The 43,185-nt window shown below is 72.0% G+C and carries 43 protein-coding genes; 25 read left to right on the top strand and 18 right to left on the bottom strand.

Annotated features, from left to right (window positions below):
* On the bottom strand, positions 1 to 1,697 hold a 1,697-nt coding region (locus ABZ484_RS24985; RefSeq protein ID WP_358868147.1), incomplete at its 3' end, for a BTAD domain-containing putative transcriptional regulator.
* Between the two features lie 237 nt (positions 1,698 to 1,934).
* On the opposite strand from ABZ484_RS24985, the gene ABZ484_RS24980 reads away from it, so the two are divergent.
* Positions 1,935 to 2,735, top strand: coding sequence for a site-2 protease family protein (locus ABZ484_RS24980; protein ID WP_358868146.1), 801 nt, complete (start codon positions 1,935 to 1,937; stop codon positions 2,733 to 2,735).
* Here the strand turns inward: ABZ484_RS24980 and ABZ484_RS24975 are convergent.
* Together ABZ484_RS24975 and npdG are read right to left on the bottom strand one after the other, a co-directional pair.
* Entirely contained in the window at positions 2,725 to 2,910 is a 186-nt protein-coding gene (locus ABZ484_RS24975; RefSeq protein ID WP_306189268.1) for a hypothetical protein, read from the bottom strand. The genes ABZ484_RS24980 and ABZ484_RS24975 overlap by 11 nt on opposite strands.
* Positions 2,911 to 2,997: 87 nt before the next feature.
* The gene (npdG, locus tag ABZ484_RS24970; RefSeq protein WP_358868145.1) at positions 2,998 to 3,702 is read right to left on the bottom strand and encodes an NADPH-dependent F420 reductase; all 705 of its coding nucleotides are present in this window, start codon (positions 3,700 to 3,702) and stop codon (positions 2,998 to 3,000) included.
* Positions 3,703 to 3,854: 152 nt separating this feature from the next.
* Between npdG and ABZ484_RS24965 the strand changes: the two genes are divergently transcribed.
* Complete coding sequence (locus tag ABZ484_RS24965) at positions 3,855 to 4,460, top strand: hypothetical protein (protein WP_358868144.1); 606 nt, start codon at positions 3,855 to 3,857, stop codon at positions 4,458 to 4,460.
* 276 nt (positions 4,461 to 4,736) lie between these two features.
* Positions 4,737 to 6,011 (top strand): MFS transporter, encoded by a 1,275-nt coding sequence (locus ABZ484_RS24960; protein ID WP_358868153.1) that lies wholly within the window; start codon positions 4,737 to 4,739, stop codon positions 6,009 to 6,011.
* Positions 6,012 to 6,024: 13 nt separating this feature from the next.
* On the opposite strand, the gene ABZ484_RS24955 is transcribed toward ABZ484_RS24960, so the two are convergent.
* Positions 6,025 to 6,255, bottom strand: a complete 231-nt coding sequence (locus ABZ484_RS24955; RefSeq protein WP_030169456.1) for a hypothetical protein — start codon at positions 6,253 to 6,255, stop codon at positions 6,025 to 6,027.
* 58 nt (positions 6,256 to 6,313) lie between these two features.
* Between ABZ484_RS24955 and map the strand changes: the two genes are divergently transcribed.
* From map to ABZ484_RS24930, 5 genes are all read left to right on the top strand, one after another.
* Positions 6,314 to 7,171, top strand: coding sequence for a type I methionyl aminopeptidase (map, locus tag ABZ484_RS24950; protein ID WP_358868143.1), 858 nt, complete (start codon positions 6,314 to 6,316; stop codon positions 7,169 to 7,171).
* Between the two features lie 191 nt (positions 7,172 to 7,362).
* Complete coding sequence (locus ABZ484_RS24945; protein ID WP_358868142.1) at positions 7,363 to 7,806, top strand: hypothetical protein; 444 nt, start codon at positions 7,363 to 7,365, stop codon at positions 7,804 to 7,806.
* Positions 7,803 to 8,477, top strand: coding sequence for a hypothetical protein (locus ABZ484_RS24940; protein WP_358868141.1), 675 nt, complete (start codon positions 7,803 to 7,805; stop codon positions 8,475 to 8,477). The genes ABZ484_RS24945 and ABZ484_RS24940 overlap by 4 nt, the downstream gene beginning before the upstream one ends.
* On the top strand, positions 8,477 to 13,192 hold the full coding sequence (locus ABZ484_RS24935) for a putative T7SS-secreted protein (protein WP_358868140.1): 4,716 nt from the start codon (positions 8,477 to 8,479) through the stop codon (positions 13,190 to 13,192). Before ABZ484_RS24940 ends, ABZ484_RS24935 begins: the two co-directional genes overlap by 1 nt.
* An 18-nt stretch (positions 13,193 to 13,210) precedes the next feature.
* Positions 13,211 to 13,633 (top strand): hypothetical protein, encoded by a 423-nt coding sequence (locus tag ABZ484_RS24930; RefSeq protein ID WP_358868139.1) that lies wholly within the window; start codon positions 13,211 to 13,213, stop codon positions 13,631 to 13,633.
* 415 nt (positions 13,634 to 14,048) lie between these two features.
* Here the strand turns inward: ABZ484_RS24930 and ABZ484_RS24925 are convergent, their stop codons facing one another.
* Complete coding sequence (locus ABZ484_RS24925) at positions 14,049 to 14,468, bottom strand: ATP-binding protein (protein WP_358868138.1); 420 nt, start codon at positions 14,466 to 14,468, stop codon at positions 14,049 to 14,051.
* Between the two features lie 203 nt (positions 14,469 to 14,671).
* Here ABZ484_RS24925 and ABZ484_RS24920 point away from each other — a divergent pair, with 203 nt between their 5' ends.
* Entirely contained in the window at positions 14,672 to 15,523 is an 852-nt protein-coding gene (locus tag ABZ484_RS24920) for a helix-turn-helix transcriptional regulator (RefSeq protein WP_358868152.1), read from the top strand.
* A gap of 10 nt (positions 15,524 to 15,533) precedes the next feature.
* Positions 15,534 to 15,725: a DUF397 domain-containing protein gene (locus tag ABZ484_RS24915; protein ID WP_358868137.1), complete on the top strand. Its 192-nt coding sequence runs from the start codon at positions 15,534 to 15,536 to the stop codon at positions 15,723 to 15,725.
* Between the two features lie 50 nt (positions 15,726 to 15,775).
* Here ABZ484_RS24915 and ABZ484_RS24910 read toward each other — a convergent pair whose 3' ends face one another.
* Both ABZ484_RS24910 and ABZ484_RS24905 read right to left on the bottom strand, forming a co-directional pair.
* Positions 15,776 to 16,429, bottom strand: a complete 654-nt coding sequence (locus tag ABZ484_RS24910; RefSeq protein ID WP_358868136.1) for a PhzF family phenazine biosynthesis protein — start codon at positions 16,427 to 16,429, stop codon at positions 15,776 to 15,778.
* Positions 16,422 to 17,309 carry a hypothetical protein gene (locus tag ABZ484_RS24905; protein ID WP_358868135.1) on the bottom strand — a complete coding sequence of 296 codons (888 nt, stop codon included), beginning with the start codon at positions 17,307 to 17,309 and terminating at the stop codon, positions 16,422 to 16,424. The genes ABZ484_RS24910 and ABZ484_RS24905 overlap by 8 nt, the downstream gene beginning before the upstream one ends.
* Before the next feature lie 170 nt (positions 17,310 to 17,479).
* Here ABZ484_RS24905 and efeO point away from each other — a divergent pair, with 170 nt between their 5' ends.
* Genes efeO through ABZ484_RS24885 form a run of 4 tightly spaced genes read left to right on the top strand, consistent with a single transcriptional unit; the run spans position 17,480 to position 21,858 of the window.
* Positions 17,480 to 18,619 carry an iron uptake system protein EfeO gene (gene efeO / locus ABZ484_RS24900; RefSeq protein WP_358868134.1) on the top strand — a complete coding sequence of 380 codons (1,140 nt, stop codon included), beginning with the start codon at positions 17,480 to 17,482 and terminating at the stop codon, positions 18,617 to 18,619.
* A gap of 20 nt (positions 18,620 to 18,639) precedes the next feature.
* Complete coding sequence (gene efeB, locus ABZ484_RS24895; protein ID WP_358868133.1) at positions 18,640 to 19,950, top strand: iron uptake transporter deferrochelatase/peroxidase subunit; 1,311 nt, start codon at positions 18,640 to 18,642, stop codon at positions 19,948 to 19,950.
* Positions 19,951 to 19,955: 5 nt separating this feature from the next.
* Positions 19,956 to 20,828 (top strand): iron uptake transporter permease EfeU, encoded by an 873-nt coding sequence (efeU, locus tag ABZ484_RS24890; protein WP_358868151.1) that lies wholly within the window; start codon positions 19,956 to 19,958, stop codon positions 20,826 to 20,828.
* Complete coding sequence (locus ABZ484_RS24885) at positions 20,788 to 21,858, top strand: hypothetical protein (RefSeq protein ID WP_358868132.1); 1,071 nt, start codon at positions 20,788 to 20,790, stop codon at positions 21,856 to 21,858. Before efeU ends, ABZ484_RS24885 begins: the two co-directional genes overlap by 41 nt.
* An 88-nt stretch (positions 21,859 to 21,946) precedes the next feature.
* On the opposite strand, the gene ABZ484_RS24880 is transcribed toward ABZ484_RS24885, so the two are convergent.
* Both ABZ484_RS24880 and ABZ484_RS24875 read right to left on the bottom strand, forming a co-directional pair.
* Positions 21,947 to 22,684: a bifunctional DNA primase/polymerase gene (locus tag ABZ484_RS24880; protein WP_358868131.1), complete on the bottom strand. Its 738-nt coding sequence runs from the start codon at positions 22,682 to 22,684 to the stop codon at positions 21,947 to 21,949.
* A gap of 113 nt (positions 22,685 to 22,797) precedes the next feature.
* The gene (locus ABZ484_RS24875; protein ID WP_358868150.1) at positions 22,798 to 23,412 is read right to left on the bottom strand and encodes a TetR/AcrR family transcriptional regulator; all 615 of its coding nucleotides are present in this window, start codon (positions 23,410 to 23,412) and stop codon (positions 22,798 to 22,800) included.
* 255 nt (positions 23,413 to 23,667) lie between these two features.
* Here ABZ484_RS24875 and ddaH point away from each other — a divergent pair, with 255 nt between their 5' ends.
* Entirely contained in the window at positions 23,668 to 24,495 is an 828-nt protein-coding gene (gene ddaH, locus ABZ484_RS24870) for a dimethylargininase (protein ID WP_358868130.1), read from the top strand.
* 208 nt (positions 24,496 to 24,703) lie between these two features.
* Here ddaH and ABZ484_RS24865 read toward each other — a convergent pair whose 3' ends face one another.
* From ABZ484_RS24865 to ABZ484_RS24855, 3 genes are all read right to left on the bottom strand, one after another.
* Entirely contained in the window at positions 24,704 to 25,672 is a 969-nt protein-coding gene (locus tag ABZ484_RS24865; protein ID WP_358868129.1) for a small ribosomal subunit Rsm22 family protein, read from the bottom strand.
* Positions 25,673 to 25,808: 136 nt separating this feature from the next.
* On the bottom strand, positions 25,809 to 27,014 hold the full coding sequence (locus tag ABZ484_RS24860; protein WP_358868128.1) for a serine hydrolase domain-containing protein: 1,206 nt from the start codon (positions 27,012 to 27,014) through the stop codon (positions 25,809 to 25,811).
* Entirely contained in the window at positions 26,939 to 28,384 is a 1,446-nt protein-coding gene (locus ABZ484_RS24855) for a multidrug effflux MFS transporter (protein ID WP_358868127.1), read from the bottom strand. Before ABZ484_RS24855 ends, ABZ484_RS24860 begins: the two co-directional genes overlap by 76 nt.
* A 106-nt stretch (positions 28,385 to 28,490) precedes the next feature.
* On the opposite strand from ABZ484_RS24855, the gene ABZ484_RS24850 reads away from it, so the two are divergent.
* On the top strand, positions 28,491 to 29,516 hold the full coding sequence (locus ABZ484_RS24850) for a Gfo/Idh/MocA family oxidoreductase (RefSeq protein ID WP_358868126.1): 1,026 nt from the start codon (positions 28,491 to 28,493) through the stop codon (positions 29,514 to 29,516).
* Between the two features lie 139 nt (positions 29,517 to 29,655).
* Complete coding sequence (locus ABZ484_RS24845; RefSeq protein ID WP_358868125.1) at positions 29,656 to 30,414, top strand: SDR family oxidoreductase; 759 nt, start codon at positions 29,656 to 29,658, stop codon at positions 30,412 to 30,414.
* Positions 30,415 to 30,701: 287 nt separating this feature from the next.
* Here ABZ484_RS24845 and ABZ484_RS24840 read toward each other — a convergent pair whose 3' ends face one another.
* Both ABZ484_RS24840 and ABZ484_RS24835 read right to left on the bottom strand, forming a co-directional pair.
* Complete coding sequence (locus ABZ484_RS24840; RefSeq protein WP_358868124.1) at positions 30,702 to 31,910, bottom strand: D-alanyl-D-alanine carboxypeptidase; 1,209 nt, start codon at positions 31,908 to 31,910, stop codon at positions 30,702 to 30,704.
* Between the two features lie 162 nt (positions 31,911 to 32,072).
* On the bottom strand, positions 32,073 to 32,399 hold the full coding sequence (locus ABZ484_RS24835; protein ID WP_358868123.1) for a nuclear transport factor 2 family protein: 327 nt from the start codon (positions 32,397 to 32,399) through the stop codon (positions 32,073 to 32,075).
* Between the two features lie 137 nt (positions 32,400 to 32,536).
* On the opposite strand from ABZ484_RS24835, the gene ABZ484_RS24830 reads away from it, so the two are divergent.
* Positions 32,537 to 33,082: a DoxX family membrane protein gene (locus ABZ484_RS24830; protein WP_358868122.1), complete on the top strand. Its 546-nt coding sequence runs from the start codon at positions 32,537 to 32,539 to the stop codon at positions 33,080 to 33,082.
* Positions 33,083 to 33,188: 106 nt separating this feature from the next.
* Positions 33,189 to 33,581: a MazG-like family protein gene (locus tag ABZ484_RS24825; protein ID WP_358868121.1), complete on the top strand. Its 393-nt coding sequence runs from the start codon at positions 33,189 to 33,191 to the stop codon at positions 33,579 to 33,581.
* Positions 33,582 to 34,178: 597 nt separating this feature from the next.
* On the opposite strand, the gene ABZ484_RS24820 is transcribed toward ABZ484_RS24825, so the two are convergent.
* Together ABZ484_RS24820 and ABZ484_RS24815 are read right to left on the bottom strand one after the other, a co-directional pair.
* A complete protein-coding gene (locus ABZ484_RS24820) occupies positions 34,179 to 34,856 on the bottom strand; it encodes a DUF429 domain-containing protein (protein ID WP_358868120.1) in 678 nt (225 codons plus the stop codon).
* Between the two features lie 125 nt (positions 34,857 to 34,981).
* Positions 34,982 to 35,329, bottom strand: a complete 348-nt coding sequence (locus ABZ484_RS24815; protein ID WP_358868119.1) for a hypothetical protein — start codon at positions 35,327 to 35,329, stop codon at positions 34,982 to 34,984.
* 275 nt (positions 35,330 to 35,604) lie between these two features.
* Between ABZ484_RS24815 and ABZ484_RS24810 the strand changes: the two genes are divergently transcribed.
* The 6 genes from ABZ484_RS24810 to ABZ484_RS24785 all read left to right on the top strand — a co-directional run bounded on the left by ABZ484_RS24810 (position 35,605) and on the right by ABZ484_RS24785 (position 41,235).
* Complete coding sequence (locus ABZ484_RS24810; protein ID WP_358868118.1) at positions 35,605 to 37,260, top strand: ATP-binding protein; 1,656 nt, start codon at positions 35,605 to 35,607, stop codon at positions 37,258 to 37,260.
* Entirely contained in the window at positions 37,257 to 37,682 is a 426-nt protein-coding gene (locus ABZ484_RS24805) for a roadblock/LC7 domain-containing protein (RefSeq protein ID WP_358868117.1), read from the top strand. The genes ABZ484_RS24810 and ABZ484_RS24805 overlap by 4 nt, the downstream gene beginning before the upstream one ends.
* Positions 37,679 to 38,035 (top strand): DUF742 domain-containing protein, encoded by a 357-nt coding sequence (locus ABZ484_RS24800; RefSeq protein WP_189901501.1) that lies wholly within the window; start codon positions 37,679 to 37,681, stop codon positions 38,033 to 38,035. The genes ABZ484_RS24805 and ABZ484_RS24800 overlap by 4 nt, the downstream gene beginning before the upstream one ends.
* Positions 38,016 to 38,627 carry an ATP/GTP-binding protein gene (locus ABZ484_RS24795; RefSeq protein ID WP_358868116.1) on the top strand — a complete coding sequence of 204 codons (612 nt, stop codon included), beginning with the start codon at positions 38,016 to 38,018 and terminating at the stop codon, positions 38,625 to 38,627. The genes ABZ484_RS24800 and ABZ484_RS24795 overlap by 20 nt, the downstream gene beginning before the upstream one ends.
* An 86-nt stretch (positions 38,628 to 38,713) precedes the next feature.
* Positions 38,714 to 39,961 carry a cytochrome P450 gene (locus ABZ484_RS24790; protein WP_358868149.1) on the top strand — a complete coding sequence of 416 codons (1,248 nt, stop codon included), beginning with the start codon at positions 38,714 to 38,716 and terminating at the stop codon, positions 39,959 to 39,961.
* 74 nt (positions 39,962 to 40,035) lie between these two features.
* Positions 40,036 to 41,235, top strand: coding sequence for a cytochrome P450 (locus ABZ484_RS24785; RefSeq protein WP_358868148.1), 1,200 nt, complete (start codon positions 40,036 to 40,038; stop codon positions 41,233 to 41,235).
* A 21-nt stretch (positions 41,236 to 41,256) separates the two neighbouring features.
* On the opposite strand, the gene ABZ484_RS24780 is transcribed toward ABZ484_RS24785, so the two are convergent.
* The gene (locus ABZ484_RS24780) at positions 41,257 to 42,054 is read right to left on the bottom strand and encodes a methyltransferase (protein ID WP_358868115.1); all 798 of its coding nucleotides are present in this window, start codon (positions 42,052 to 42,054) and stop codon (positions 41,257 to 41,259) included.
* Between the two features lie 149 nt (positions 42,055 to 42,203).
* Positions 42,204 to 42,656 (bottom strand): hypothetical protein, encoded by a 453-nt coding sequence (locus ABZ484_RS24775; protein WP_358868114.1) that lies wholly within the window; start codon positions 42,654 to 42,656, stop codon positions 42,204 to 42,206.
* Positions 42,657 to 43,185: the final 529 nt, after the last annotated feature.

Here is a 43,185-nt window from a genome sequence, read left to right as displayed (position 1 = left end):
CCGAGGGGTTCGCGGCTGGTGGCGAGGACGGTGAGGTGCGGGCAGCGGGCCAGCAGCTCCTCGACGAGGTGCGCGGCGGCGCCGACGACGTGCTCGCAGTTGTCGAGGAGGAGCAGCATGCGGCGCCGGGCGCAGTGCTCGACGAGCCGCTCCACCGGGTCGTCGTGCCGGTCGGCGACGGCGACGCGCATCTCCTCCGCGCCGGCGCCGTAGAGCACGGTCTCCCGGGCTCCGACGGCCGTGAGCACGGCCTCGGGCACCGCGTCCGGGTCGTCGACCGGGGCCAGCTCGGCCAGCCACACCCCGTCCCGCAGCACCGGGCGCACCGTCTCGGCGGCCTCCTGCGACAGCCGGGTCTTCCCGGCCCCACCGGGACCGAGCAGCGTGACCAGCCGGGCACCTGCGAGGTCCGCACGAATCGCCTCGATGTCCCTCTCCCGCCCCACGAAGGAGGTGAGCCGGGCCCGAAGGTTGCTGGGCGGCTGTACGGCCGGGTTCACGGGGGAGCTCACACCGGTGGAAGCCTCGTAAGAGGCGGCGGGTGCGGCGGCACCCGCGGGACCGGAGGGGGGCTCCGAAAGATCCGTGAGACCAGCGGCGCCGGCGGGCCCGGCGTGCCCGGCAGGCGCCCCGGAAGGAGACGCGACGGGTCCGGCCGAAGCGCCGGACCGCTCCCCGGCCCTTTCGCCGGGCCGCTCACCGCCCGGCAACCCGGGCCGCCGGCCACCCGGCTCCTCGCGCCACTCGTCACGCCGCCCCTCGCGCCACTCGTCACGCTGCCCCTCGCGCCGCTCGTCACGCTGCCCGCCGCGCCGCTCGTCACCGCGCTCGGCGCCCCGCTCGCCGTCCCGGTCAGGGCCCCGCTCGCGCTCGCCGGGCCGGCGGGGACCGCTCCCCGGCCGCCCGTCCCGGCCCGAGACGCCCACGCCCAAAACCGCCGAGCCCGGGGCCGCGGCCCCGTGCGCGCGTCGCGGATCCAGCAGCTCCTGGTGCAGCGCGCGCAGTTCCGGTCCGGGGTCGGAGCCGAGGCGGTCGGCCAGCAGTTGCCGTACGTCCTCGTAGGCGGCCAGGGCCTCGGCCGAACGGCCCGCCTCGCGCAGCGCGCGCAGCCGCAGGGCCTGGAGGGGCTCGTCCAGCGGATGCGTGTCGCACAGGGCGGTCAGCTCCGGCAGGACCTGCTCGGCCTGGCCGAGGGCGAGCCCGGCGGTGAGCCGGGCGCGGCGCGCGTCCAGGTGGCGGGCCTCCCAGCGGGCCGCCTCGGCGGTGCCGTCGGGCAGGTCGGCGAGGGCGGGGCCGCGCCACAGGGCGAGGGCGTCGTCGAGGACGCCGGCCGCCTTCGCGGGGTCGCCGTCGCCCAGCGCGCGCAGCCCCTCGCCCACCAGCCGCTCGAAACGGTGCAGGTCGACGTCGTCGGCCGTGGCGGTGAGCCGGTAGCCGCCCTCGGCGGAGGCGACCGCGTCCGCGCCGAGCGCCCGGCGCAGCCGCCCGACCAGCGCCTGGAGCGCGCCCGTGGCGTCGGCGGGCGGATCACCCGCCCACACCTCGTCGACCAGGACGCGGACCGGGACCGTACGGCCGGGTCGCAGGGCGAGCACGGTCAGCAGGGCACGCAGCCGCGCCCCGCCGACCGGGACGGCCGTGCCGTCCGGGCGGAGTGCCTGTGTGGTGCCGAGGATGCGATAGCGCACGGGGTCCATTGTCTCCAGGGACGTCAGGGCCGGTCACGGGGGTTGCGCGGCGCGGCGCCCGGTGGCTTCCGGAATCGGTGTCCCGGCACACGCGCCGCGCCCCGCCCCACACGCCCCCACCCACCACGAATCTCCCTGAAAGGGACCCGTCGAAGGAATCCGACAGCCGACACGAGACGTTCCTCCCTTGCGCCCGGTACGGTCGGGCTCGCCCGGACGGACCAGGACGACCACAGGAGTTTCCCGATGACCACCGTCACCACCCGCCACAGCGACCGGCGGATGAGTCCCGTGTTCGTCGGGATCCTCGCCGTCACCGCCGTCACGGGCTGGGCCACCTGGACCGGGTTCGCCGAGCAGCCGGGCGTCGCGGTGTTCCTGTTCGTGACGGCGGCCTGGATCGTCTCCCTGTGCCTGCACGAGTACGCGCACGCGCGCACCGCGCTGCACAGCGGGGACATCACGGTCGGCGCGAAGGGCTACCTCACGCTGAACCCGCTGAAGTACACGCACGCCCTGCTGAGCATCGTGCTCCCGGTGATCTTCGTGATCATGGGCGGGATCGGCCTGCCGGGCGGTGCGGTGTTCATCGAGCGGTCCCGGATCCGGGGCCGCTGGCGGCACAGCCTGATCTCGGCGGCGGGCCCGCTGACGAACGTGCTGTTCGCGGCGGTGTGCACGGCCCCGTTCTGGCTGCACGCGCTGGACGGCGTGCCCCGCGACTTCCGCTTCGCCCTGGCGTTCCTCGCGCTGCTCCAGGTCACGGCCGCGATCCTGAACTTCCTCCCGGTCCCGGGCCTGGACGGCTACGGAGTCATCGAGCCGTGGCTGTCGTACAAGGTCAAGCGCCAGGTGGAGCCCTTCGCGCCGTTCGGCCTGCTGATCGTGTTCGCGCTGCTGTGGGTGCCGTCGATCAACAACGTCTTCTTCGACGTGATCGACGCGATCCTGCGGGGCCTGGGGATCAGCGACTTCGACAGCTACTGCGGCCAGGAGGCGTACCGCTTCTGGCAGGGCACGAACGAGTTCTGCACGCTCAGCCCGTGACGGACCCGTCCCGGGCGGCCCGGCCCCGGCGCGCGTAGTACCAGGTCATGTTGGACGACAGTCCCGCCAGCAGGATCCACACGATCCCCAGCCAGCTGCCCTGGACGAAGGAGACGACCGCCGCGGCCACGGAGAGGACGCAGACGATCAGGGCGTAGAGGGCGAGGCGGGGCATGTCGGTCGGCTCCTGTCGGGGGACACTGCCGGGTCGTGCCGGGTGTCGTACTGGGTACTTCTTCGGCCACCAGTGTCCCCCATGAGGTCATACGTCGGTGACGCGGAGCCCGGCGTGCGCCTTGTACCGGCGGTTCACCGAGATCAGGTTCGCGACCAGGGACTCGACCTGGTGGGCGTTGCGCAGCCGGCCGGCGAAGATGCCGCGCATGCCGGGGACGCGCCCCGCGAGCGCCTGCACGATCTCCACGTCGGCGCGTTCCTCGCCGAGCACCATCACGTCGGTGTCGATCTGTTCGATCTCCGGGTCCAGCAGCAGAACCGCCGACAGGTGGTGGAAGGCCGCCGTCACCCGTGAGTCCGGCAGCAGGGCGGCGGCCTGCTCGGCGGCGCTGCCCTCCTCGGGCCTGAGGGCGTAGGCCCCCTTCTTGTCGAAGCCGAGCGGGTTGACGCAGTCCACGACGAGCTTGCCGGCCAGTTCCTCGCGCAGCGCCTCGAGGGTCTTGCCGTGCCCCTCCCAGGGCACGGCGACGATCACGAGGTCGCTGCGGCGGGCGGCCTCGGCGTTCTCGGCGCCCTCGACGCCGTGGCCGATCTCCTCCGCCGCGGCCCGCGCGCGCTCGGCGGCGCGGGAGCCGATGATCACCTTCTGGCCGGACCGGGCGAGGCGGTAGGCGAGGCCCTTGCCCTGCGGACCGGTCCCGCCGAGCACGCCGACGACCAGCCCGGAGACGTCGGGCAGGTCCCAGGGGTCCTTGGCGGGCGCCTTCTGTGCACTGTCGCTAGAGGTCATGGGCCGACTCTACGTCCGCGGCTCCTCCTTCACCCGTTCAGGTGCGCCATGTGCCGGGCCTGCGCCGGCGGCCGGTGCCACCGTCCCCGAGGCGGGCGAATTACGGCCGAACTCGCCCTCGCACCGGGCGGTTTGGGGCAGGATGCGCGCGTATGGATGCCGTAAGGGTCGCATGGCTGCGTGAAGTGCTCGCCGGAACCGAGTGGTTGGGTGCCACCCGGCGGTTCGCGGGCGTGCTGCGGGGGTCCGTCGTGTCGCACGGGGGCGGACTGCTGCTCGTGGGCACGCCGGAGTACGAGCCGTGGCACCTGGCCGCGCATCTGGTGGACGAGGCCGCCTGGTCGGGCACCCCGGAGCTGGCGCCGACCCTGGTACGGCACGACGCGCGCCCCTCGGATCCGGCGCACCTGGCCGTCGGGCTCGGCCGGCTGGAGGCGGCTCGGCGCGGCGAGACGCTGCTGGTCGTGGCCCCCGAGGAGACCGGGCCCGCCCCGCTGCTGGGGCGGGTGCACGAGGCGCGGCGGGCCGGGGCGACGGTGCTGGCCCTGGGGCCGGACGGGGGCGAGCTGGCGGCGATGGCGCACGAGACGCTGGCGGTGCCGGACGGCGCCGAGCTGGACCTGGACACCGTGCAGCACCTGGTCAGCGCGGCGGCCGGGGAGAACGCGCTGCCGTCCGGACGGGGCCGCGGACGGTTCCGCGACCGCCTGTCCCGACTGACGGAACTGCTGACGGCTCCACCTCCTCCACGCTGGTAGCACACGCCCCCACGCCCCGGCAGCACACGCCCCCACGCCCCGGTGGCGCACGCCCCCCACACCGGCAGCGCACGCCTTCGCGCCGGCAGCGCACGGAAAACCAGTTGCCCGCGCCGTTCGCCCGCCGGAGCATCTCGCCACGTGACCGACGCCGCCGTACCCACCGAACCCGCGGAAACCACGGAAAACCCAGGAACCGCGGAAAGCCCAGAACCCGAGACCGCGGAAACCGCGAAGCCCGCGCGGACCCCCGTCACCGCCACCCCACCCTCCGGTCTGCGGGCCCTGCTCCCCGACCTCGCCCCCTGGCGGGCCTCCCGGGACTTCCGGCGGCTGTGGGTGTCGGGCCTGATCTCGAACTTCGGCAGCTTCCTCACCTTCGTCGCGCTGCCGGTGCAGATGAAGGAGCTGACCGGCTCGGCCGCGGCGGTGGGTGCGATCGGGGCCGTGGAGCTGGTGCCGCTGATCGTGTTCGGACTGTACGGCGGGGCACTGGCCGACGCGCTGGACAAGCGGCGGCTGATCGTGTGGAGCGAGGCCGGTCAGGGCGTGCTGAGCGCCGTCCTGCTGGTGAACGCGATGCTGCCGCACCCGACAGTGTGGCCGCTGTACGTGGTGGCGGCCCTGTCCTCCGCGCTGGGCGCCGTGCAGCGTCCGGCGCTGGACTCCCTGTGGCCGCGGATCGTGGCGCACGAGCATCTGCCGGCGGCGACGGCGCTGAACTCGCTGCGCTGGACGGCCGGGGGCGTGGCGGGTCCGGCCGTGGCGGGCGTGATCGTGGCGTACGCGGGGCTGGCCCCGGCCTACGCGGCCGATGCGGCGACGTTCCTGGTCTCCGTCGCGCTCGTGGTCCGCATCGCCGCCCAGCCCGCCTCCCACGAGGCCGCCAAGCCGTCCCTGCGGGCGATCGCGGAGGGCGCCCGGTACGCCTGGGGCCGCAAGGAGCTGCTCGGGACGTACGTCGTCGACCTGGCGGCGATGTTCCTGGCGATGCCGCTGGCCGTGCTGCCGTTCCTCGCGGACGAGCTGGACGCCCGCTGGGCGCTGGGCCTGATGTACGCGACCGTGCCGCTGGGCTCGCTGCTGGTGAGCGTGACCAGCGGCTGGACGTCCCGGGTGCACCGGCACGGGCGGATGGTGGTGCTGGCGGCGCTGCTGTGGGGTCTGGCGGTGGCCGCCGCGGGTGTGGTGGGCGATGTGTGGCTGGTGCTGCTGTTCCTGACCGTGGCCGGGGGCTGCGACATGGTCAGCGGGATCTTCCGCGGGGCCATGTGGAACCAGACCATCCCCGACGCGTTGCGCGGCCGGCTCGCCGGGATCGAGCTGCTGTCCTACTCGGTGGGCCCGCAGCTGGGCCAGGTCCGCTCGGGCGGCGTGGCCGCGTGGTGGGGTGTGCGGGCGTCGGTGTGGTCGGGCGGGCTGCTGTGCGCGGGCGCGGTGGGGCTGCTGGCCGTGTGCCTGCCGGGGCTGATGAGGTACGACGCCCGGACGAACGAGCACGCGGTGCGGCTGCGCGAGGAACGCGCAGCCGCGGTCCGGGCCCGCGCGTGACCGGCCCGGCCGATCAGCCCTCTTCGCTCTCGCCGGCGGCCGTGTCGTGCCACCGGGGGTCGTTCTCCCACTGGAGGTTGCGCTCGCGGGCGGTCTCCATCGCATGCTGGGCCTCCTGCCGGGAGGCGTACGGGCCGAACCGGTCCTTGGCGGGACACTCGGGTCCCTCCTCGACCTTCTGGTGCTCCAGGCAGTAGAACCACTCGCCCGGCTTTCCGACGGTGCGCTTCTTGAACAGGGGCATGACCAGCTCCTCTCGCCACGGACATGTTCCCCCATCGCCGCTGGATAGACTCGCTGTCATGTCTGGCCAGTCGCTGCTCGTCCCCGGGGAGCTCTCCCCCACCCGTTCCGTACCCGGAAACATCCGCCGCCCCGAGTACGTCGGCAAGCCCGCGCCGAAGCCGTACACCGGGCCGGAGGTGCAGACGCCGGAGACCATCGAGGCGATGCGGGTCGCCGGGCGGATCGCCGCCCAGGCGATGGAGGAGGCGGCCCGGCACATCGCGCCGGGCGTGACCACGGACGAGCTGGACCGCGTGGCGCACGAGTACATGTGCGACCACGGCGCCTATCCCTCGACGCTCGGCTACCGGGGCTTCCCGAAGTCGCTGTGCACCTCGGTCAACGAGGTGATCTGCCACGGCATCCCGGACTCGACGGTCCTGCGGGACGGCGACATCGTCAACCTGGACGTCACGGCGTACATCGGCGGGGTGCACGGCGACAACAACGCCACGTATCTGGTCGGTGACGTCGACGAGGAGAGCCGCCTGCTCGTGGAACGCACCCGCGAGTCCCTGAACCGCGCGATCAAGGCGGTCAAGCCGGGCCGCCAGATCAACGTCATCGGCCGGGTCATCGAGTCCTACGCCAAGCGCTTCGGCTACGGCGTGGTCCGCGACTTCACCGGTCACGGCATCAACTCGTCCTTCCACTCCGGCCTGATCATCCCCCACTACGACAGCCCGCACGCCACCACCCTCATGCGCCCCGGCATGACCTTCACCATCGAACCGATGCTGACCCTCGGCACCCACGAGTACGACGTCTGGGACGACGGCTGGACGGTGGTCACCAAGGACCACAAACGCACCGCCCAGTTCGAACACACCCTGGTGGTCACGGAAACGGGCGCGGAGATCCTGACGCTGCCGTAACCCCACGCTTGCTGCGGGCCGCCCGGGAGAGTACGTGACCGGCACCCGGGAGGCTGGAATCAGGCGCCCGTCCAGTGTCCGCGTTGCACATCAGAAAGTGATGATGTGATGATTCCGGGCATGGTTGATCACGGGGGAGGCCGGACGGAGACGACGAGCATTACTCGACCGACGTCGGCACGGCACTGCTAGTGCTCCCCGAAGCAACGCCACCTCCACCACCTGCGGACTCGCGCTCCTCCTCGGACTCGGCCGACGACGAGAGCACCGGCAGGCGCCGTGAGTTCGCCGCACTGCTGGGCGAGTTCCGTCGTACGGCTGTGCTCGTGCCGCTCGGTGAGGACGAGGCTCCTCTGGTCGGGGAGTACGGCGGCGTCCGCTGGATCTACGCCTTCTCCGATGAGGCGGCGCTCTCCCGGTTCGCTGTCGCGAAGGCTGACGGCGCGCGGGAGCGGACGTATCGGACGGTGCTGGGCGCGCGGCTGCTGGACGCCGCCGTGCCGGCGGCCGGTGTGCCGTGCGGGGTCGCGCTGGACGTGGGGAGCGGCGGTGACGGGGTGCTGTTCCCGCCGGTGGCGGGGATCGTGCCCGATGGAGCGGCGGTGGACGTGGAAGACGGGGAGCGGCCGCGGTGAGTGGTCACGGGGACGGGGAGGACCTCAAGGCCGAGGGCCTGGACCTCATCACGCAGGGCATCGACCTGACCCTGCAGGAGCTCAAAGAGGTCGGCATCGACTACGTGGCCGGCACGGGGCGTGGTTTCGAGCATGTGGGTCTGTCTGGCATGCAACTGGGTCACGAGGAGTTGGCCTCGGCGCTGAAGTCGTTCTGCGAGCGCTGGGAGTGGGGAGTGCGCGCCCTGGTCGTGGAGGGCAACGACTTCGCACAGGGCGTGGGGCTTTCGGCGGGCACGTACTACGAGACCGATCAGTACGTGGAGGGCGCGTTCAAGATCGGCGCAAACGCGGTGATGGGCAATCCGTACGCGTCCGAGGACGACGTGTCGAAGATGAGCTGGGGACAGCTGGGGGACAACAACGCGCTCGCTCACGCCGACTACAGCCAGGCGTCCTTCGAGCGTGCCTGGGACAACAGCGCACAGGGCTGGAAGGACGCCACCCGGGACGTTCTGACATCGCAGGCCTTCTCCGGCGCGGTTCCCAGTCCGATCAACCTCAGGGACAACACCGGACTGAGCGAGGAAGAGTACAAAGCGTTTCTGGAAGCCGGTGGTCTGGGCCCTTCCGCCGGTGAACAGGCAGAGACCGGCCGGCCGGGCGGCCAGCAGGGCGGCGGTGCCGGCTGATGGGCTTCGGAGATCTCGTCAACTCCGGTCTGGTCAAGCTCGAGGACGGCTGGAACGCCGGCAAGAAGCTCGTCGGTGAGGGCATCGACGAGGGCACGGATCTCATCGGGGACGGCCTGGACTACGTCGGAGCCCACGACTGGGCCGACAAGGTCGAGGACTTCGGCGACAACCTCGCCTCCGACCTCGGCGCCACCCCCGGCGAGCAGCAACTCGGCCAGACCGACCAGGCCGACGAGCTCATCCACGGCAGCGAGAGCGCGATCAGGGCCAGCGCCGGACATCTGAGGGACTTCCACACCTCCTTCGACAAGGTCGGCCGGGGCATGCGCAACCTGGACTCCTCCCACTGGAAGGGCCAGGCCGCCGACACCTTCCGCGACAAGTTCGCGATGCACCCCGCCAAGTGGCTGCACGCGGCGGACGCCTGTGACAAGGCGGCCAAGGCCCTGGACGCGTACGCGGGCACGGTCACCTGGGCGCAGGGCCAGGCCAAGGAGGCCATACGGCTCTACGAGAAGGGCACCGACGCCTCCGAGAAGGCGGTGGCGGCGTACAACAAGCGCGTCGACGCCTATAATGCGGCCATCAAGCAGAGCCGGGATCCGGGACCGCGCCCGGAACCCTTCAAGGATCCCGGTACCGCCGACATCAAGCGGGCCCGCGAGATCCTCGCCGAGGCCCGCCGCCAGCGCAACGACGCGGGGCACAAAGCGGCTTCGTCCGTGCGCGCCGCCCTCGCGCACGCCCCCGCCGAACCGTCGCCGCTGGACCGGCTGAAGATGGACTCGGTGGACGGCCTGGGCGTACTCAGCGCCGAAGCGACCCACGTCGTCGGCGGAGTCGTCAAGGGCGGTGCGGGACTGGTCAACTTCGTGCGCGGCCTGAACCCGATCGACCCGTACAACCTCACGCACCCGGCCCAGTACTTCCAGAACGTCAGCATGACCCTGTCGGGTCTGGTGTCCACGGCCTCCCACCCCGACCGCGCGATCGCGTCGGCGTGGGACGGCTTCAAGAAGGACCCCGCCGAGGGCATCGGGCGTCTACTCCCCGAACTGATCGGCACCAAGGGGTTGGGGATGGCCGGAGGCGGCCTGCGGGCGGCGGCCAAGGAAGGTGTGGAGACGGCGGCGGAATCGGCAGCCAAGCGGGCTGCCCGCGAGACCGTGGAGCGGGATGCGGGCAAGGTCAGCCGCACCGAGGACTCCCGGGTCAGCAAAGGCACCGACCCCGTCGACCTGGCCACCGGCAAGATGTACCTGCCGCAGACGGACGTCACGCTGCCCGGCGCCCTGCCGCTGCTGCTGAACCGACGGGTGGAGTCGGGCTACCGGTTGGGCCGCTGGTTCGGCCCGTCCTGGTCCTCGACGCTCGACCAGCGCCTGGAGGTCGACGCGGAGGGCGTCGTCTTCGTCACCGAGGACGGCCTGCTGCTCTCCTACCCACACCCGGCACCGGGCCTGCCGACGCTCCCCAGCCACGGCCCGCGCCTGCCCCTGGACCGCGTGGACGGCGGCTACACGGTCAGCGACCCGCACACCGGCCGCGTCCGGCACTTCACCGACCGGGGCGAAAACCTCGCGGTACTGGAACAGATCGACGACCGCAACGGCAACTGGATCACCTTCGAGTACGACGCCGAGGGCACCCCGCTGGGTGTCTTCACGAGCGGCGGTCAGGGCGTCCGCATCACCACGGAGTCCGGACGCGTCACGGCGTACCACCTGACCGCGACCGGCCAGGAGCTGAAACGCTTCGCCTACACGGACGGCAATCTCACGGAGGTCATCAACTCCTCGGGCCTGCCACTCCGCTTCACCTACGACGACCGGGGCCGCATCTCGTCCTGGACGGACACGAACGACCGCGGCTACACCTACGAGTACGACGACCGGGACCGCTGCGTCGCCGAGGGCGGCTCGGCGGGCCACATGAGCCTGCGCATCACCTACGACGGAACCGACCCCGAGACCGGCCTGCGCGTCACCACCACCACGACCGCCGAGGGCCACACCCGCCGGTTCCTCGTCAACGACCGCTGGCAGGTGGCCGCCGAGACCGACCCGCTCGGCGCGGTCACCCGCCACCGGCGCGACCGCTACAACCGCCTGCTGTCCACGACGGACCCGCTCGGCCACACGACGACGTTCGAGTACGACGACGCGGGCGAACTCCGACGAGTTGTCCGCCCGGACGGCCGGGAGGCGAGGGCGGAGTACAACGCCCTGGGCCTGCCGGTGAAGGTGGCGAACCCGGACGGCACAGTGATCCGCCAGACCTACGACGACCGAGGCAACCGCACATCGCTGACGGACCCGGCGGGCCGGACCACCACCTTCACCTACACCGAGGCCGGCCACCTGACGTCGGTGACCGATCCGCTGGGCAACACGACGAGGGTGGTCTGCGACCGCGCGGGACTCCCGGTTGAGACAACGGACCCACTGGGCGCGACGACGCGCTACGAACGGGACCCGTTCGGCCGCCCCACCACGATCACGGGCCCCACAGGCACCACGACTCGCCTGGAATGGTCGATCGAAGGCCACCTGACCCGCCGCACGGCCCCCGACGGCACGACGGAAACATGGACGTACGACGGCGAGGGCAACTGCACAAGCCACACCGACCCCATCGGCGGCGTCTCGCGCTTCGAGTACACCCACTTCGACCTGCTGGCCGCCCGCACCGGCCCGGACGGCGTCCGCTACGAGTTCGAGCACGACAGCGAACTGCGCCTGACGAAGGTCAGGAACCCGCAGGGCCTGACGTGGACGTACGAGTACGACCCGGCCGGCCGCCTGGTGACGGAGACGGACTTCGACGACCGGACGCTGACGTACACGCACGACCCGTCAGGCCGCCTCGCGTCCCGCAGGAATGCTCTCGGCCAGACGGTGACGTTCGACCGCAACGAGTTGGGCCAGGTGGTCCGCAAGAACGCGGCGGGCCGGGTCACGGCATACGCATACGACCTCACCGACCAACTGGCACAGGCCACCGGACCGGACGGCACCACCCTCACCATCCTCAGAGACCGCCACGGCCGTGTACGGACGGAAACCGTCAACGGACGCGAACTGGCATACGCCTACGACCAGCTGGGCCGCCGCACGAGCCGTACAACACCGACCGGGGCAACGACCACCTGGTCCTACGACGCGGCCGGCCGCCGCACCGGGATGACGGCCTCGGGCCGGTCGATCGACTTCACCTACGACCCGGTGGGCCGGGAACTGACCCGCCACATCGGCGAAGCCGTCACCCTCCAGCACACCTTCGACGCACTGGGCCGCCTGACCACCCAATCGGTGACGGCCAGAGCGAACCGCACCGTCCAACACCGAACGTACACGTACCGGGCCGACGGCAACCTGACCGGCATCGAAGACCAACTGTCGGGCTCCCGCCGCTTCGACCTGGACGCGGCAGGCAGGGTGACGGCGGTCCACGCCGCGAACTGGACCGAGCGATACGCCTACGACGAGGCCGGAAACCAGACACAGGCCAGCTGGCCGACGGACCACCCGGGGCAGGAGGCGACGGGCGAGCGCACGTACACCGGCACTCGCATCACCCGCGCGGGCAGTGTCCGCTATGAACACGACACGCTCGGCCGCATCACCCTGCGCCAGAAAACACGTCTGTCCCGCAAACCGGACACTTGGCGCTACGAATGGGACGCGGAGGACCGCCTGACGTCGGTCGCCACCCCGGACGGCACCCGCTGGCGCTACACCTACGACCCCCTGGGCCGCCGCACGGCCAAACTCCGCCTGGCGGAAGACGGCGAAACGGTCGTCGAACGGGTGGACTTCACCTGGGACGGCACAACCCTGTGCGAACAGACCACGACGTCCCCCGACCTCCCCCACCCGGTCACCCTCACCTGGGACCACCAAGGCCTGCGCCCCCTGAGTCAAACGGAACGCATCACCGCGGCCGACGCCCCGCAGGAGGAGATCGACTCCCGCTTCTTCGCGATCGTCACCGACCTCGTCGGCACACCGACCGAACTCCTGAACGAGCAGGGCGACGTCGCCTGGCACACCCGCTCAACCCTGTGGGGAACAACGGCGTGGGCGGCCAACAGCACGACCTACACGCCTCTACGCTTCCCGGGTCAGTACTACGACCCCGAAACCGGCCTTCACTACAACTACTTCCGCTATTACAGCCCTGAAACCGGCCGATACATAGTTCCCGATCCTTTGGGCCTCACCCCGGCTCCCAATGCCACGGGATACGTGATCAATCCTCATACTTGGATGGATCCTCTTGGCCTGTCGCCTTGCCCTGGAAGGACGCGTGCAGCACCGGACTTTGTAGCCTCATCCGGAGATGGGGTTGTCGACGTACGAGGGATGGGTCGGCCCGACAACCAGTTTGTGCTGAGCGGCCACGGGGGAATACGTATGGGCGACGGTACCCCCGTAACTATCCCGGACGGCACGAGCGTCCACATGTACAGCCGCCACGGACAGCCTATATCCGATGCCCTGGGGAATGAGATCGAAACTGGCACCCCTCCCGCTCTCGAGGTTTACGGGCCAGGCGAGCAACTCCCCAACTACTCACTTTTCCCGGGTGATGATCTGAATATCCTGGGGACTCCCCGGAACGTGACCGTCACCACCGAAACTCCATTGTCTGAGCTGCTGAGACCCAACATGGGGCCAGTACACTGGGCGGCGTGCAGATCCATATTCTAGGGACAGGAAAAGCCTAGCGTGACTTACTATACGGACCTCTCTCCTTATGAGTACTTCCCGGAATCAATTCCCAGCGGAGTAACGGCCCGCAATGTCGGTTGGCTCGACACCGGGCACGACTACACACGGGGCCCTGCCCCGGATCCCTTCCTCGAAGGCTTGCGCGAATTGGTGCGCAATAGTCGCCAAATGCGGACGCGTGGATGGCACAGGTGCCTACTTCCTCACGACAATAAAGAAATAGAGTACCCACTCTCTGTAGAAATCGCCGACGCAAAGGTTTCGCTGGGGGGAGCCGAAATTCGCGTCGTTGCAGAGTCGGGCGACTGGCTGATCGCACCGGATCTCGTATATCACTACGTCACAGAGCATTCATACAGGCCACCAGAAGTATTCATCGAAGCGGTGACGGCCCGGCGAGCGGCTTCCATTACTCAATGATTCCGCCTCCGGTCGGACTATGATCCCGCAGCGCCTGGACCTCCCGGATCGGGCGCCGGTTGGAGTAATGCTGTCGCCACGAGAACGGGCGACCTGGGTTCTGGAGGCAGGCCGTCACCAACTTCATCCGCGCAAACTCCGATGTTTCGACCCCAGTCACCGAGGACGACATCAACCGAGTCATCCCAAGTCCGAAGTCGAAGCCTGTATCGAAGGCGTGCGCCAGCTCATCGGGCAGACCACCCGGTACGAGGTCGGGATGCGCGTCGACGGCGTACTCAACGAGAACGGGTACGCCTCCTCCGTCGACGCCTGAGATCTCGGCCGGGCCTCCGGGATGGCCTGCCCTCACTCGCCTGCGGACACCTTGCCCCCCGTCACGCGCATCCGCATTCCGCACGTGGTGATCAGCGAGCTACGCCGCGACAAGTTCGCACCACACGTACTTCCCCTGATCCCCGAAGCGGGCCGACGGGCGCCAGCCCCAGTAGTCCGCGCAGGCCGTCAGCAAGCCGAGGCCCCTTCCCTCCTCCGCCTCACCGACCTGCTCCAGCGGTCGTGGCGGGTCCGGCGGTGCGGGGTCGGTGTCCCACGCTCCGATCCACACCACCCCCTGCGGGGTGCGGCGGACCCTGAGTGCGGCCGGCCCCTTCGTGTGGCGTACGGCGTTCGAGACCAGCTCCGTCGCCAGCAGTTCCGCCGTGTCCACCAGGCCGATCAGTCCGTGCATCGTCAGGATCAGGCGCAGGGTGCGGCGGCAGACCGTGACCGCTCTTAGGTCGTTGGGGATGTAGAGGCTGTAGTCCCAGGACTCGCTCAGTTCGTTTTCGGGCATGCGTCGTCAACTCCGGTCGGTGAGTGGGATTTGGCGCGTGGTGGCCTTGCCGCAGCCGTCATGGCGCGACGGAACGGTGCACTTCCGCTGCGTGTGCGTTGCATCACCGACGGTAGAGCAAAAATTTTTCCTCCCGCAAGCGAGTCCCGTAATCTAACGCCCGAACGAAGCACGACCGCATGGTGGTTGATGGTGGAGGAGCGATGGCGCCGAGAAGCCAACCCACGGCGCGACAGGTGCGCCTCGGCATCGAGCTACGCAGGCTGCGGGAGGCCTCCGGCCTGAAGGCTCGTGAGGTGGCGGGGTTGATCAGCTCGACCTCGGCACAGATGAGTCAGGTCGAAGCGGGCTTCGCGGGCGTCAGCGAGGAACGCGTACGGCGACTGGCGGCGCACTACGCCTGCGCCGACGAGGCACTCATCGATGCCCTGGTCGCAATGGCCACCGAGCGCGCGCAGGGGTGGTGGGAGGAGTATCGGGGAGTGCTGCCGCCGGTGTTCCTGGACGTCGCCGAGACAGAGCACCACGGCACGTTCCTGCGCGAGGTTGTCACCAGCCACGTCCCCGGACTGCTCCAGACCCCCGACTACGCCCGTGCCGTCTTCGGCTACATGGTCCCGGAGCTTCCCGAGAGCGAGCTGCAGCCCCGAGTCGAGCACCGGATGAGGCGCAGATCCGTCCTGGAGCGAGAGGCACCCGTCCCGTACGAGACGATCGTGCATGAGGCTGCTCTGCGCTTCCTGGCCTCCGATCGCCATGCCGCCCGCGCTCAACTTCGTGAAATTCTGAGGGCGATCGAACACGAACGAGCCACCGTGCGGGTCATCCCCTTCACGAGAGAGGGCTTCGCCGGCGCCGGGATCGAGATGATGTACGTGGGTGGCACGGTGCCCCGGCTGGACACGGTGCTGCGCGACGCTCCGCACGGCACGGCCTTCATCGACGCCGAATCCCAACTGGCGCGCTTCCGGGCCCTGCTCAATAAGGTGGGGAAAGCAGCACTGCAGCCCGTCGAGTCACGGGACTTCATCCACCGCATGACGAAGGAACTGTGAGGCGCCCCTCATGAACCAGGTCGTCCGCTGGCGCAAGTCGTCTTACTCCGGGGGTGGCGATGGCAACACATGCGTCGAAATCGCCGACCTCGACATCCACATAGGCGTCCGGGACTCCAAGGCCCCGGACCGAGCGACCCTCACCTTCACGGCCGCAGCCTTCCTCCCCTTCGTCCACTCGTTGAAGGAGACCCGCCACTAGCCACCTTCTGCCGGCCACACCGATCTCGTCCCAGCGGAACGCTCGCCCCCTCAGCGTTCCTGGCCCTCGAGGACCACCCGTCCCCCCACCTCCACCCAGCCGCCCGGCTGGGGGGCCGTCAGGATCTGGGAGCCTGTGCCCTGGGTGATGTTCAGGGCTCGGCCCAGTTGGGCGGTGAGCAACAGCGCCGCGGCGCCTGTCGCCTCGTCCTCCTCGATGCCGTCGTCGCGGCCCGGGAAGGCGCGGGCGCGGATGCGGCCGGCGGGTTCGTCCTCCCAGGACCAGGCGTAGATCCACTCCCCTGGTGGGGGGAGTTCGAGGTCGTCGACCTCCGAGGGGGTGGCGTACTGGCGCAGGGTGCGCGGTGGGGCCCACTCCGGGCGGGCCTCGATCCAGGTGAACTCGCCGTCCAGGCGGGTGCCGACGGGGCCGGCGGGGGTGACCAGTTCGGGGACGTCCAGGAGCCAGGCCGTGCCGACGCAGGGGTGGCCGGCGAACGGCAGGCGCAGGGTGGGGGTGTAGATGTCGATGACGCCGCGCTCCGGGTCGTCGACGAACACCGTCTCGCTGAAGCCCAGTTTCGCCGCGAGCGCCTGGCGGTCGTCCCGGTCGGGGAGCAGGGAGCCGTCGCGGACCACGCCCAGCTCGTTGCCGTAGCCGCCGCGGGGTCCGCAGAAGACGCGCAGCACGTCGTAGTCAGTCACCCGGGCATTGAAGCATCGCGCGGGCGGCGAGTGCCTGCCAGGCCTCGGGGCCGCCGGGCAGTGGCCAGGTGGACGTGTCGGCCTCCTCGTAGGGGAGACCTGCCACGACGTCGGCGAAGCCCCGCTCCAGGGTGGCTCGTTGGTGTTCGATGCCCGCGCGCGGCGGGCGGGCCGCGAGGCGTGCCGTGTGCTCCTCGTGCGCCGCGGTCAACTGTGCGGCCTGGCGACGCCAGTCCGCCTCGTCCGGCAGGCGGGCCAGTACCACGCAGGGCGGGGTGCCGCCCTCCGCGAGCGCGGCCATCGCCCGGTCGTGGCCGTCGAGGAGCAGCCAGCCGTCGAGGAAGGACACCCACCACAGCAGGACGGGCGCGATCGTGCCCTCGCGGACGTGCTTGCGGTAGGCCTTCACCCGGGGCGCGTCCGGTGGTGACATGCAGCGCAGCGGGAGGACTCCGTGCCAGCCGCCGCCGCAGAGGAGTTCGAGGCGGGCGGTGGGCCAGTCCCGTACCAGGTCCTCCGTCCAGATGCCGGGGGCGAACGCGGTCCGGGCGGTGAGTTGCCAGCGGCCCTCGTGCAGCGGGCCGTGCTCCGTCTCCTCCAGCTCTCGCGCGTACCGGTGCGGCCAGTCGGTGGCGGAGCGCATGGTGGCGGCCCGCGGGGGCGGGAGGGGCGAGCGGTAGTCGTCGGTGCGGCGCAGGTGCAGGTCCCGGCAGCAGCCGTCGCCGACCGTGCGGCCCACCAGCACCGGCCGCTCGCCCTGCCGCAGCAGCATCCGGCCGCCGTCGGTCACTTCGAAGCGCAGGGGCGGCGGGCCCGTGCGCGCGCCGACGTCCAGTACGAGTCCGGCAGCGGGTCCGCATTCCCTGAGTGCTCTGCCCATGCCCACAGTCTCCGGGCGGGTGTCCCGGTGCGACAGCGGATTTCCCGTACGGACCCGCGCGCACCCGCGGGCCGGGCAGGTGAGGTGAATCACGGACCCCGGGGGTATGCCCGAGGTAAGCCTGCGCTAAGTTAGGTGAGCCTCACCAACTGTTCTCGTCTGGAGCCTGCATGCGAGCCGTCCGACTCCCCGTCGTCACCGCCGCCGTCACCGCGGCCGCTCTGACCGCCCTGACGGCCTGCACCGCCAAGAGCGACGCCAAGGACGGCGACGCGATCCAGGTGACCGCCGCCGACTCCACCTGCGAGACCTCGGTCAAGAGTGTTCCGGCCGGTCAGGTCACGCTGAAGATAGAGAACAAGGGGTCCAAGGCGACCGAGGTGGAGATCCTGTTCCCGGACGACCGGATCGTCTCGGAGAAGGAGAACATCGGTCCCGGCACCAAGTACACGCTGACCGCCGAGGTGAAGGCGGGCTCGTACGAGATCGCCTGCCGGCCGGGGATGAAGGGGCACGGCGTACGGCAGAAGCTCACCGTCACCGGCTCCGGCGCGGTCGCGAAGCGGGACCCGCGGCTGGACGAGGCCGTCGCCGCCTACCGCCAGTACGCCCAGGACCAGGCCGACGAGACCCTGCCCCGGGTCGAGACGTTCGTGAAGGCCGTCAAGGACGGGGACGTCGCCGCCGCCAAGAAGGCCTACGCGCCCTCCCGGCTCGGCTGGGAGCGCACCGAGCCGGTCGCCGAGTCCTTCGGTGACATCGACCCCAAGGTCGACGTCCGCGAGGACGGCCTGGAGCAGGGCCAGAAGTGGACCGGCTGGCACCGGCTGGAGATGGCCCTGTGGAAGAACGGGAAGATCGGCGCCGAGGAGAAGACCCTCGCCGACCAGCTGGTCACCGACCTGAAGGACTGGCAGAAGCGGGTCGGCACCGCCGAGATCACCCCGACCTCCATGGCCAACGGCGCCAAGGAACTCCTCGACGAGGTCGCCACCGGCAAGGTCACCGGTGAGGAGGAGCGCTACTCCCACACCGACCTCGTCGACTTCAAGGCCAACGTCGAGGGCGCGCAGAAGGCCTACGGGCTGCTCAAGCCCGTCGCCGCGAAGAACGACCCGGCCCTCACCAAGGAGCTGGACAAGCAGTTCACCGCGCTCGACGCACTGCTCGACAAGTACCGCACGGACAAGTCGTCGTACGACTTCACCTCCTACGACAAGGTCGGCGAGGACCAGCGCAAGGAGCTCTCGGACGCGGTGAACGCGCTCGCCGAGCCGCTGTCCAAGCTCGCCGCCGCCGTCGTCAAGTAGGGAGCAGGAGGGCGAGACCGATGACCGAGACCCAGGCACAGAGCCAGAGCCGGAGCGAGGGCGAGGGCGACAGCGCTTCGGAGCAGGGGCGCAGGCCCTCCCGCCGGGCCCTCATCGGCTGGGGCGGGGCCGGCCTGGCGTTCGGCGCCGTCGCCGCCGGCGGCGCGGTGGCCATGGCCACCGGCGGGGACGGCACGGAGGCGTCCGGCGCGGACGCCGGTGGCGCGGTGGAGTTCCACGGCGCCCACCAGGCGGGCATCGCCACGCCCGTGCAGGACCGGCTGCACTTCGCCGCGTTCGACGTGAAGACCGACGACCGCGCCGAGTTCGTGCAGATGCTGAAGGACTGGACGGCCGCCGCACGCCGGATGACCGCCGGGAAGACGGTCGGCGAGGGCGCGTACGGCGGGCTCGCCGAGGCGCCGCCCGACGACACCGGCGAGGCCCTCGGCCTCAAGCCGTCCCGGCTGACCCTCACCATCGGCTTCGGCCCGTCCCTCTTCGAGAAGTTCGGGCTGACGGACAAGCGGCCCGCCGCCCTGGTCGACCTGCCCAAGTTCCCCGGCGACAACCTCGACCGCACCCGCACCGGCGGCGACCTGTGCATCCAGGCCTGCGCGGACGACCCGCAGGTCGCCGTGCACGCGATCCGCAACCTGGCCCGCATCGGCTTCGGCAAGGTCGCCATCCGCTGGTCCCAGCTCGGCTTCGGCAAGACCTCCTCCACGACCCCCGGCTCCCAGACCCCGCGCAACCTCTTCGGGTTCAAGGACGGCACCCGCAACATCGCGGGCACCGAGACCGACCGGCTGAAGAAGTTCGTGTGGGTCGGCGACGGGGACACCGGCGCGAAGGACGCCTGGATGAGCGGGGGTTCGTACCTGGTCGCCCGGCGCATCCGGATGAACGTCGAGACCTGGGACCGTACCTCGCTCCAGGAGCAGGAGGACGTCTTCGGCCGGGACAAGGGCGAGGGCGCTCCCGTCGGCAAGGCGAAGGAGCACGACGAGCCGTTCCTGAAGGCGATGAAGCCCGACGCCCACGTACGGCTCGCGCACCCCGACTCCAACGGCGGGATCACCATCCTGCGCCGGGGCTACTCCTTCACCGACGGCACGGACGGCCTGGGCCGGCTGGACGCGGGCCTGTTCTTCCTTGCCTACCAGCGTGACGTGCGCAAGGGCTTCATCCCGCTCCAGCGCAAGCTGTCGGCGCACGACGCGCTCAACGAGTACATCCAGCACGTGGGTTCGGCGGTCTTCGCGATTCCGCCGGGCGTTCGCGACGCGAACGACTGGTGGGGGCGCACCCTGCTGTCCGAGGAGGCGTGAGGCCAGTGTTCTCCAACTACCTGATCGGTCTGCGCGAGGGGCTGGAGGCCAGCCTCGTCGTGTGCATCCTGATCGCCTACCTGGTCAAGACCGGCCGCAGGGACGCCCTGAGGCCGATCTGGACCGGGATCGGCATCGCCGTCGCCATCGCCATGGGCTTCGGCAGCGTCCTCGAGTTCGGCTCCCAGGAGCTGACGTTCCAGGCGCAGGAGGCGCTCGGCGGCTCGCTGTCCGTCCTCGCGGTGGGTCTGGTGACCTGGATGGTCTTCTGGATGCGGCGCACCGCCCGGCATCTGAAGTCCGAACTGCACGGCAAGCTGGACCAGGCGCTGGCGATGGGCACGGGCGCGCTGGTGGTCACCGCGTTCCTGGCCGTGGGCCGGGAGGGCCTGGAGACCGCGCTGTTCGTGTGGGCGTCCGTGCACGCCGCCTCCGACGGCACCCCGCGCCCGCTGCTGGGCGTCGCCCTGGGCCTGGCCACGGCGGTGCTGCTCGGCTGGCTGTTCTACCGGGGCGCGCTGAAGATCAACCTCGCCAAGTTCTTCACCTGGACCGGCGCCATGCTGGTCGTGGTCGCGGCGGGCGTCCTGGCGTACGGCTTCCACGACCTCCAGGAGGCCGACTGGCTGCCGGGCCTGACCAGTCTGGCCTTCGACATCAGCGGCACCATCCCGCCGGACAGCTGGTACGGCACGCTGCTGAAGGGCGTGTTGAACTTCCAGCCCGACCCGACGGTCCTTCAGGTCACGGTGTGGCTGCTGTACCTGGTCCCCACGCTCACGCTCTTCTTCGCCCCGGTAGGGTTCGCCTCCGGGAAGGGGAAGGTGACGGTAGCTGATGAGCAGGGTTCGCGGCCCTCGCAGGCGTCGCAGGCTTAGCCGGGCCGAGCTGCGCGGGCTTGAGCGGAAGGTCCTGATCGCGGCCACGGTGACCGCGCTGGCGTGGACGGCGAGCGGGTGCGTGGTGGTGCACGGGGAGCGAGAGGTGCTCCCGGCCACCACGCGAGCCGAGGCCGCGAAGGCGCTGGCGCAGTTCACGGACGTGTACAACAAGGCCGACAAGGCCTACGACAGTTCCCTGGACGCGGGTCATGTCACGGGCGCATTCGGCGCCATCGACGCGGCACGGCTGAAGGCCGGCCACATCAACAGCCCGGGCGGGAACGACCAGCACACTCCGCTGACGCTCACCGACGCCAGGTTCACGATCCCGAAGAAGGCCGGCTGGCCGCGCTGGTTCCTCGCCGACGCCAAGGGCAACAAGGGCGGCAGCGCGCGCTGGCTGCTGGTGTTCACCCGGGACGACCTGAACGAGACGTGGAAGGTGGCCTACCTGACGCTGGTGGCCCCCGCGAACGTGCCGAAGTTCAAGCAGGACGCGGACGGCTGGGCCGAGGCCGTGCCCGCCGACTCCCCCGGGCTGGCCGCCCGTCCGGGCGACCTGAGCCAGGCCTACGCCACCTATCTGAAGGACGGCGGCGACACCTTCGCCCCGGGGCAGCACACCACCACCTGGCGCGCGCTGCGCGCCCGGGACGCCGTCAAGCCGGGCCTGGCCACGCAGTACATCGACGAGCCGCTCACGAACGGCGCCTACGCCCCGCTGGCGCTGCGCACCGCCGACGGCGGCGCGCTGGTGTTCTTCGTCACGCACCACTACATGAAGCAGACCGCCGCCGCGGGCGCGACGGTGCCGCGCCCGAACAAGGCCGTGCAGGCGCTGACCAAGGGTGAGATCAAGCAGTCGCTGACGATGGAGTTCGTCTCCAACGAGGCGGTGCTGGACCCGGCGGCGGGCTCGGGAGGCTCGGCGGGGTCGGCCGGCTCCGGTGGTGGCCAGGCGGAGGGCCAGGGGAAGATCACGGTCGTGGGCCGCGTGCAGGGGATGACGACGGCGCAGGGCGGGTGACCGCGTGCAGGGGATGACGAGGGCGCAGGGCGGGTGACGCGGGTGCCTTTGAGGGGGCGCCTTCCGCGGGCTCCTCGCAACGGCGGCTTCAGTGGCCCAGGGGCCAGGCGGCGCCGATGTGGCCGGGTTCCTGGCCCGCGTGGCGGGCGCAGGCGTCGGTGAGGGCCTCCAGGAGGCTGAGCGGGTCGGGCAGCGGATGCTCGGGGCCGCGTACCCAGCGCACCGACCGGTCCGCGTCGCCGGGCAGCCGGGCCGGCGGTACGAGGACGTAGGAGCCTCGGCAGTGCCAGCGCAGCCCCGGGTGCTCGTCCATGGTCTCCGGGTGGCAGTCCAGTTCGCAGGGCCACCACTCGTCCTCGTCCTCGGGGGTGCCGCGGGTGAGGGTGAAGAACAGCATGCGGCCGTCGTCGCTCTCGGCGACCGGTCCCGTCTCGACGCCGGCGGCGAGCAGCCGCTCCAGGGCCTCCCGTCCGGCCTCCACCGGCACGTCCAGCACGTCGTGCACCATGCCGGTCGCGGTGATGAAGTTCGCCTGCGGCTGGTGCCGGGCCCAGCGCTCGATCTGCGCGCGGTCGGTCGTGGACTGCGTCTGCCAGGCGAAGGACACCGGGTGCCGGGCGGGCGTGGGGCATCCGACGCGGTCGCAGGAACAGCCGTATCCGGGCCCCGGGTGCGCGGCGGGCGCGAGGGGCAGTCCCGCGCCGACGGCGGCGAGCAGCAGGGCTTCACGGCCGTCGTCCCCGGCGGCCTCCTTCGGGCGGCGTCCACGCAGCCACTGGGAGAGTTTGCCCTGCCGGCCGGTGCGGCCGCCGAACTCCGCGCTCATCTATCCCCTCGCCTCGCTGGTGTGGACAGCTACGTCTGGACAGCTGCGTCCATGGTCCCACCATCCCGCGGCCGCGGTGACCGCGGCCCCGTGTCCGGGCCGGGCGTCGCCGCTCAGCGTGGTGTCAGTCCGTACAGCGCGTAGTCGACGAGGGTGTCGGTGTAGGCGTACGTGATGGGGGCCGTGCGCTGCAACCAGCGCTGGGCGAGCGGGGAGACGAAGAGTTCCAGGGCGATGCGGGGGTCGACGTCCGGGCGTACGGCCCCGGTGGCCTGGGCGGAGCGCAGCCGGCGCACGTACAGCTGGAGCTGCGGTTCCAGCAGCTTGGCCACGAACTCCCGGCTGAGCTGCTCGTTCACCAGGCCCTCGGCGGCCAGCGCCCGCGACGGCGCCTCGAACCTCGGATCGAGCAGTTCGTCGACGGTGGCGCGCAGCACCGCCTTGAGGTCGGCGGCGAGGTCACCGGTGTCGGGGATCTCGTACGGCACCTGCCCGGCCTGCCGGGCCGCCTGCTCGCCGAGGTCGAGGAACGCCTCCAGGAGCACGTCCGCCTTCGACGGCCACCACCGGTAGATCGTCTGCTTGCCCACCCCGGCCCGGGCCGCGATTCCCTCGATCGTGGTCTTCGGGTAGCCGACCTCGGCGACGAGCGCGAGGGCGGCGTCGTAGATCGCACGACGGGACTTCTCACTGCGGCGGGTGGCGTCGGGGGCGGGCTTCTTGACCATGGGGCGACGGTAGCAGGGGGGTGAGACGGGGCGTCTCGCCGTGGCGGTGTGCACCTCGGGTGCCTGCTTGTCGGGTGCGTGCTCGTCGGGTGTGTGCTCCTCGGGTGCCTGCTCCTCGGGTGCCTGCTCGTGGGGGGCCTGCTCGTCGGGGCGGGCCACTCGGGTGGGCGAAGGCCGGCCCCCGGCCCGCGCGCCACCGCCGTGCCGGGCGCACCATGGGCTCGAAGCAGCCCCGCGGTACCCGAGGAGGCCGCCTTGGTGCGTTCCCGCAGCGCCACACCCCGGCGCTTTCTGATGTGCCCACCCGCACACTTCGACCTCACGTACGCCACCGAGCCGTGGACGGATCCGGCCAAGCCGGTCGACGTCGCGCTGGCCCTGGCCCAGTGGGAACGGCTGCGCGACGTGTACCGGTCGCTCGGCCACACCGTCGAGGAACTGAGGCCCGAGCCGACGCTGCCGGACATGGTGTTCACGGCGAACGGCGCCACGGTGGTCGACGGGCGGGTGTTCGGCGCCCGGTTCGCCCACCCGCGGCGGGAGCCGGAGGCCGAGGCGCACCTGGAGTGGTTCGCGGCGAACGGGTTCGCGCATCTGCATGTGCCCGTCCACATCAACGAGGGCGAGGGCGATGTCGCCGTCACCGCCGCCTTTCTGCTGGCGGGGCACGGCTTCCGGACGAATCCGCTCGCGCACGGCGAGGCGCAGGAGTTCTTCGGGCGGCCGGTGATCGGTCTGGAGCTGGTCGACCCCCGTTTCCATCACCTCGGGCTGGCGCTTGCCGTGCTCGACGACACGGCGGGCGAGGTCGCGTACTACCCGCCTGCCTTCTCGCCCGGCAGCCGGGAGGTGCTGCGGCGGTTGTTCCCCGACGCGCTGGTCGTGGCGGAGGAGGACGCGGTGGCGCTCGGGCTGAACGCGGTCTCCGACGGGCTGCACGTGGTGCTGCCGCAGACGGCGGCGGGGCTGTGCGGTGCGCTGCGCGAACGGGGGTTCGAGCCGGTCGGGGTGGAGATGGGCGAGCTGCACAAGGGGGGCGGGGGTGTGAAGTGCTGCTCGCTGGAGCTGCGCGGGATGCCGTGAGTGCGGGTGAGTGGTGGTGCCGTCGCGCGTCCTGTGCGTGGGTGGGGCGGGGCCGTGGGGGTGCGTCCAGCCCGCCGCACACGGACATACGGCCCAAAGGAGTCGGGTCGGCCGGAGGAGGGACCGCAGTACGCGGCGGGCTGCGGACGCATCCCCACGGCCCCTTCCGCCGTCGGGCGGCCTCCGGCAGCCGGTTCCTCCTGTGTCGCTACGCCGTCGGGCCGTCCGGCGGCCAGGGGTCGCCCCAGTCCGCGTCGCGGGCCGCCTTGTAGAGGTCGCCGTGGCGTTTGGTGACCGTGCGGCGGCGGAGTCGTTCGTCGGCCTCGCAGAGGTCCAGGAGGACCTGTCCCTTGCGGATCTGGGGGCGCCGGACGACACGGGCGGGCGCGGGCGTGACCGGGAGGCGGGTGGCGGCGACGTAGCTGAACTTCTCGTCCTCGTAGGCGAGGGAGCCGCCCTTGACCTGGCGGTGCAGTGAGGACCGGCTGACCCGGGCCGAGAAGTGGCACCAGTCCGTGCCGGGCACGATGGGGCAGGCGGCGCTGTGCGGGCAGGGCGCGGCGATGTGGAATCCGGCCGCGACGAGCCGGTCGCGGGCCTCGATGACGCGGGCGTAGCCGGCGGGGGTGCCCGCTTCCACGACCACGACGGCCCGGGCGGCGGTCGCTGCGGCGTCCACGACGGCGGCCCGGTCGGCCTCGGTGAGCTCGTTGAGGACGTAGGAGACGGTGACCAGGTCGGTGGGGTCGAGGGTGAGCGCGGCTCCGATCCGGGCGCGCTGCCAGCGGACGTCCCGCAGGGCGGGGTGGCCGGCGGCGAGTTCCCGGCCGAGGGCGAGCGCCGGCTCGGCCCAGTCGAGCACGGTGACCGGCCGGGTCCCCTCCCAGGTGGCGGCGACGGCCCAGGTCGCGGCGCCCGTCCCGCCGCCGACGTCCACATGCCCGGCGGGCGCCCACCCGGGCACGGCGGCCGCGAACGCCTCCAGCGCGGAGCGCACCGCCTCGAAGGTGGCGGGCATCCGGTAGGCGGCGTAGGCGGCCACGTCCGCGCGGTCCCGCAGGATCGGCGCGTCGGTCGGGGTGCTCCCCCGATAGTTGGCGATCAGCCGCTCCACGGCCCCCGCCGCCTGCCGCGCCGGCAGCCCGTCCAGCAGCCCGGCAAGGGCAACACGAAGCATCTCCGCCGACGAGGCGTCGGGGGACACCGGGGCTACGGGGCCGGTGGGTGCAACGGGATCAACGGAAGCAGCGGGGTCGTTCACCCTTCGATTCTCGCAGGCCCGGGAGCCCTCGGGTGACGCTCATGGTCGCCGCTCACGCGCCCCGTACGGCGCGGGCCAGGCGGCTCGCCGCTGCCGCGCGCGGGCCGTTGTCCGGTGGGCGGCGGCGCGGGTGGACCGTGTTGGCCAGCAGCACGAGAAACGTGTCCGTGACCGGGTCCAGGACCAGCGACGTCCCGGTGAACCCGGTGTGTCCCGCCGCTCCCCCGCCCGCCAGCTCCCCCATGAACCACGGCTGGTCCACCGCGAAGCCCAGACCCGGCGGGCTCAGCAGCAGCTCGACGAAGTCGGGGCCGAGGATCCGGGCGGGCCCGTACGCCCCGCCCGCCAGCAGTGTCCGGCAGAACACGGCCAGGTCCACCGCCGTGGAGAACAGTCCCGCGTGCCCGGCCACACCTCCCAGCGCCCACGCGTTCTCGTCGTGCACCTCACCGCGCAGCATCCCCCGGTCCGCCTTGGCCCACGGCCGCCGCTGGTCCTCGGTGGCCGCCGCGCCGGGGCACGGCCCGAAGCGTGTGGACGTCATGCCCAGCGGGCGGGTGATCCCGTCGCGGATCAGCGTGTCCAGGGTGCGGCCGGTGACGCGCTCCAGGACGTGCTGGAGCAGGAGCGGGTTCAGGTCCGAGTACACATAGGTGGTGCCGGGCGCGGTCACCGGGTGCTCCGCGCGCAGCATCGCCAGCCGGGCCGCCCGGTCCGGGCAGTCGTACAGCGGCAGTTCGGGGCGCAGCCCGGAGGTGTGGGTGAGCAGCTGCCGTACGGTGATGCCGCTCGCGTCGGCGGCGCGGAACTCCGGCAGATACGCCCCCACCCGCGCGTCGATGCCCAGTGTGCCCCGCTCGATCTGCTGCACGGCGGCGACCGCGGTGCACAGTTTGGTGAGGGACGCCAGGTCGAAGGGGGTGTCGAGGGTCATCGGCACCCATGCCTCGGGCGGCAGTTCCACGCCGCGGTCGGTCACGGGGTCGTAGGAGCCGTACCGTACGGCCCAGCCCGCGGCCTCCGCCACGGCGATCACGGGGCCGCGCCCGGCGACGACGACGGCGCCCGCCGTCCAGGGGCGCTCGCCGGTGGTGAGGGCGCGGACCTCGGAGACGAGGTGATGCAGTTCGGCGGGGTCCAGTCCGGCCTTCTCCGGTGTGTCCCGGCGCAGTCTCGGCGCGCTCAGCTCTCCTCCCCCGTACTCAGGGTCTCCGCGGTCACGGTTTCCGTGCTCGTGGCTTCCTTCCCGGGTCGGCACATTGCCACGAAGCAGGCCAGCGCCACCAGCGCGGCCGCCAGTTGGACGACCGCCATGGGTACGGCGGTGTGCTCGCCGGCGATCCCGACGAGCGGGGAGGCCACCGCGCCGATGAGGAAGGAGGACGTGCCGAGCAGCGCGGACGCGGAACCGGCGTTGTGCCGGGTGCGCATCAGGGCGAGGGCCTGGGTGTTGGGCAGGGTGACGCCCATCGCGGACATCAGTACGAACAGCGCGGCCGCCACGGGCGCCAGGCCCACCTCGCCGAGCGCGCCCGTCGCCATCAGCAGCAGGGCGCCGGCCGCCAGGATGACCACCGTGAGGCCGACGGCCAGCACCCGGTCCAGCCGGACCCGGCCGACGAGCACCTTGCCGTTGATCTGGCCGACGGCGACCAGTCCGACCGAGTTGAGCCCGAACAGCAGGCTGAACGTCTGCGGGGAGGCGCCGTAGATCTCCTGGATCACGAACGGGGACGCGCTGATGTAGGCGAACAGCGCGGCGAAGGCGAAACCGCCCGCGATCATGTACCCGGTGAAGGCGCGGTCGGCGAGCAGTCCGCGCATCGAGCGCAGGGCCTGACCGACGCCGCCCTCGTGGCGTCCGGCGGGCGGCAGGGTCTCCGGCAGCCTGGTCCACACGACCGCGCCCAGCAGCACTCCGACCACCGTGAGCACCACGAACACGCCCCGCCAGTCCGTTACCCGCAGGATCTGACCGCCGATCAGCGGCGCCACGATCGGCGCGACCCCGGAGATCAGCATCAGGGTGGAGAAGAACCGGGCCATGGCCACGCCGTCGTACAGGTCGCGGACGACCGCGCGGGCGATCACGATCCCGGCCGCGCCCGCCAGGCCCTGCGCCAGCCGGAAGGCGACGAGTACCTCGACGTTCGGCGCGAGCGCGCACAGGGCGGTGGCCAGGACGTAGACGGCCAGCCCGGCCAGCAGCGGGCGCCTGCGGCCCCAGCGGTCGCTCATCGGTCCGACGACCAGCTGCCCGAGCGCCATTCCGGCCAGGCAGGCGGTGAGGGTGAGCTGGACGGTCGCGGCCGGGGCGTGCAGGGAGCGGGTGACCTCCGGGAGCGAGGGGAGGTACATGTCCATCGCGAGCGGGGGTGTGGCGGTCAGGCCGCCGAGGATCAGCGTCACCAGGAGGCCGGTGCGGCGGGCGGCGCCAGGGCGGAGGGCCGGGTCGGGCGGGCCGCTGCGTCGTCCGGGCCGCGGTGCGGCCGTCCGGGCCGGTTCCTGTACGGCCTGTACGGCCGGCGCGGTCGGCGCGGTCGGCGCGGTCGGCGCGGTCGGCGCGGTCGGCGCGGTCGGTATGGACTCCTTCGGCGCGCGCGGCGCCGACGCCCCTCCCTCGGACATGTGTCCCTCCCTCTTCGGCTGATCCGCCGCCTATGCTCTCAGCTCGTACGCCGTGCCGAGGAACACATGATCGAGGGTGGGGTCCGGGATGTCCGGGATATCCGATGTGAGCGAAGAGAAGGTGCGTTGGGGGATTCTGGCGACCGGTGGGATCGCCGCCGCGTTCACCGCGGATCTGGTGGACCTGCCGGACGCGGAGGTCGTGGCGGTGGCCTCGCGCCGTACGGAGTCGGCGAAGGCGTTCGCCGACCGGTTCGGCATCCCGCGGGCGTACGGATCCTGGGAGGAGCTCGCGCGGGACGGTGACATCGACGTCGTCTACGTCGCCACCCCGCACTCGGTCCACCGCACGGCGGCCGGTCTCTGCCTGGAGGCCGGGCGGCACGTGCTGTGCGAGAAGCCGTTCACGCTGAACCTGCGGGAGGCAAAGGAACTGGTCGCCCTGGCCAGGCAGCACGGACGCTTCCTCATGGAGGCCATGTGGATGTACTGCAATCCGCTGGTACGGCGACTGAAGGCACTGGTCGACGACGGGGCGATCGGCGAGGTACGCACCGTGCAGGCCGACTTCGGGCTGGCCGGGCCGTTCCCGCCCTCGCACCGGCTGCGCGACCCCGAGCTGGGCGGCGGGGCGCTGCTCGACCTCGGCGTCTACCCGGTGTCGTTCGCGCATCTGCTGCTCGGCGAGCCGTCGGACGTCGCGGCCCGGGCGGTGCTCTCGCCCGAGGGCGTGGACCTCCAGACGGGCGCCCTGCTCTGCTGGGACGGCGGCGCGCTGGCCCAGGTGCACTGCTCCATCACCGGGGGCACGGCGAACGGCGCCTCGGTCACCGGCTCGAAGGGCCGTATCGACATCCCGTCGGGCTTCTTCCACCCGGAGCGCTTCGTGCTGCACCGCGACGGGCGCGACCCGGAGGAGTTCACCGCCGACCCGGCGGACGGTCCGCGCACCACCCTGCGGCACGAGGCGCTGGAGGTGATGCGCGCGCTGCGTGCGGGCGAGACCGAGTCGCCGGTCGTGCCGCTGGACGGCACCCTGGCGGTGATGCGGACGCTGGACACGATCCGGGAGCGGATCGGGGTGCGCTATCCGGGGGAGGCCACCGAGTCGGCGGAGCCCGCGCTCGTCTGACCCTCCGCCCGTCCGTCTGTCCTTCGGCCGCGCATCCGTATCCGCATCCGCATCGCCATCCGTATCCGCATCCGTATCCGTATCCGTATGGCGGACGGGGGATTCCGCATGACGGATGCTGCTCGTACTCTCCGGTGCCATGACCGACACCTCATCGAAGATCGCCGTGGTGACCGGAGCCGGATCGGGCATCGGGCGGGCCGTCGCCGTCGAACTGCTGCGCGCGGGCTGGTCCGTGGCGCTCGCGGGCCGGCGGCCGGAGACGCTCGAGGGGACGGCGACACTCGTGCCCGAGGCCGCCTCCCTGGCCGTACGCACCGATGTGGCGCGACCGGAGGACGTGGCCGCGTTGTTCGCGGCCACCGTCGAGCGCTTCGGGCGGGTCGACCTGCTGTTCAACAACGCGGGGACGTTCGGGCCGGGCGGTGTGCCGGTGGAGGACCTGCCCTACGAGGCGTGGCAGCACGTGGTGAACACCAACCTCAACGGGGCGTTCCTGTGCGCCCGGGCGGCGTACCGGCAGATGAAGGAGCAGGACCCGCAGGGCGGCCGGATCATCAACAACGGCTCCATCTCGGCGCACACGCCCCGGCCGCACTCGGCGCCCTACACCGCCACCAAGCACGCGCTGACCGGTCTGACCAAGTCGCTGTCGCTGGACGGGCGGCCGTACCGGATCGCGGTGGGGCAGATCGACATCGGCAACGCTGCCACCGACATGACGGCCAGGATGCAGACGGGCGCGCTCCAGGCCGACGGCGGGACGGCCCCGGAACCGGTGATGGACGTGGCCGACGTGGCGCGCACGGTACGGCACATGGCCGAGCTGCCGCTGGAGGCGAACGTGCAGTTCGCGACGGTGCTGGCGACGACGATGCCGTACGTGGGGCGCGGCTGAGCGCATCCGGGGGCCGCATGCGGCAGCCGCTCCACGTACCGGTGCGCACCCCGCGGTCCCGCGCGGGATCCCCCCTACCGGTGCCGTGGAACGGCTGCCGCCCCCTCCCCTGGATGTGGCTGTGCGCGCGACCAGTGGAAGTCCGCTGGACGCAAGCCCCGCTCGGCGAAGCCCTGATGACGGAGCCCTCTGCCCCAACTGTGAAGCTTTGGTGAAGGAGGCGTCGAGCATAAGCCGGTAACCGGGCGGTCCGGCGCGGATTGTTGAATTCCGGTTGTGCAGATCGCTCAACGGCGGTGGCGACCCGCCGAGTCGGCCCGCGCCGCCTGTGCCGCCGCCCTGCGCCGGCGCAGGGCCCACGCCCCGCCCGCGAGGAGTACGGCCGTACCGCCCGCGCCCTCCAGCAGCCGCCAGGACGACGGCCCGTGGTGCGCCGTGGCACCGGACGCCCCCACACCGGCCGGGTCGGCCTTCCGTCCGGACGGGCCGGCCTCCGCCGTCGTCCCGCCCTCGCTCAACGGCTCGACCAGCGTGCCCACGGCCTGCGCCGAACCGCCGTGTGCGAAGCCCCAGTCGAGCAGGGCGGCGGTCTCCTCGTAGACGGCGTTGGCACCGGCCGAGGGGTGCATCACGGTGACCAGCAGGGTGCGGCCACCGCGGACGGCGGCACCGGTGAAGGTGTTGCCGGCGTGGCTGGTGTAGCCGTTCTTCACGCCGATGATGCCGTCGTACGTCTTCAGACCCCAGCTCCCGGTCAGCAGACGGTCGGTGTTCTGGATCTGGAACGTCTTCTTCCCGCCGGCCGGGAAGTCGGCGGTGCGCGTGCCGCAGTAGCCGCGGAAGTCGGGGTTGCGCAGCCCGTGCCGGGCGAACAGCGTCAGGTCGTACGCCGAGGACAGCTGGCCCGGGTGGTCGAAGCCGTCCGGGCTGACCACGTGCGTGTCCAGGGCCTGGAGGTCCTGCGCCCTGGCCTGCATCTCGGCGACCGTCTTCGCCACGCCGCCGTTCATGTGGGCGAGCACGTGCACGGCGTCGTTGCCCGAACGCAGGAAAACGCCCTGCCACAACTGCTCGACGGTGTAGGTGATCCCGGGCTGGACGCCGACGAGGCTGGAACCGGCGGGAATGTCGGCCAGGTCGGCTGCGGTGACCTTGTGCCGCCGGGAGCGGGGGAACTTCTTCAGCACCGTGTCCGCGAACAGCATCTTCAGCGTGGACGCGGGCGCCAGGCGCTCGTGCGCGCGGTACGCGGCGAGCACCTCCCCGCTCTCCCCGTCGGCGACCAGCCAGGCGCGGGCGGTGAGCTTCCTCGGCAGGCCGGTGGTGCTCTGCGCCTGCACCCCGCTCCGAGCCAGCCGCGCACCGCCGATCACGCTCGTGCCGGCGGCCGAGGCCGGGGCCGCGCCGACCGTGACGGCCAGCGGACCGGCCGCGGCCAGACCCAGCAGGGAGCGCCGGGACAGACGGGGGGAGGGGGGCTGAGTGGAATCGCGCACTCCGGGACCGTACAGAGCGAGGCCGGGCCCGTGCACGACGGGTCCTCAAAGGGAGATCAAAAGATCACCAAAGGAGGGACGTCGCGTCGGTCATCTCGCTCATCCGCCGATCCGGCTGATACCGATCCAGCTGATGCCGATCCGGCTGATACGGTCCGCTCGCTACGCCTGCTCGGTCTCGAACCGGGCGATCCGCCCGTCGTCGGCGACGGTGAAGGTCCACCGGGTGCGCATCTCGCCCCAGGTGTCGTTGCTGTAGCGGGCGAGGAGGGCGCGGCCGCCCCGGGACTCGTTGTCGACCTCCATGTGGCCGTGCGTGGCAAAGATCTCCTGCTCGATCCACTCGGCGAGGTCGCGGTCGGATCCGTCGTCCGCCATGGTCGCGCCGGGGGCGAGGATCTGCATGAAGCCCTCGCGGTCATGGGCGTTGACGGCGGTGACGAAGGCGCGGACGGCCGGGTCGCTGAGTCTGGCGGTCTGAATCGTCATGTCGGCAGAGTCACACCGCCCCCGGCTCCTCGCCACCCGAACAGCGCCGTGGGCGGGCCGAGCGGGTGTGCCCGGTGCGAGGGTGGGAACTCCGAGGGAACCCCCGAGCCCTTCCCCTGGAGCCGTCTGGAGTCACCGTGACCTGTTACGACCGACGTGATGTGGGCCTGCTGCTCCTCCGGCTGGGAACGGGAGGTGTGCTGGCCGCGCACGGCGCGCAGAAGCTGCTCGGCTGGTTCGGCGGGGCCGGCCTGGAAGGGACCGGGCAGTTCATGGAGTCCGTCGGCTACCGGCCGGGAAAGGCGAGCGCTACGGCGGCGGGACTGGCGGAGGCGGGCGGCGGTCTGCTGCTCGCCCTGGGCTTGGCGACCCCGGCGGCGGGCGCCGCGGCGGCCGGGGCGATGACGGGGGCGGCGGCGGTGCACGCGCCGAGCGGCTTCTTCGCCCAGGGCGGCGGCTACGAGTACGCGGCCTCCCTGGGCCTGACGGCCGCCGGCCTCGCGATCAGCGGCCCCGGCCGTCTCTCCGTGGACCACGCCCTCGGCCACGCCGTCGACCGCGGCTGGATGGTCCCGGCGTCGTTCGCGGTGACGGCCGCCGGGACGGCCTTGGTCATCGGCGCCCGCGTCAGGCACCTGCGCCGTCAGAAGGAGGGGCAGCAGGAGGCGCTGTTCGAGAAGTGACCGACGAGCGACCGACGCATGGCCGACGCATGGCCGACACATGGCCGACGCGGGGCCGCCGAGGGACGGTCCGGGGAGCGACGGAGACGTGGCAGGCTGCGTGCCCATGAGCGATCAGGACACGACGGCCGCCCCCGTGACGGCCCCCGCGGACCTCTGGACCTCCATCGACGACCTGTGGACCTGGCTCGACACGCACGGGCCGTACGGCGGCCGGGAAGGCCTGCTGCTGAGGATGCTCAAGCTGTCCGAGGAGGTCGGCGAGACCGCCCAGGCGGTGATCGGCGTGATGGGCCAGAACCCGCGCAAGGGCACCACCCACACGTGGGAGGACGTGCAGTCCGAGCTGTGCGACGTGGTCGTCACGGCGCTGGTGGCCCTGCGCACCCTGACCCCCGACGCACGGGAGGTCTTCGGTCGTCACCTGGCGAGGGTCAGGGAACGTTCGCTCGGAGCGGCCGGGGCACCCGGAACCCAGGGCGGTCCCGCCTCCGGCTGAACCCCGGCGCGATGCGATGACCCGATGGCTGAGGCCGACCCTGCTGGTCGTGGGAGCGATGAACTCGCCGCGGTTCGCGCCCGCCGGGCTGCTGCTGCGCCACGCCCGGCGCAGGGTGGCCTTCGCCGGCGGGCCCGGCGCAGGGTGGCTTTCACCGGCGGGCCCGACGCAGGATGGCCTTCGCCGGCGGGCCGACGCAGGATGGCCTTCGACGGTAGGCCCAGCAGCCTGCCGCCGCCCGGCCGGCTCGACGCCTGGCTGGTCACCGACGAGCACTCCGAACCGCGCTCCGCGCTGCGACGCCCCGCCGCCGAACGGCACGTCCCGGTGCGCGCCAGAGACCTCGACCTGGGCGGCCTGTGGGTGCGCCGCCGTCCGGTCGCGCACACCTCGCACCCCGCCTACGGCTACCGCATCGAGGCGGACGGGCTCCTGGCCGTCCGGGCCCCGGAGTTCCCGGAGTTCCCCGCCTGGGCGGCGGGCGCGGACCTGTTGTTCGCCGAGGCCGCGGCCTGGAACCGGCCGATCCTTTTCCGCCGCACCTACGCTGCGCCCTGCGCCTTTCCACCTGAGCGAGCTGACGGGCGATCGGCCCGCTCAGTACCGGATCTCCACGGCCCGCCCGCCCGCATCCAGTTCCGTCACCTCCGGAATTCGGCCCGCGATGCCGAGCGCGATCCGGTGGGCGGACCACGCGGCGACGGCGGCGTCGAGAACGTCGTCCGCGGGAACGCGGTCCGCCTCGCCGAGCTCGTCCGGGAGCACGAGCCCGGCCCCGGCCAGCAGGGAGCGGCGCAGATTCTGGCCGCGCCAGGTCTTCTTGGCGTGGGCCAGGGGCACCCCGCCTGCCAGCTCCCGGAAGGACACCTCGGGATGCACCTCGTGGATGCGGCCGTCGGCGAGCCGGCACGCCCGGGCCTCGAGAAGCTTCGGCGCCAGCGCCCACGCCTGCCGGCTCAGCCGCCCACCGGCGAGCTCCTGGCACCGGTCCGCCGCCGCCCGGTAGTCGGCCTCCTGCCACGCCGCGCGCGGCGCCACCAGGAACACACTGCTCCGCCGCTCCCCGAGCAGCGCCCTGGCCGCGAGGTCGGCGGCCCGCCACCCTCTCTCGACGAGCCCCGACGGCATGTCCACCGCGGCGACCCGGACACCGCCGGCACGCCCGATCAACGTATCGAGCCGCACGTCCACCAGACTGCCCGCGTACGCCCCGTCCGCCAACCGGATGCCGACCCACCCCCGCTTGCCGCAGGCATCGACTCCGAGCACGTCCATCCGGCCCCGCCTCTCTCGCACCGGTCAGGCCGTGGCGGCGCGAGGAAGTGACCGGCCGCCGACGAGACAGTACGCGGTCACGCGGGTGGCGGGTGACTCCATGCACCGAGGCGTGTGACGGGGCGTCAGTTCCCCGCCATGCCCTCGGTGTCCGCGAGACGGGCCGGCTCGTCCAGCACCAGCCCGGCGTGGTGCTCGGGCTCCGGCACCGGCACCGGGTGGATCAGGGACCGTACCCGGCCGGCGCGGTCCAGGACGACGGCGGCGCGCGCGAACAGCGTCCGGTCCTCGGCCCGCACCTCGGGGACGCCGAGCGCGCGGCCCAGGGACAGGTCCTCGTCGCCGACGAGCGGGTATCCGAGGGCACGGCCCTCGGCGAACCCGGCGAGACGGCCGGGGGCATGAGCGCTGACGCCGAGCACCCGGGCGCCGACGGGCAGGGGCCCGGCGGTCGTCGGGACGGTGCGCTGCATGGTGTTCCTCCGTGACGCGGCGAGGCGTGCGGCTACGAGGGTGGATGATCACAGGGATTCCGCGCCCGCCGCCGGGCACGCGCCCCCGCCCCGCGGCGACAGAAGCCGGTCACCGCAACGTTCATTTTCGGTCAGACAGCGACGCAAGCGTCTCAGGTTCCGCTCCCGAGCAATCGACAACTCCCCATATGATGACCGCGAATTGTCGAGAACACGACCGCCCCTGTGTCGTTCATCGACCGACCGGCAACCGACACGCCCCGAGGACCCAGTCGATGAGAGTGCACACAGACGCGGCCGGCCCCCGCGCGGAGCGTCCCTCACCGCGCAGAACCCTGCGGGTGCCGCTCGCCACCGCGGTCGTGGCCGCGGCCGTCGTGGTGTGGGCGGCGGCCTCCGCCCCCGCGTCGTTCCGCACCCCCCTGGCGATCGGAGCGGGTGCCGCCGCCGTGGCGCTCTGCGCCGCCGTGGCCATCGCGGTCAACCAGCGCGAGCAGGCCGGCCGTGCGCGGCGCCGGGCCGAGGCCACGGCCGCCGAGGCGGCCGCCTCGGCACGGGCGTTCGCCGACGAGACCGTGCCGGCGCTGCTGGAGCGGTTGCGCGGCGGCTCCGCGTGGGAGACCGCGCTCGCCGCCGTTCCCCAGCCGGCCGACCCGGCCCACCGGCGGGCGCTGCGCCGGCTGGCGGAGGAGTTCGGCCGCAGCGAGAACCGCCGGGCCGCGGCCCTCGCCGCCTGCGCCAACGTCGCCGGCCGGATGCAGGCGCTGGCCACCGGCATGCTGGCGGACCTGCGGGAGATGGAGCACCGGCACATCGACCCCGACGTCCTGGGCGACCTGCTGCACCTGGACCACCGCACCGCCCAGGCCGGCCGGCTGGCCGACAGCATCGCGGTGCTCACCGGCGCCCGCTCCGGACGCCGCTGGGCCAAGCCCATCGTCATGGAATCGGTGCTGCGCGGCGCCATGGGCCGGATCGCCGGCTACCAGCGGGTGCGGTTGCACTCGATCACCGACGTCGCGGTCGCCGGCTACGCCGCCGAGGGCGTCATGCACGCCCTGGCCGAGATCCTCGACAACGCCTGCAACTTCTCGCCGCCCACCACCGAGGTCCACGTCTACGTCTCGGAGGTGCCGGCCGGTGTCGTGATCACCGTGGAGGACAGCGGCCTGGTGATGAGCGACGTCGCTCTTCGCCGGGCCGAGCACTCCGTGGGCGGGGCCTCGCAGGACCTGGCCGAACTGTCCGGCACCCGCCTCGGCCTCGCCGTGGTGGGGCGCCTCGCCCGCAAGCACGGTCTGACGGTCTCCTTCCGTCCCTCGGCGAGCGGCGGCACCGGTGTCGTCGTCCTGCTGCCGCAGGAGCTGGTCACCCGGCCCCAGCCCGACCCGGTGCCGGAGCCCGCCCGGACGCCGGAGCCCGAGCCTGCTCCGCCCCCGTCGGCCCAGAAGACCTCCGCGCCGACGCCGGCGGCACTCCCGCCCGCCGCGCCCGGCCAGGACCACACCCCGGAACACGCCACGGCCGCAGTTCCCGCGGGTGCGGCCCCCACCGCCGCTGACCACACGGCCGCGGACCGCACCGCCGTAGACCACACCGCCGTAGACCACACGGCCGCGGACCCCACAGCCGTAGACCCCACGGTCGTGGACCTCCCGGGCGCGACACCCCTCGGCTCCGGTGCCCTGCCCAAGCGGCGCCGTGGCCGCACCCTCGCCGCCGCCCACCCGGAAGGGGTCCCCGGGGCGGAGCGGCGGCCCGTGCGGGCCGGCACGGCGCGCCCGACGCCGACCGCCTCCCCCGACCGCCTCGGCGCGTTCCGCCGGGCCGTCACCGGGCAGGGCCCCGCGGTGGAGACCGCGACGGGGGACCCGGCCGACGGCGGGCCCTCTACCACTGCTACCGCTTCCCACTCGGAGGACGACCGATGACTGCACCCGCCGCAGCGGTGACCGAGCTCACCTGGCTGCTGGAGGGCCTGTTGGAGCGTACGCCGGGGACCAGACACGCCTTGGTGCTGTCCCGTGACGGGCTGAAGCTCTGTCACACCCGCGAACTCTCCGAGGACCGGGCCGACCAGCTCGCGGCGATCTCCGCCGGCATCCAGAGCCTCTCCCACGGCGCATCCGTGGAGTTCGGGGACGGGACGGGCGGGGTGCGCCAGTCCATGACCGAGTTCTACGGCGGCATCCTCTTCATCGTGGAGGCCGGCGAGGGCGCCCATGTGGCGGTCGTCGCGGACGAGGACGCCGAGCCGGGTCTGATCGGCCACAACATGCACGAACTGGTCGAGCAGCTCGGGGAGTACCTCAGCGCTCCGCCGCGGGAGCCCGCCGGGGACGGCACGGCATGAGCCGGCCGGGCCGGGACGACGACCCCGACCGGCTGTACACCCTGACCGGGGGCCGCAGCCGGGCGGACGGGCACGAGTTCGACCTGGTCACCCTGGTGGTCAGCGAATCCGAGCCGCGCCCGGGCATGCAGTCGGAGCACGCCGCGATCCTGCGCATGTGCCGTCTGCCCACCGCGGTCGTGGAGATCGCGGCGGACCTGCGGCTGCCCGTCGGCATCGTGCGGATCCTCCTGGCCGACCTGCTGGACATGGGTGTGATCACCGCCCGGCATCCGCGCACCGCCCCCGCCCGGGCGCAACTACTCGACCCGATCCTCCTGGAGCAGGTGCTCGTTGGACTACGCAATCTCTGACGCCCCGGTGGCCCGCGCCCCGCTGAGCCGCACCGCCGACAACGGACTGAAGATCGTCGTCGTGGGCGGTTTCGGCGTCGGCAAGACCACCCTGGTGCGTTCGGTCAGCGACATCCGTCCGCTGAGCACCGAGGAGACGATGACCCAGGCCGGCCGGGGCGTCGACGACCTCGGCGGCGTGGCGGGCAAGACCTCGACGACCGTCGCCTTCGACTTCGGGCGCATCTCCCTCGACCGGCGGACGGTGCTCTACCTGTTCGGCGCCCCCGGGCAGGAGCGCTTCTGGTTCCTGTGGGACCGGCTGTTCGCCGGCACCCTCGGCGCGGTGGTCCTGGTCGACGCCCGGCGGCTGGCCGACTCCTGGTACGCCATCGACCGGCTGGAGCACCACGGAACGCCGTTCATCGTGGCCCGCAACGACTTCGGCGGCCCGCGGCACTCCCCGGAGGCGCTGCGGGACGCCCTCGACCTGGACCCGCGGGTGCCCCTGGTCGACTGCGACGCCCGCTCCCGCGCGTCCAGCAAGAACGTGCTGATCACGCTCGTAGAGCACCTTCAGGCCCTCGCCTCCGCCCGGGAGACCGCATCGTGACGACCTCGCCCTCCCCCGACGCGCCGTCCCCCGACGCGCCGTCCCCCGACGCGCCGTCCGCCCGACGGCCGCACCCCGCGCCGCCCGTGGGATGCCCGGCCCACACGGGCACCGACGCCGTGCCGCTCAGCGGCCCACGCTTCCACACCGACCCGCTGGGGCTCTACCGGGAGATCCGCCGCGAGCACGGCCCGGTCGTCCCCGTGGAGCTCGGCGGGTTCCCCGCCTGGCTGGTCATCGGCTACCGCGAACTCCACCAGGTGACCAGCGACCCCGTGCTCTTCCCCCGGGACGTGGGCCTGTGGAACCAGTGGGAGAACATCCCCCCGGACTGGCCGCTGCTGCCGATGGTCGGCCAACGTCAGCCGTCCATCTACTACACCGTCGGCGCGGAGCACCGCCGCCACTGCGAGATGGCCGTTCCGGCCCTGGAGGGCGTCGACCTCTTCGAACTGCGCGGCATCACCGAGCGGTTGGCCGACGAGCTGATCGACGGCTTCTGCGGCCGCGGCTCGGCCGAGCTGGTCTCCGAGTACGCCGTGCAGCTGCCGGTGCTGGCGCTCGCCCGGATCATCGGATTCCCCTTCGAGGACGGTCCGGAGATGGCCCGGGTGCTCAACACGCTCGCCGACGGCGGGGCGGACGCGCAGCAGGCGTACGCGCGGTTCGGCGAGCTGATACAGCGCCTGGTGGAGACCAAGCGGGCACAGCCGGGCGCCGACGTGACCTCGCGGATGCTCGCCCACCCGGAGCCCTTCACCGAGCAGGAGTACATGCTCGACCTGATGGCCGTCACGGCCGCCGGGCACCTGCCGACGGCCGACTGGCTCGGCAACTCGATACGGCTCATGCTCACCGACGACCGGTTCGCCGCCTCCCTCGGCGGCGGCCGCCACAGCGTCGCGCAGGCCATGAACGAGGTCCTGTGGGAGGACACCCCCACCCAGATCCTCTCCGGACGCTGGGCCGCCCGCGACACCCAGCTGGGCGGCCGTTCCCTGCGTACCGGGGACATGCTGCTGCTGGGCCTCGCCGGGGCCAACGCCGACCCGGCCGTACGGCAGCACGGGCCGCGGGCGACCGACGGCCCGCACACGGGCAACAGCGCGCACTTCGCCTTCAGTTACGGCGAGTACCGCTGTCCCTTCCCCGCCCAGGAGATCGCCGAGGTCATCGCCCGTACCGGGATCGAGGTGCTGCTGGACCGGCTGCCCGACCTGGATCTGGCGGTCCCCGCGCCGACGCTGGCCCGCCGGCCGTCCGCCTTCCTGCGCGGGATGTCGGCGCTGCCCGTACGGTTCACCCCCGTGCCCACGACTGGAGGCCACCGTTGAACAGCCCGCACACCACCGCCGAGCACACCGAGGACCCGGCGGCCGGCGGCTGCCCCTTCGCCGGGGACACCCTCGTGATCGACCCGCTGGTGCGGGACCTGGCGGGCGAGACCCGGCGGCTGCGTGACGCCGGGCCCCTCACCCGTATCGACCTGCTCGGCGCCCAGGCCTGGACCGTCACCCGCCACGCCGAGGCCCGGCAGCTGCTCACCGACTCCCGTCTGGTCAAGGACATCGACGTCTGGCGGCTGTGGCAGACCGGCGAGGTCACCCGGGAGTGGCCGCTGATCGGCATGATCGACACGGGCCGCTCGATGTTCACCGTGGACGGCGCCGAGCACCGGCGGCTGCGGGCCAAGACCGCGCAGGCCGTCACTCCCCGCCGGGTCGCCGGACTTCAGCCGCTCATCGAGGAGATCACCGGGCGTCTCCTGGACGACCTGGCCGAAGCGGGCGCCGACGGGCCGGTGGACCTGAAGACCCGGTTCGCCCTGCCGCTGCCGCTGAGCGTGGTGAGCGTGCTGATGGGCGTCGACCCGGCCGAGCACCCGAAGCTGCACCGCATATACAAGGCGTTCTTCTCCATGCTCACCCCGCAGGAGGAGCGGCTGGCGGTGATCGAGGAGATGGACGTCCTCTTCAGGGCCATGGTGCGGGAGAAGACCGCCCGGCCCACCGACGACCTCACCAGCGCGCTCATCCTGGCCGACGAGGGCGGGGAACCGCTCACCGAGGACGAGGTGGTGGGCAACCTCAAGGCCATGGTGGCGGCCGGCCACGAGACCACCATCGGGCTGATCCTCAACGCCGTACGCGCCCTGCTCACCCACCCCGACCAGCTGCGCAGGGTCCTCGGCGGCGAGATCCCGTGGGAGACGGTGATCGAGGAGACCCTGCGCTGGGACACCCCGACCACGCACCTGCTGATGCGGTTCGCCACCGAGGACATCGAGATCGGTGGCACACGGATCGCCAAGGGCGACGGGGTGGTCATCTCCTACCGTGCGATCGGGCGGGACACCGAGCAGCACGGCCCGGACGCCGACGTCTTCGACATCACCAGGCCGGACCCGATCCGGCACATGAGTTTCGGGCACGGGCCGCACATCTGCCCGGGTGCGGCGCTCGCCCGCCTGGAGGCCCGGATCGCCCTGCCCGCCCTCTTCGACCGTTTCCCCGGCCTGGCCCTCGCCGTTCCCGTCGAGGAGATCCGCAACCTCCCCGTCCTCACCCAGAACGACCTCGAGTCCTTCCCCGTCCTCCTCAACGCCTGATCCCCGGCCCGGGGACCGCCTCTACGAGGTGGAACCCTTGCGCCCCACGAGGTGAAAGACGCGGCTGAGCTGGCGGTAGGGGTCTCGTCGACTGGCCTCCAGCTCGACCGCGGCCGTCGCCGCCAGCTGCTTCGTGTCGCGGGGGTCCAGCTCGGCTCCGCCGAACTCGAGCCAGTCGACGAACAGCCACACCCCGTACCAGCGCAGCGGCTCCACGCCGCGGTCGCGCAGGAGCTCGCCGACTTCCTCGACCGTGTCGGCCCGGGCCCGCACTCCGAGCACACCGATGCCGGTTCTGGCGTCGAACGCCGCCAGAGCGTCGTCCCAGCGCCGTTCCAGGGCCGGGCGCACCGCCGTCGTTCTGGCGTTGCCCGTCATGATCGAGACGATGCCGCCGGGGGCGGCGCACCGGCACAGCTGGTCGATCAGGGGCTCCGGCTGGTCCACGTACCCGAGCACGCCGTGGCACAGCACGGCGTCGAAGCGCCGACCGTTCACCACCTGGTCGGCGTGCTCTCCGTCGCCCTCCACGAGCGTCACCCGCCGCCGGGCCTCGTCGGGCAGTGCATCGAGCCGCCGCCGGGCCTTGTCCAGCATCGCCGGCGACGGGTCCAGCAGCGTCACGTCGTAACCGGCCTCGGCCAGCGGAAACGACTGATGTCCCGCACCACCGCCGACATCGAGCACGGACGCCGGAGGCGGCGGCAGCTGCTCGAGCAGCTGCTGGTGCATCACGTACGTCCGCACGTATCCCTTGACCGAGCCGTACGCATCGGCAAACCGGTCGGCCAGTCCGGCGGCCCAGGTGTCATCGCCCATCAGCCCACGATACGAAACCCGCTCAGGCTTTGAAGCCGCAGGTCGCCGAGCCGGTCGGCCTGGTCACCGGTCGGGGAGCCACTGCGGCGCGAGCTCCGTCAGGGCTGCCCGCAGGGCTTCCGGGAATGCGGCGATCTTACGGACGGCGGTCATCGGATACGGCCTGGTCCTCGGGGTGTCGTGCTTCCCCGCGACGGTACCGGGGCCGGGGATCCGGTGCGAGCGCGATGAGCGGCGCGATCCGCCAGCACTCGCGCTCGGGCGGCTTGCCGAGCAGGTCGTCCCAGATACGGTCGAGGCCGCTGGCGCCGTCGTTGCGGCCGTACACGTTGAGGCGCTGGAATTCGTCCAGTCTGATGGCGAGCCCGGCTCCGTGGAGGAAGACGGCGGGCTTGATGAACGGAATCCGGCGGGGATCGATGTGACTCGCGCGGGCCGCGTTCCAACTGTCCCTTGAGTTCCTTGCACTTCAGATCTGTGAGGTGCCGCGGGTTCTTGAGCGTGCGGACCCGATCGGCGTGGAACTGCCAGGTGTCACCGTGGTTGACCACCCGGCCGGGATGACCCTTCAACTCCAGGAGGTAGAGCCCGCCAGGAACCACGATGAACAGGTCACACTCGTTCGTACGCCCGGAGGCGGCGGTGAAGGAGAACGTGGCCCACGCTCAGTACGGCTCGGTGTCCGGCATAAGCTGCCGGATGTGGTCGAGGCCCTCCTGTTCCCAGGGCCGAAACGGCGGCTTCAGGGCTGCTGCGCAGGGACAGTGCCCGTCGGCATCGGTACGGGTGCAATGCCGACTGAGCGCAACCGTGTCGACGACGTGCCCCATGTTCGTGCGCTGCTTACCGCGGGAAAGTTGGCCGAATCCCGCCGCTCCGACGCCCCACCGGCCACCAAAACCCCTGCTTGCGCAGCACAACAGTGGGATAAAGTCGACCCGCGCCACAGCCCTCTCCGGAGGGCATACGCGATGTGGGCCTACGAGCGCGAATCTCCTTCGCCTCGGTCGGACGGATTCGGGACGTTCCCGGCTGGGAGCCGTCCCTGCCATCCGACCGCACATAAGGAGACGCTCTCGGATGAGCCCCGTCGAGTACAAGCCTGAACGGCCCCGCACCTTGGTCCGCGAC

This window comes from Streptomyces sp. NPDC006393 (assembly GCF_040628575.1).
In the GTDB taxonomy this organism is placed as follows: Bacteria; Actinomycetota; Actinomycetes; order Streptomycetales; family Streptomycetaceae; genus Streptomyces.
This window is presented reverse-complemented; position numbering and strand designations above follow the sequence as displayed.

What these genes read in the sequence shown, in the direction of transcription:
- ABZ484_RS24845 (WP_358868125.1), top strand. Translation starts at nt 29,656, where the DNA reads ATGACCGACACCTCATCGAAGATCGCCGTGGTGACCGGAGCCGGATCG.
- ABZ484_RS24955 (WP_030169456.1), bottom strand. Translation starts at nt 6,255, where the DNA reads ATGCCCCTGTTCAAGAAGCGCACCGTCGGAAAGCCGGGCGAGTGGTTC.
- ABZ484_RS24920 (WP_358868152.1), top strand. Translation starts at nt 14,672, where the DNA reads ATGGCGCCGAGAAGCCAACCCACGGCGCGACAGGTGCGCCTCGGCATC.
- ABZ484_RS24925 (WP_358868138.1), bottom strand. Translation starts at nt 14,468, where the DNA reads ATGCCCGAAAACGAACTGAGCGAGTCCTGGGACTACAGCCTCTACATC.
- ABZ484_RS24880 (WP_358868131.1), bottom strand. Translation starts at nt 22,684, where the DNA reads ATGAGCGCGGAGTTCGGCGGCCGCACCGGCCGGCAGGGCAAACTCTCC.
- ABZ484_RS24800 (WP_189901501.1), top strand. Translation starts at nt 37,679, where the DNA reads ATGAGCCGGCCGGGCCGGGACGACGACCCCGACCGGCTGTACACCCTG.
- efeO (WP_358868134.1), top strand. Translation starts at nt 17,480, where the DNA reads ATGCGAGCCGTCCGACTCCCCGTCGTCACCGCCGCCGTCACCGCGGCC.
- efeB (WP_358868133.1), top strand. Translation starts at nt 18,640, where the DNA reads ATGACCGAGACCCAGGCACAGAGCCAGAGCCGGAGCGAGGGCGAGGGC.
- map (WP_358868143.1), top strand. Translation starts at nt 6,314, where the DNA reads ATGTCTGGCCAGTCGCTGCTCGTCCCCGGGGAGCTCTCCCCCACCCGT.
- ABZ484_RS24810 (WP_358868118.1), top strand. Translation starts at nt 35,605, where the DNA reads ATGAGAGTGCACACAGACGCGGCCGGCCCCCGCGCGGAGCGTCCCTCA.
- ABZ484_RS24915 (WP_358868137.1), top strand. Translation starts at nt 15,534, where the DNA reads ATGAACCAGGTCGTCCGCTGGCGCAAGTCGTCTTACTCCGGGGGTGGC.
- ABZ484_RS24835 (WP_358868123.1), bottom strand. Translation starts at nt 32,399, where the DNA reads ATGACGATTCAGACCGCCAGACTCAGCGACCCGGCCGTCCGCGCCTTC.
- ABZ484_RS24975 (WP_306189268.1), bottom strand. Translation starts at nt 2,910, where the DNA reads ATGCCCCGCCTCGCCCTCTACGCCCTGATCGTCTGCGTCCTCTCCGTG.
- ABZ484_RS24875 (WP_358868150.1), bottom strand. Translation starts at nt 23,412, where the DNA reads ATGGTCAAGAAGCCCGCCCCCGACGCCACCCGCCGCAGTGAGAAGTCC.
- ABZ484_RS24980 (WP_358868146.1), top strand. Translation starts at nt 1,935, where the DNA reads ATGACCACCGTCACCACCCGCCACAGCGACCGGCGGATGAGTCCCGTG.
- ABZ484_RS24865 (WP_358868129.1), bottom strand. Translation starts at nt 25,672, where the DNA reads ATGCTTCGTGTTGCCCTTGCCGGGCTGCTGGACGGGCTGCCGGCGCGG.
- ABZ484_RS24935 (WP_358868140.1), top strand. Translation starts at nt 8,477, where the DNA reads ATGGGCTTCGGAGATCTCGTCAACTCCGGTCTGGTCAAGCTCGAGGAC.
- ABZ484_RS24805 (WP_358868117.1), top strand. Translation starts at nt 37,257, where the DNA reads ATGACTGCACCCGCCGCAGCGGTGACCGAGCTCACCTGGCTGCTGGAG.
- ABZ484_RS24905 (WP_358868135.1), bottom strand. Translation starts at nt 17,309, where the DNA reads ATGGGCAGAGCACTCAGGGAATGCGGACCCGCTGCCGGACTCGTACTG.
- ABZ484_RS24820 (WP_358868120.1), bottom strand. Translation starts at nt 34,856, where the DNA reads ATGGACGTGCTCGGAGTCGATGCCTGCGGCAAGCGGGGGTGGGTCGGC.
- ABZ484_RS24885 (WP_358868132.1), top strand. Translation starts at nt 20,788, where the DNA reads ATGAGCAGGGTTCGCGGCCCTCGCAGGCGTCGCAGGCTTAGCCGGGCC.
- npdG (WP_358868145.1), bottom strand. Translation starts at nt 3,702, where the DNA reads ATGACCTCTAGCGACAGTGCACAGAAGGCGCCCGCCAAGGACCCCTGG.
- ABZ484_RS24825 (WP_358868121.1), top strand. Translation starts at nt 33,189, where the DNA reads ATGAGCGATCAGGACACGACGGCCGCCCCCGTGACGGCCCCCGCGGAC.
- ABZ484_RS24965 (WP_358868144.1), top strand. Translation starts at nt 3,855, where the DNA reads ATGGATGCCGTAAGGGTCGCATGGCTGCGTGAAGTGCTCGCCGGAACC.
- ABZ484_RS24780 (WP_358868115.1), bottom strand. Translation starts at nt 42,054, where the DNA reads ATGGGCGATGACACCTGGGCCGCCGGACTGGCCGACCGGTTTGCCGAT.
- ABZ484_RS24855 (WP_358868127.1), bottom strand. Translation starts at nt 28,384, where the DNA reads ATGTCCGAGGGAGGGGCGTCGGCGCCGCGCGCGCCGAAGGAGTCCATA.
- ABZ484_RS24815 (WP_358868119.1), bottom strand. Translation starts at nt 35,329, where the DNA reads ATGCAGCGCACCGTCCCGACGACCGCCGGGCCCCTGCCCGTCGGCGCC.